General features: G+C 63.2%; 37 protein-coding genes, 1 tRNA gene, 1 pseudogene and 1 riboswitch. Of the genes and pseudogenes, 22 read left to right on the plus strand and 17 right to left on the minus strand.

Features of this window, described 5'->3' with window-relative positions:
- Nucleotides 1-283: 283 nt before the first annotated feature.
- Nucleotides 284-424: pseudogene (locus tag NKI08_RS30245) on the minus strand (sugar isomerase); the annotation flags it as partial.
- A gap of 26 nt (nucleotides 425-450) precedes the next feature.
- On the opposite strand from NKI08_RS30245, the gene NKI08_RS30250 reads away from it, so the two are divergent.
- Entirely contained in the window at nucleotides 451-585 is a 135-nt protein-coding gene (locus NKI08_RS30250) for a hypothetical protein (RefSeq protein WP_352470139.1), read from the plus strand.
- Nucleotides 582-827, plus strand: coding sequence for a hypothetical protein (locus tag NKI08_RS30255; RefSeq protein ID WP_352501723.1), 246 nt, complete (start codon nucleotides 582-584; stop codon nucleotides 825-827). Before NKI08_RS30250 ends, NKI08_RS30255 begins: the two co-directional genes overlap by 4 nt.
- 67 nt (nucleotides 828-894) lie before the next feature.
- Here the strand turns inward: NKI08_RS30255 and rhaI are convergent, their stop codons facing one another.
- Both rhaI and NKI08_RS30265 read right to left on the minus strand, forming a co-directional pair.
- Nucleotides 895-2187, minus strand: coding sequence for an L-rhamnose catabolism isomerase (rhaI, locus tag NKI08_RS30260; protein ID WP_352470137.1), 1293 nt, complete (start codon nucleotides 2185-2187; stop codon nucleotides 895-897).
- A gap of 125 nt (nucleotides 2188-2312) precedes the next feature.
- A complete protein-coding gene (locus NKI08_RS30265) occupies nucleotides 2313-4415 on the minus strand; it encodes a bifunctional rhamnulose-1-phosphate aldolase/short-chain dehydrogenase (RefSeq protein ID WP_352774669.1) in 2103 nt (700 codons plus the stop codon).
- 187 nt (nucleotides 4416-4602) lie between these two features.
- Between NKI08_RS30265 and NKI08_RS30270 the strand changes: the two genes are divergently transcribed.
- The 7 genes from NKI08_RS30270 (at nucleotide 4603) to NKI08_RS30300 (ending at nucleotide 11744) form a co-directional block, all read left to right on the plus strand.
- The gene (locus NKI08_RS30270) at nucleotides 4603-5412 is read left to right on the plus strand and encodes a DeoR/GlpR family DNA-binding transcription regulator (RefSeq protein WP_352488252.1); all 810 of its coding nucleotides are present in this window, start codon (nucleotides 4603-4605) and stop codon (nucleotides 5410-5412) included.
- Between the two features lie 55 nt (nucleotides 5413-5467).
- Nucleotides 5468-6463, plus strand: coding sequence for a rhamnose ABC transporter substrate-binding protein (gene rhaS / locus NKI08_RS30275; RefSeq protein WP_352448664.1), 996 nt, complete (start codon nucleotides 5468-5470; stop codon nucleotides 6461-6463).
- Nucleotides 6464-6546: 83 nt separating this feature from the next.
- Nucleotides 6547-8088 carry a sugar ABC transporter ATP-binding protein gene (locus NKI08_RS30280; RefSeq protein ID WP_352774672.1) on the plus strand — a complete coding sequence of 514 codons (1542 nt, stop codon included), beginning with the start codon at nucleotides 6547-6549 and terminating at the stop codon, nucleotides 8086-8088.
- Nucleotides 8085-9062 (plus strand): ABC transporter permease, encoded by a 978-nt coding sequence (locus NKI08_RS30285; RefSeq protein ID WP_352448662.1) that lies wholly within the window; start codon nucleotides 8085-8087, stop codon nucleotides 9060-9062. Before NKI08_RS30280 ends, NKI08_RS30285 begins: the two co-directional genes overlap by 4 nt.
- Complete coding sequence (locus NKI08_RS30290) at nucleotides 9059-10060, plus strand: ABC transporter permease (protein WP_352774674.1); 1002 nt, start codon at nucleotides 9059-9061, stop codon at nucleotides 10058-10060. Before NKI08_RS30285 ends, NKI08_RS30290 begins: the two co-directional genes overlap by 4 nt.
- A complete protein-coding gene (rhaM, locus tag NKI08_RS30295; protein WP_352448660.1) occupies nucleotides 10060-10377 on the plus strand; it encodes an L-rhamnose mutarotase in 318 nt (105 codons plus the stop codon). Before NKI08_RS30290 ends, rhaM begins: the two co-directional genes overlap by 1 nt.
- A complete protein-coding gene (locus NKI08_RS30300) occupies nucleotides 10374-11744 on the plus strand; it encodes an FGGY-family carbohydrate kinase (RefSeq protein ID WP_352448659.1) in 1371 nt (456 codons plus the stop codon). Before rhaM ends, NKI08_RS30300 begins: the two co-directional genes overlap by 4 nt.
- Nucleotides 11745-11780: 36 nt before the next feature.
- On the opposite strand, the gene NKI08_RS30305 is transcribed toward NKI08_RS30300, so the two are convergent.
- Nucleotides 11781-13031 (minus strand): D-amino acid dehydrogenase, encoded by a 1251-nt coding sequence (locus NKI08_RS30305; protein WP_352774676.1) that lies wholly within the window; start codon nucleotides 13029-13031, stop codon nucleotides 11781-11783.
- 43 nt (nucleotides 13032-13074) lie between these two features.
- Nucleotides 13075-14070 carry a UDP-glucose 4-epimerase GalE gene (galE, locus tag NKI08_RS30310; RefSeq protein WP_352516604.1) on the minus strand — a complete coding sequence of 332 codons (996 nt, stop codon included), beginning with the start codon at nucleotides 14068-14070 and terminating at the stop codon, nucleotides 13075-13077.
- 265 nt (nucleotides 14071-14335) lie between these two features.
- Here galE and hemA point away from each other — a divergent pair, with 265 nt between their 5' ends.
- Nucleotides 14336-15613, plus strand: coding sequence for a 5-aminolevulinate synthase (hemA, locus tag NKI08_RS30315; protein ID WP_352774678.1), 1278 nt, complete (start codon nucleotides 14336-14338; stop codon nucleotides 15611-15613).
- A 151-nt stretch (nucleotides 15614-15764) separates the two neighbouring features.
- On the opposite strand, the gene NKI08_RS30320 is transcribed toward hemA, so the two are convergent.
- Both NKI08_RS30320 and mscL read right to left on the minus strand, forming a co-directional pair.
- Nucleotides 15765-16931 (minus strand): pyridoxal phosphate-dependent aminotransferase, encoded by a 1167-nt coding sequence (locus tag NKI08_RS30320; protein WP_352488243.1) that lies wholly within the window; start codon nucleotides 16929-16931, stop codon nucleotides 15765-15767.
- 111 nt (nucleotides 16932-17042) lie between these two features.
- Nucleotides 17043-17465, minus strand: coding sequence for a large conductance mechanosensitive channel protein MscL (gene mscL, locus NKI08_RS30325; protein ID WP_352488570.1), 423 nt, complete (start codon nucleotides 17463-17465; stop codon nucleotides 17043-17045).
- Nucleotides 17466-17697: 232 nt separating this feature from the next.
- Between mscL and NKI08_RS30330 the strand changes: the two genes are divergently transcribed.
- Nucleotides 17698-21186 carry a PAS domain-containing hybrid sensor histidine kinase/response regulator gene (locus NKI08_RS30330; RefSeq protein WP_352774681.1) on the plus strand — a complete coding sequence of 1163 codons (3489 nt, stop codon included), beginning with the start codon at nucleotides 17698-17700 and terminating at the stop codon, nucleotides 21184-21186.
- 3 nt (nucleotides 21187-21189) lie between these two features.
- On the opposite strand, the gene NKI08_RS30335 is transcribed toward NKI08_RS30330, so the two are convergent.
- Nucleotides 21190-21852 carry a response regulator gene (locus NKI08_RS30335; protein WP_473556440.1) on the minus strand — a complete coding sequence of 221 codons (663 nt, stop codon included), beginning with the start codon at nucleotides 21850-21852 and terminating at the stop codon, nucleotides 21190-21192.
- A gap of 118 nt (nucleotides 21853-21970) precedes the next feature.
- Entirely contained in the window at nucleotides 21971-22402 is a 432-nt protein-coding gene (locus NKI08_RS30340; protein ID WP_352448652.1) for a hypothetical protein, read from the minus strand.
- Between the two features lie 126 nt (nucleotides 22403-22528).
- On the opposite strand from NKI08_RS30340, the gene NKI08_RS30345 reads away from it, so the two are divergent.
- On the plus strand, nucleotides 22529-22879 hold the full coding sequence (locus NKI08_RS30345; protein WP_023677366.1) for a DUF952 domain-containing protein: 351 nt from the start codon (nucleotides 22529-22531) through the stop codon (nucleotides 22877-22879).
- Nucleotides 22876-23952, plus strand: coding sequence for a quinone-dependent dihydroorotate dehydrogenase (locus tag NKI08_RS30350; protein WP_352470124.1), 1077 nt, complete (start codon nucleotides 22876-22878; stop codon nucleotides 23950-23952). Before NKI08_RS30345 ends, NKI08_RS30350 begins: the two co-directional genes overlap by 4 nt.
- A gap of 3 nt (nucleotides 23953-23955) precedes the next feature.
- Here the strand turns inward: NKI08_RS30350 and NKI08_RS30355 are convergent, their stop codons facing one another.
- Nucleotides 23956-25380, minus strand: a complete 1425-nt coding sequence (locus NKI08_RS30355; protein ID WP_352774693.1) for an MATE family efflux transporter — start codon at nucleotides 25378-25380, stop codon at nucleotides 23956-23958.
- Between the two features lie 50 nt (nucleotides 25381-25430).
- Here NKI08_RS30355 and NKI08_RS30360 point away from each other — a divergent pair, with 50 nt between their 5' ends.
- On the plus strand, nucleotides 25431-26333 hold the full coding sequence (locus NKI08_RS30360; protein ID WP_352774683.1) for a histone deacetylase family protein: 903 nt from the start codon (nucleotides 25431-25433) through the stop codon (nucleotides 26331-26333).
- A 4-nt stretch (nucleotides 26334-26337) separates the two neighbouring features.
- Here the strand turns inward: NKI08_RS30360 and NKI08_RS30365 are convergent, their stop codons facing one another.
- A complete protein-coding gene (locus NKI08_RS30365; protein WP_352774685.1) occupies nucleotides 26338-26601 on the minus strand; it encodes a DUF6460 domain-containing protein in 264 nt (87 codons plus the stop codon).
- A gap of 131 nt (nucleotides 26602-26732) precedes the next feature.
- On the opposite strand from NKI08_RS30365, the gene NKI08_RS30370 reads away from it, so the two are divergent.
- Nucleotides 26733-26806 (plus strand) — tRNA-Gly (locus NKI08_RS30370).
- Between the two features lie 312 nt (nucleotides 26807-27118).
- Here the strand turns inward: NKI08_RS30370 and NKI08_RS30375 are convergent.
- A complete protein-coding gene (locus NKI08_RS30375; RefSeq protein ID WP_352464898.1) occupies nucleotides 27119-28108 on the minus strand; it encodes a LysR family transcriptional regulator in 990 nt (329 codons plus the stop codon).
- 316 nt (nucleotides 28109-28424) lie between these two features.
- Between NKI08_RS30375 and chvE the strand changes: the two genes are divergently transcribed.
- The 4 genes from chvE (at nucleotide 28425) to araD1 (ending at nucleotide 33594) form a co-directional block, all read left to right on the plus strand.
- Nucleotides 28425-29489, plus strand: coding sequence for a multiple monosaccharide ABC transporter substrate-binding protein (gene chvE, locus NKI08_RS30380; RefSeq protein WP_254816339.1), 1065 nt, complete (start codon nucleotides 28425-28427; stop codon nucleotides 29487-29489).
- A gap of 99 nt (nucleotides 29490-29588) precedes the next feature.
- The gene (mmsA, locus tag NKI08_RS30385; RefSeq protein WP_023677359.1) at nucleotides 29589-31121 is read left to right on the plus strand and encodes a multiple monosaccharide ABC transporter ATP-binding protein; all 1533 of its coding nucleotides are present in this window, start codon (nucleotides 29589-29591) and stop codon (nucleotides 31119-31121) included.
- Nucleotides 31118-32410 (plus strand): multiple monosaccharide ABC transporter permease, encoded by a 1293-nt coding sequence (mmsB, locus tag NKI08_RS30390; protein WP_352774687.1) that lies wholly within the window; start codon nucleotides 31118-31120, stop codon nucleotides 32408-32410. Before mmsA ends, mmsB begins: the two co-directional genes overlap by 4 nt.
- A 191-nt stretch (nucleotides 32411-32601) precedes the next feature.
- A complete protein-coding gene (gene araD1, locus NKI08_RS30395; RefSeq protein ID WP_352613920.1) occupies nucleotides 32602-33594 on the plus strand; it encodes an AraD1 family protein in 993 nt (330 codons plus the stop codon).
- A 30-nt stretch (nucleotides 33595-33624) separates the two neighbouring features.
- Here araD1 and NKI08_RS30400 read toward each other — a convergent pair whose 3' ends face one another.
- Nucleotides 33625-34719 carry a 2'-deoxycytidine 5'-triphosphate deaminase gene (locus tag NKI08_RS30400; protein WP_352774688.1) on the minus strand — a complete coding sequence of 365 codons (1095 nt, stop codon included), beginning with the start codon at nucleotides 34717-34719 and terminating at the stop codon, nucleotides 33625-33627.
- Between the two features lie 135 nt (nucleotides 34720-34854).
- Nucleotides 34855-34932: riboswitch (SAM riboswitch) on the plus strand.
- 70 nt (nucleotides 34933-35002) lie between these two features.
- On the opposite strand from NKI08_RS30400, the gene NKI08_RS30405 reads away from it, so the two are divergent.
- Nucleotides 35003-36193 carry an O-succinylhomoserine sulfhydrylase gene (locus tag NKI08_RS30405; protein ID WP_352774690.1) on the plus strand — a complete coding sequence of 397 codons (1191 nt, stop codon included), beginning with the start codon at nucleotides 35003-35005 and terminating at the stop codon, nucleotides 36191-36193.
- Between the two features lie 36 nt (nucleotides 36194-36229).
- Here the strand turns inward: NKI08_RS30405 and NKI08_RS30410 are convergent, their stop codons facing one another.
- Nucleotides 36230-37384 (minus strand): glycosyltransferase, encoded by a 1155-nt coding sequence (locus NKI08_RS30410; RefSeq protein WP_352774692.1) that lies wholly within the window; start codon nucleotides 37382-37384, stop codon nucleotides 36230-36232.
- A 227-nt stretch (nucleotides 37385-37611) separates the two neighbouring features.
- Here NKI08_RS30410 and apaG point away from each other — a divergent pair, with 227 nt between their 5' ends.
- Nucleotides 37612-38004 carry a Co2+/Mg2+ efflux facilitator ApaG/CorD gene (gene apaG / locus NKI08_RS30415; RefSeq protein ID WP_352470114.1) on the plus strand — a complete coding sequence of 131 codons (393 nt, stop codon included), beginning with the start codon at nucleotides 37612-37614 and terminating at the stop codon, nucleotides 38002-38004.
- Between the two features lie 6 nt (nucleotides 38005-38010).
- On the opposite strand, the gene NKI08_RS30420 is transcribed toward apaG, so the two are convergent.
- The 3 genes from NKI08_RS30420 to NKI08_RS30430 all read right to left on the minus strand — a co-directional run bounded on the left by NKI08_RS30420 (nucleotide 38011) and on the right by NKI08_RS30430 (nucleotide 41309).
- Nucleotides 38011-39021, minus strand: coding sequence for an Hsp33 family molecular chaperone (locus NKI08_RS30420; RefSeq protein ID WP_352501705.1), 1011 nt, complete (start codon nucleotides 39019-39021; stop codon nucleotides 38011-38013).
- A gap of 162 nt (nucleotides 39022-39183) precedes the next feature.
- Nucleotides 39184-40095 (minus strand): ornithine carbamoyltransferase, encoded by a 912-nt coding sequence (gene argF / locus NKI08_RS30425; protein ID WP_352470112.1) that lies wholly within the window; start codon nucleotides 40093-40095, stop codon nucleotides 39184-39186.
- A gap of 14 nt (nucleotides 40096-40109) precedes the next feature.
- A complete protein-coding gene (locus NKI08_RS30430; RefSeq protein WP_352470110.1) occupies nucleotides 40110-41309 on the minus strand; it encodes an aspartate aminotransferase family protein in 1200 nt (399 codons plus the stop codon).
- 355 nt (nucleotides 41310-41664) lie between these two features.
- On the opposite strand from NKI08_RS30430, the gene NKI08_RS30435 reads away from it, so the two are divergent.
- A complete protein-coding gene (locus tag NKI08_RS30435; RefSeq protein WP_023677348.1) occupies nucleotides 41665-42189 on the plus strand; it encodes a GcrA family cell cycle regulator in 525 nt (174 codons plus the stop codon).
- The last annotated feature ends 182 nt before the right edge of the window (nucleotides 42190-42371 follow it).

A 42371-nucleotide genomic window follows, 5' to 3' on the forward strand; every position in this document is an offset into this window, starting at 1 on the left:
ATACGGATAAGGTGTTCCACGGACGGCTCCCTTGTTTGAGATCTCAACGAACTCATTCTGGCACATCCGATGCCGTCGGGCGCCGTCCACCCCATCATGCCGTAACTGCTGAGCGCCGCAGCGTTGGTAGCAAGGCCACGCTTCATCGCGGCTCTCAGAATTTTTCAGTTATACAGCAACTTTGTTCTTGCTTTGTGCCGGCAGCTATGCTATTAATTTGGATATGGTGCTAATTGGCTCCAACGACCCGCCCTTCGTGGCGGGTTTTCATTTTCAGCCAATATCAAACAATCCCGCCGCCGACGCTCGCCACCGCCGGCCGTTCGGCTGCGACCTTCGCCCGGTAGCCCGCGGCGCGGTAGGCGGCGACCGGATCGATGGCGCCGCCGGTCTTCAGCCGCGCCATGGCAAGGATAGGCCGCAGCCACTGAGCATGGTACAGGCGCAAGCATGGCTGATCCGAAGCAATCCCAGATCCACAACTTCAAGGACGTAGCCCGCGGGCCTGAACGCGACGACGAGAAGCCCTTGGGCGAGCGGCTCAAGAAGCTGGTGAAGTACAAGCCGACAGAGAATTTGACGTGACCGACGAGCAGTTGGTTTTGGTAGCGATCCCATCGCTTGTGGCGGTTCTGCTCAATCGCGAACAGCAAAAGGGCTCGCCTTTGACTGAGGACGAAGTCGTGGCGATCAGGGACAGCGCCGCATGCATGGCGATGCCATACGACGTCGCCGCGCAGGTGGCGAAGAAGCGCGGCTATGATGACATCAGGCTTGAGAATGCTTGGGAAGACTGGAATGCGATCCGCCCAAGCCTGGGCTTATAAACGCAACAATCGCGATTGATTCGCACCGACGACCCGCCTTAGGCGGGTTTTCGTTTTTCAGCCAATATCAAACAATCCCACCGCCGACGCTCGCCACCGCCGGCCGTTCGGCTGCGACCTTCGCCCGGTAGCCCGCGGCGCGGTAGGCGGCGACCGGATCGATGGCGCCGCCGGTCTTCAGCCGCGCCATGGCAAGGATAGGCTCGACGTCGGTGCGATAGGCTGTCTTCAGCGTCTGCGTCGCCATCAGCGCGTCATTGGCGTCCTGGAAGCCTTCGAGCGCCTTGCGGTCGACCAGCAGCGCCTGGGCATAGGCGCGCTGCACCTCGACCGCCGACAACATCAGGCTTTCTATCGGATCGGTGACGTTATGGCTCTGGTCGAGCATGTGGGCCGGATCGAAACCTTCGGCACCGGCAAGCTCGGCATCGACCAGTTCATTGAAGACGAGGAACAGCCGGTAGGGATCGATCGAGCCGGCGTCGAGATCGTCGTCGCCATATTTCGAATCGTTGAAATGGAAGCCGCCAAGTTTCTTGAACTGGATCAGTCGCGACACGATCATCTCGATGTTGACGTTGGGGGCGTGATGGCCAAGGTCGACCAGACAGAACGCCTTGTCGCCAAGCTCGTTGGCGATGATGTAGTTGGTGCCCCAATCCTGCACGACGGTCGAATAGAAGGCCGGCTCGTACATCTTGTGCTCGGTGAACAGTTTCCAGCCGTCCGGCAGTCCGGCATAGATCTCCTTCATCGCGTCGAGATAGCGCTCGAATGCCTTGGCGAAATTGACCTGGCCGGGAAAGTTCGAGCCGTCACCGATCCATACCGTCAGCGCTTTGGAGCCCAGCGTCCTGCCGATCTCGATGCATTCGAGGTTGTGCTCGACCGCCTGCCGGCGTGTCGCTGCATCGGCATGCGACAGCGAGCCGAATTTATAGGAAAGTTTTTGGTCCCTGGCGTCGGAGAAGGTGTTGGAGTTGATGGCGTCGAAGCCGAGGCCGAAGCGGGATGCCGCCTGCTTCAGCCGGTTCGGATCGGCCTTGTCCCAGGGAATATGCAGCGAGACGGTCGGCGTCGCCTGCGTCAATTGCCGGATGACGGCGCAGTCCTCGATCTTGTCGAAAATGTCACGCGGCTCTCCGGCGCCGGGAAAGCGGGCAAAGCGGGTGCCGCCGGTGCCGACGCCCCAGGACGGGATGGCGACGGCGAATTTCTCGACCTTGTCGCGGATGGCATCGATGGCGATGCCGCGGCGGTCGAGGCGCTCGCCGAGGGACTCGTAGTCGCGCTTGAGATTGGCGTTGCGCGCGGCATTATCTTTCTCGACAACATCGGCGGAGATGATGGTTTCGGACACTAAAGTTTCCTCCCAAATGCGTTCGGTTGGCGCTGCCCCTCATCCGCCTGCCGGCACCTTCTCCCCGTATGGTAACGGGGAGAAGGGTAAAGCTCCGGCGTCGGCGCCAACCCTCAAACGACTGCTTATCGCGTAAAGCTCTGTGCGTTGCCGGCGTCGACGTTGATGATGTTGCCGGTCGATTTGGCCGACATATCGGAGGCGAAGAAATAGATCGCCTCGGCGATGTCTTCGGGGAACACCGACCGCTTCAGCATCGAACGCGAGCGGTAGTGCTCCTCGAGATCGTCGGTCGACATCTTGTAGGCGGCGGCGCGCTGTTCCTTCCATTCGCCGGTCCAGATCTTCGAGCCGCGCAGCACGGCGTCGGGGTTGACGACATTGACCCTGATCTGCGCTTCCGCGCCTTCCAGCGCCAGGCAGCGTGCCAGATGGATTTCGGCGGCCTTGGCAGTGCAATAGGCGGCGGCGTTTGGCGATGCGGCAAGCCCATTCTTGGAGGCGACGAAGACGACGTTGCCGCCGATCTTCTGCGCCCGAAACAGCCGGAACGCCTCCCGCGAAACCAGGAAATAGCCGGTCGACAGGATGTCCATGTTCTTGTTCCACAGCGTCAGCGTGGTGTCCTCGATCGGCGCCGAGGAGGCCAGGCCGGCATTGGAGACCAGAATATCGATGCCGCCGAATTCGACTGCCGTTTCGGCAAAGCCGGAGATCACCAGATCCTCGGACGTGACGTTGATGACTACCGGCCGCACGAAATCCTTGCCATAGGCCTTGGCAAGCTCGTCATTGGCGCTGGCAAGGGCTGCTTCGTCGATGTCGGCCAGCACGACGCACGCGCCCTCGCGCAGCAGCCGGCTGGCGGTGGCCCGGCCGATGCCGCCGGCGCCGCCGGTGACCAGCGCAATCTGGCCGGCAAGAGCCTTTGGTTTCGGCAGGCGCTGCAGCTTTGCCTCTTCGAGCAGCCAGTATTCGATGTCGAAGGCTTCCTGGTCGGGCAGGCCGACATAGGTCGAGACCGTCGAGGCACCGCGCATGACGTTGATGGCGTTGACGTAGAATTCGCCCGATATGCGCGCCGTCGCCTTGTCACCGGCGAAGGTGAACATGCCAACGCCGGGCATCAGATAGACGACGGCGTTCGGATCGCGCACCGGTGGCGAATCCGCGTGCTTGCAGCGGTCATAATAAGCCTGATAGCCGACGCGATACTCCGCCACATCATCGGCAAGGCGGGCGATGACGGCATCGACGTCGGGATTTTGGGGGTCGAACTCGATGACCAGCGGCCGGATCTTGGTGCGCAGGAAGTGGTCCGGGCAGGACGTGCCGAGTGCCGCCAGCGGCCGCAAATCCCTGGAATTGACGAATTCGAGCACGGCAGGGGAATCGTCGAAATGGCCGAGCTTGTGGCTGTTCTCCGAGATCAGGCCACGGATCCTCGGCATCAGTTTTGCGGCCACAGCGCGACGCGCAGGCGCATCGAGGGATTTGACGACTTCGCCGCCGAAAATCGGCTTGCCCTGGCTCTTGCGCTCGAACCAGTCGATCGCCTGGTTGATCACCGAGATCGTCGTCTCGTAGCATTCCTTCGGCGTGTCGCCCCAGCTGAACAGGCCATGACTGGCCAGTACGACACCCTTGGCTTCGGGGTTTTCGCGGCAGAATTTCTCCAGCCACAGGCCGAGCTCGAAGCCCGGACGTTTCCATGGCAGCCAGCCGATCGTGTCGCCGAAGATCTCCTTGGTCAGCGCCTGCGAATCCTTGGCGGCGGCAATGGCGATGATGGCATCGGGATGCATATGGTCGACATAAGGCTTCGGCACGAAGGCATGCAGCGGCGTGTCGATGGAAGCCGCGCGCGGGTTGAGGTTGAAGGTGCAATGGGGCAGATAGCCGACCATCTCGTCTTCATGTTCGAGGCCGCGATAGAGACCTTTCAGCGCCCGCAATTTGTCCATGTAGAGCGTGGCGAAGCCGTCGAGCTTGATCGAGGCGCTGTCGCCGCCCGAGCCCTTGACCCACAGCACTTCCACGCTCTCGCCGGTGAGCGGATCGTTTTGCCAGATCTTGGAGGAGGTGTTCCCGCCGCCATAATTGGTGACGCGCTTGTCGGAGCCAAGAACATTCGAGCGATAGACCAGACGTTCGGGCTCGCTCATTGCTTGCGCTTTTGCGTCATCCCAACGATTGGCGAGGCGCGTGCCGGAGCGCTTGTCGAGCATAGGTATCCTCCCTTTGGGACACGCAAACGGCGCGCGTCCCTTTTGTACGAATTTCTACGCAAGCGGCGGCCTTGTCAATCACAAACGATCAATATCAGTCATATTGCATTGCACAATGAAATTATCTGATCGGAAATGATTGACACTGCGCGCTTTGGGTGACTAGATGCTCCGGCAGGGAGGAACCATGCACGAGAAAGAGCGCCACAGGATCATTCTGTCCGCCGTCCAGGAAAAGCCTGTGGTGACGGTGCAGGAGATGGTCGACCTGACGGAGTCGTCGGAGGCGACGATCCGGCGCGACATCGCGGCATTGCATGTGCAAAAACGGCTGCGCCGGGTGCGCGGCGGCGCCGAGGCGCTTTCGCCGCCGCAGTTCATCGGCCTTGCCGGCCGGCCCTTTTCCGTCAACGAGACCATCAACGCTTCGCAGAAGCGGGCAATCGCGCGGGAAGCCGTCGAACTGTGCAAGGACGGCGAGCCGATCATCATCAATGGCGGCACCACCACCTTCCAGATGGTGCATTTCCTGACCGGCCGCCGCATGCCGATCTTCACCAATTCCTTCCCGATCGCGGAGCACTTGCTCAGGCACTCAAAGAACACGGTGATGCTGTCGGGCGGCACCATCTACCGCGAGCAGAACATCATCCTGTCGCCGTTCGACAATGACGTGACGCGCAATTTCTACGCGCGCCGCATGTTCATGGGCGCGCAAGGGCTGGGGCCGCTCGGTCTTATGGAAGGCGACCCGCTGCTGATCCAGGCCGAGCAGAAACTGATCGACCAGGCAGACGAATTGGTGGTGCTGGTCGATTCCTCGAAGTTCCGCAAACGCTCGAGCCTGATCCTGTGCGGCCTGTCGCGCATCGCCACGGTGATCACCGACGACGCCATCGAGGATCGCGAAGCCAAGATGCTGGAGACCGCCGGCGTGACGCTGATCATCGCCCGCACAACGGCAACCAACAAGGAAGAATCTTCGCTGCAGGCCTGAGAACCACTCGCGCCCGCAGCGGCGATGGAATGCAACGCTCAAGGGAGGATATTCGATGAGCTTTCTGAAGAAACTGATGGTTACGGCGGCGTTCTCCGCCGCCATGTTCGTGAATGCCGCCTATGCCGAAAACGTCAAGATCGCGCTGGTGGTGAAGTCGCTCGGCAACGGCTTCTTCGACGCCGCCAACAAGGGCGCCGAAGAGGCGGCCAAGGAGCTCGGCGATGTCGATATCATCTACACCGGCCCGACCAAGGCGACCGCCGAAGCGCAGATCGAAGTGGTCAATTCGCTGATCGCCCAGAAGGTCAATGCCATCGCCATTTCGGCGAACGACGCCGACGCGCTGGTGCCAGTGCTGAAGAAGGCGATGCAGCGCGGCATTACCGTCATCTCGTGGGATTCAGGCGTCGCGCCGGAAGGACGCCAGCTTCACCTCAACCCCTCCGATACCAACCTGATCGGTGAGACCATCATCAAGCTGGCCGCCGACTACCTGCCGGAAGGCGGCGATGTCGCCATCCTGTCGGCTTCTTCGACCGCGACCAACCAGAATGCCTGGATCGACGCGGCCAAGAAGGTGCTGCCGGAGAAGTTCCCCAAGATCAAGCTCGTCGCCACCGTCTATGGCGATGACGACTCGGCCAAGAGCACGGACGAAGCCAAGGGCCTGCTGAAGTCCTATCCGAACCTCAAGGCGATCATCGCACCGACCACGGTCGGCGTCGTTGCCGCGGCGCAGGTGGTGACCGATGAAGGCCTGATCGGCAAGGTCAACGTCACCGGCCTGGCGCTGCCGTCGGAGTTCAAAAAGTTCATCGACAATGGCGCCAGCCAGGCGGTTGCGCTGTGGAACCCGATCGATCTCGGCTACTCCGCCGTCTACCTCGCCCACGACCTGGCGGTGAAGAAGGAAGAGGCCAAGCCCGGTGCTACGCTGTCGATCGGCCGCGTCGGCAAGGTCACGCTCGACGACACCAACTCGGCTGCGATGGCTCCGCCCTTCCAGTTCGACAAGTCGAACATCGAAAAGTTCTCCAAGATCTATTGATCCGGGGACCTTCGAAAGGGTGCGGCGGGGCTCAGGTTCCGCCGCGCTTTCAAACGAACCTTGCTACAGGGCTTGATACGATCATGGACACGACAGCCCAGCACGAAGTGGCAAATGAAGCGCCTTTGTCATCCGGACCGCGCCTGACGCTGTCCGGCATCTCGAAAAGCTTTCCCGGCGTGCGGGCGCTGCACAATGTCGGCCTGTCGCTCTATCCCGGCCAGGTAACCGCGCTGATCGGCGAAAACGGCGCCGGCAAGTCGACGCTGGTCAAGATCATGACCGGCATCTACCAGCCGGATGCTGGCACGATCAGCATCGACGGCCAGCCGGTCACACTGCCCAGCGCCCACGCCGCGTTCGGGCATGGCATCACCGCCATCCACCAGGAAACCGTGCTGTTCGACGACCTGACGGTGGCCGAAAACATCTTCCTCGGCCATGCGCCGCGCACGCGTTTCAAAACCATCGACTGGCGTACCATGCGCAAGAATGCCCGCGAGGTGCTCGACACGATGGGCGCCGGCCATATCGACGCCGACGCCAGGCTGAAGGATCTCGGCATTGCCAACAAGCACCTAGTCGCGGTTGCCCGCGCCATGTCCATCGACGCGCGGATCGTCATCATGGACGAGCCGACGGCAGCGCTTTCGATGAAGGAGATCGAAGAGCTTTTCCTGCTGATCGAATTCCTCAAGAGCGACGGCAAGGCGATCCTGTTCATCAGCCACAAATTCGATGAGATCTACCGCATCGCCGACCGCTATACCGTGTTCCGCGACGGCGAGATGGTCGGCGAAGGCCTGATCAAGGACGCCGGCCAGAGCCAGATCGTACGCATGATGGTCGGCCGCTCGGTCGATCACATCTTTCCGCAGCGCAAGGCCGAGATCGGCGCGCCGGTGCTGGCCGTCTCCGGCCTGTCGCACCCGACCGAGTTCGACGACATAGGCTTCGAGCTGCACAGGGGCGAAATCCTCGGCTTCTACGGCCTTGTCGGCGCCGGGCGCAGCGAGGTGATGCAGGCGATATCAGGCATCACCCGCACCAGCGGCGGCACGATCACGCTGGAGGGTAAGGCAATCGCGCCGAAATCGGCGGCGGATTCGATCGACGCCGGCATCGTCTATGTGCCGGAGGAGCGCGGCAAGCAAGGCGTGGTGATCGGCCTGCCGATCTTCCAGAATGTCTCGCTGCCCTCGCTCAAACGGACATCCAAATCCGGCATATTGCGGCTGGCCGAAGAGTTCGCGCTGGCCCGCTCCTACACCGAGCGGCTCGATCTGCGCGCCTCCTCGCTCAGCCAGGACGTCGGCACGCTGTCGGGCGGCAACCAGCAGAAGATCGTCATCGCCAAATGGCTGGCGACCGCGCCCAAGGTGATCATCCTGGACGAGCCGACCAAGGGCATCGACATCGGCTCGAAGGCGGCCGTGCACGGCTTCATGGCCGAGCTCGTCGAGCAAGGCCTGTCGGTGATCATGGTGTCGTCCGAATTGCCGGAAATTCTCGGCATGTCGGACCGCGTCGTGGTTATGCGCGAGGGCCGCATTGCCGCGGTCTACGACAATAAAGGGCTCGACGCCGAAACTTTGGTCAGGACGGCAGCGGGGATCGCGGCATGAAGGCTCTTCTCAAACATCGCGAGGTCTGGCTGCTGGCGGCAATCGTCGTGCTGATCGGGCTGATCTCCACGCGGTTTCCAGGTTTTGCCGATCCGGCCAACCTGCGCCAGGTGTTCAACGACACGTCGATCCTGATGATCCTGGCGCTCGGCCAAATGGTCGTCATCCTGACCCGCTCGATCGACCTGTCGATGGCTTCAAATCTCTGCTTCACCGGCATGGTGGTGGCAATGCTGAACGCCGCGCATCCGGCGATCCCGATCCCGCTGCTGATCGTCATCGCACTGCTGGTCGGCCTGGTGCTCGGCGCCATCAACGGCCTGCTGGTATGGCGGCTGAACATTCCCTCGATCGTGGTAACGCTCGGCACCCTCACCATCTACCGCGGCGCCACGTTCGTCATTTCAGGCGGCGCCTGGGTCAACGCCGACCAGATGAGCGCTGATTTCATCGGGTTGCAGCGCGCGGCTTTCCTCGGCATTCCGGTACTGTCGTGGATCGCCCTGCTGGTTATTGCGCTGTTTTTCCTGGTGATGACGCGCACCGCGCTCGGCCGCTCGATCTATGCCATCGGCGTCAACCCGACCGCATCGGTCTATGCCGGCATCGATGTCGGCCGGACGAAATTCATCGTCTTCTGCATTTCGGGGATGATCGGCGGCCTCTGCGGCTATCTATGGATTTCGCGCTACGTCATCGCCTCGGTCGAGGTCGCCAACGGCTATGAGCTCAACATCATCGCCGCCTGCGTCATCGGCGGCATCTCGATCGCCGGCGGCATCGGCTCGGTCGGCGGCGCGGTGCTCGGCGCGCTGTTCCTCGGCATCATCTCCAACGCGCTGCCGGTGATCAACATCTCACCCTTCTGGCAGATGGCGATTTCAGGCAGCGCCATCATCCTGGCCGTGGTGCTCAACGCGCGCGGCGAACGCCGGCAAGGCCGCATCATCCTCAAGAAGGCGGAAGCGGCATGACCGACACCCCTGCCCCACGCCATATTCCCGACCGGCTCGACAAGCCGCTGACGTCGGCGATCTTCTCATGGGAGGCGCTGCTGGTCGTCGTGGCGGTTGCCATCTTTGCCGTCAACAGCTTTGCCTCGCCCTATTTCCTCGACGCGTGGTCGCTGTCGGACCTGACCTTCAACTTCACGGAAAAGGCGCTGATCGCGCTGGCCATGGCGCTGCTGATCATCTCCGGCGAAATCGACCTGTCGGTGGCCGCCATCATCGCGCTGGCGTCAACAATGATGGGCATGGCGGTGCAGGCCGGCGCCGGCATGCCTGAACTGGTGGCAATCGGCCTCGTCGTCGGGCTCGGCTGCGGCGCCTTCAACGGACTGCTCGTCACCAGGCTCGGCTTGCCGTCGATCGTCGTCACCATCGGCACGATGAGCCTGTTTCGCGGCATTGCCTTCATCATCCTGGGCGACCAGGCCTACAAGGGCTATCCCGCGAGCTTCGCCTTCTTCGGCCAGGGCTATGTCTGGTGGGTGGTGTCGTTCGAACTGACGCTTTTCCTGATCGTGGCAGTCGTCTACTGGTTCCTTCTGCACCGGACGAGCTTCGGCCGCCGGGTCTTTGCCATCGGCAACAACCCGGTCGCGGCGCAGTTTTCCGGCGTACGCGTCGGCCGTATCAAATTCATCCTGTTTTGCCTGACCGGCCTGATGGCGGGCATCGCCTCGGTGCTGATCACATCGCGGCTCGGCTCGACCCGGCCGTCCATCGCACAGGGCTACGAGCTGGAAGTCATCACCATGGTGGTGCTCGGCGGCGTCAGCATCCTGGGCGGCGCCGGCAGCATTCTGGGTGTGGTGCTGGCCGCCTTCATCATGGGACTGGTGACCTTCGGCCTCGGCCTGCTCAACGTGCCGGGGATCGTTATGTCGATCTTCATCGGCCTGCTGCTGATCATCGTCATCGCGCTGCCGATCCTGTGGCGGCGAGTACGGCGGGAGCGCTTTGCCTGATGCCGGAGAAATACGCGTTCAAGATGAAGCTCAATCCGGGCATGAAGGCGGAATACAAGAGGCGCCACGACGACATCTGGCCGTCGCTGGTCGCGCTGCTCAAGCAGGCCGGTATCTCCGATTACTCGATCCATCTCGACGAAGAGACCAACACCTTGTTCGGCGTGCTGTGGCGCCGTGACGACCATGGCATGGACGAATTGCCGAAGCATCCGGTGATGCAGCGTTGGTGGGCCGAGATGGCGGACATCATGGAGACCAAGCCGAACAACGAGCCGGTGGCGGTGCCGCTGGAAACAATGTTCCATATGGAATGACCCGCCACGTCGCCGTCATCGATATCGGCAAGACCAACGCCAAGGTGGCGCTGGTCGATCTTGCCGCGGCAAGCGAAGTCGCGCTGCGCAGGATGGTGAACGAGCCGGTTCGGCAAGGCCCGTACCCGCACCATGACGTCGAGCGGTTATGGGCGTTTATCCTTGGCAGCCTGGCCGAGATCGATCGCGAGCAGCGCATCGATGCGATATCGATCACCACCCATGGCGCTACGGGCGTGCTGGTCGACGCATCAGGCGAACTGGCGCTGCCGGTGCTCGACTACGAATTCGACGGGCCGGATGCCCTTGCCGGGGACTATGACACGATCCGTCCGGCGTTCTCCGAGACCGGCACGCCGCGCCTGCCGGCCGGCCTCAATCTCGGCGCGCAGCTGTTCTGGCAGCAGAAGCGCTTTCCGGCGGATTTCGCCAGAACCGCCGCGATCCTGATGTATCCGCAATACTGGGCCTTGCGCCTGACCGGCGTCGCCGCCAGCGAGGTGACTTCGCTCGGCTGCCACACCGATCTGTGGAACCCGTGGAAAGCGGATTTTTCGTCGCTGGTCGACCGGCTGCAATGGCGCCGGCTAATGGCGCCGGTGCGGCAGGCCAAGGACCGCTTGGGCCCGATCCTGCCCGCTCTCGCGCGGCAAACCGGCCTCGACCCGCAAACGCCGGTGTTTTGCGGCCTGCACGATTCCAACGCCTCGCTGCTGCCGCATCTCCTGTCCGACAGACCGCCTTTCTCCGTGGTCTCGACCGGCACCTGGGTGGTGTCGATGGCAGTCGGCGGCAACAAGATCGCGCTCGACCCGGCACGCGATACGCTGGTCAATGTCAACGCGCTCGGCGATCCCGTGCCCTCGGCGCGCTTCATGGGTGGCCGCGAGTTTTCCGTGCTGACCGAGGGCCAATCGGAGAACTGGACGGAAGACGATGTTGCCACGGTGCTAGCGCGCAAGACGTCCCTATTGCCCTCGACCCAACAGGGTTCGGGGCCGTTTCCGCATCATACCGCATCATGGCTTAACGCGGACGGTATGAGCGTCGGCCAGCGCTTTGTCGCCATCTCGTTCTACCTGGCGCTGATGACCGCGACCTGCCTCGACCTGATCGGCGCGGACGGTCCCACCATCGTCGAAGGACCCTTCGCCCGCAACCGGCTGTTCACCCGCATGCTGGCTGCGGCGGCGGCGCGCGCCGTCATTGCCTCCGAGGCTGCGACAGGCACCAGCATCGGCGCCGCCTTGCTGGCGTCGGACCAGGGGACACCGCAAGGCAGAGGCGAAAGGACCGAACCGTCGGCCGATCCACTCTGGACCAGTTACGTGCGCTCCTGGCGTTCGGCGGTCGACGAACGAGCCTGACCGCCGAGCTCATGGCGCCCTGATGTCCGGAGATGCCTAGTTCCTGTAGAGCAATCCTTGCGGATCGATCTCCGGCTTGCGGCCGGCGACCACGTCAGCAAGGAATTTTCCCGAACCGCAGGCCATGGTCCAGCCGAGATGGCCGTGGCCGGTGTCGAGGTAGAGATTGTCGTACCGCGCCCGGCCGATGACCGGCACGGAGTTCGGCATCATCGGGCGAAGTCCAGCCCAGAGCTCAGCCTTGCTCTCGTCGAAAGCGCCGGGGAACAGGTCCTTGCCGGTGTTCAGGATCGAGTTGAAATCACGTGGCTTGAACGTGCGGTCGAACCCGGTGAACTCCGCCGTCGAGGTCATCCGCAGCCGATTTCCCAGCCTGGAATAGCCGATCAGCCGGTCCTCGTCGGCGCCGCCCATGATCGGCCCCTTGCTTCCATCTTCCAGTGGAACAGTCACGGTATAGCCCTTCACGGGATAGACGGGCAGGTCGATGCCGTAGCGGCGGCCGAGCAGACCGCTCTCCGGCCCCATGGAAATGACCACCGCGTCGCCGATTATCGGGCCGGCCGAGGTCATCACCGCGCGCACTCGGCCACCGTCGATGTCGAGGCCTTCGACAGTGGTGCCGTAGAGGAATTGGACGCCGAGTTTCTCGGCGGCATAGGCAGCGAGGCGCTGCGTGAATTGGCTGGAGTCGCCGGTCTGGTCGATCGGCGAATAGACGCCGCCGGCTATCTTGTCCTTGGCGCCGGCAAGGCCGGGCTCGAGCTCGACCAGCCGTTCGCGGCCGACGATCTCGATCGGCAGGCCGTGTTCGCCGAGATAGCGATAATTGTCGGTGCCGGTATCGAAGCTCTGCTGCGAGCGGAAGAAATAGAGAATGCCTTTCTTGCGCTCGTCGTAGTGGATGCCGGTTTCGGCGGAGACGGCGTTGATGCAGTCGCGCGAATAGAGCGCCAGACGCAGCTTGACGTCGGTGTTGGCGCGCATGCGCTTATGCGTGCATTGGCGCAGGAAGCGCAGGCTCCAGGCGAAAAAATACGGATCGAAGCGCAGCCGCACCTTGATGCCGAGATCGTGGTTGTAGAGGCCGCGCAGGAACGTCTTCAGCGCGGCGGGCGAGGCCCAGGCGGTGGCGTCTCCGGGCGACACCAGGCCGGCATTCGACCGGCTGGTGCCGCGTGCTGCCGCCGGATGGCGCTCGATCACCGTCACCTCATGGCCGTCGCTGGCCAGATAATAGGCCGCCGCCGTACCGACGACGCCGGCCCCAAGCACCAGGATTTTCATTCCGCCCCCAGCGCGCTGAACCAACCTTTGCGGAGAGCCCACTTCACCCCAGAGCCGAATTCTTGCTGGTCAGGATGCGCTCCCAGGCAAGCGCATCGGCAACTATCTGGTCGAGGTTGTCGCGCTGCGGGGTCCAGCCGAGCTCGCCGCGCGCCAGCTCCGAATTGGCGACGACCGCGGCGGCGTCGCCGGCGCGGCGATCGCCCATCCGCACGTCGAAATCATGGCCGAAGACGCGGCGGACGCTGTCGATGACCTCGAGCACCGAATAGCCGTGGCTGTAACCACAATTGGCGACCAGGCTCGATCCGCCGGCACGCAGCCGCTGAAGCGCCAGCCGATGCGCCGCCGCCAGGTCGCTGACGTGGATGTAGTCGCGCATGCAGGTACCGTCCGGTGTCGGATAGTCGGTGCCGAACACCTGCATGAAGGGGCGCTTGCCGAGCGCCGTCTCGCAAGCGACCTTGATCAGATGCGTGGCACCGGGCGTCGATTGGCCGGTGCGGCCCTTCGGATCGGCGCCGGCGACGTTGAAATAGCGCAGCGCCGTATAGCGCAACCCATGGGCAATCGCCGCGTCGCGCAGCATCCATTCGCTCATCAGCTTGGACAGGCCATAGGGCGATTCCGGCGCAAGCCGGGCATCCTCGCGCACCGGCTCCAGGCCGGCGCCGCCATAGACGGCGGCGGTCGAGGAAAAGATAAAATTGGGCACGCCTTCGCGCACCGCGGTCTCGATCAAGGTGCGCGTCTTGCAGGTATTGTTCTCGTAATAGGCAAGCGGGTCAGCGACCGATTCGGGGACCACGATCGAGCCGGCGAAATGGATAATCGCGTCGACCTTATTGTCGCGAATGATCGAGGCGACCAGTTCCCTGTCGGCGACGTCGCCGACGACGAGCTTTGCTTCCGGGGCCACCGCCCATTCAAAGCCGGTAGAAAGCCGGTCGAGGACGACGACGCTGTCGCCCGTGTCCAGCAATTCCCAGACCATATGGCTACCGATATAGCCGGCACCGCCTGTCACCAAAACCGTCATCCGCATCCTCGCTATTCATGATTTATCGGAACTGTCTCAATCGTCGCCGTACTGGAAAATCTGCCGCCAGGCCATTAAAACCTGCGGTAACCAGTCTCATCGGCGCGTGGCATTGTCCTGAAACAAGATTGATCCACATCAAGGGAATAGGCCACGTTCCGTGGTCGTTAGGAACAGGCTCGGGGCGTGGCATTTTGACCAAAAAGGCCAGGTGGACGATGAATGGGCCAATGACTATGATCCCGCGCAAAACTGGGAAGGCGACATGAATTACCAGCGGTTTTTCGAGGAAGCGATCGACCAGCTCCATGCGGAGCGTCGCTACCGCGTCTTCGCCGACCTTGAGCGTATCGTCGGGAAATTCCCGCGCGCCATCTGGCGCGCCAATGGCCGCGCCGAGGAAATCACCGTCTGGTGCTCCAACGACTATCTCGGCATGGGCCAGCATCCCGACGTCATTGCCGCGTTCCAGAAGGCGGCAGGCAAGATGGGGTCGGGGGCCGGCGGCACCCGCAACATTTCCGGCACCAGCAACCCGCTGGTCGAGCTCGAACTGGAGCTGGCCGACCTGCACGACAAGGAAGCCGCACTGGTTTTCACCTCCGGCTTCGTTTCCAACGAGGCGTCGATCTCGACCATTGCAAAGCTGCTTCCCAATTGCCTGATCATCTCGGACGAGCTCAACCACGCTTCGATGATCGAGGGCGTGCGGCGCTCGGGCGCCGAGAAGAAGATCTTCCGCCATAACGACGTCGCGCATCTCGAAAGCCTGCTGCAGACGGCCGGCCGCGAGCGCGCCAAGCTGATTGTCTTCGAGAGCGTCTATTCGATGGACGGCGACATCGCGCCGATCAAGCAGATCGTCGACCTCGCCGAGCGCTACAACGCCATGACCTACATCGACGAGGTCCACGCCGTCGGCATGTACGGGCCGCGCGGCGGCGGCATCACCGAGCGCGAAGGGCTGGCCGACCGCATCGACATCATCGAGGGCACGCTGGCCAAGGCGTTCGGCACGCTTGGTGGCTACATCGCCGGCACCGGCGCCGTGATCGACGCGGTGCGCTCCTATGCGCCGGGCTTCATCTTCACCACGGCGTTGCCGCCGGCGATCGCTGCCGCGGCAACCACCTCGATCCGCCATCTCAAGCGCTCGCAGGCCGAGCGCGATGCGCAGCTGCGTCAGGCGACGCGGACCAAGCAAGTGCTGGCCGCGGCCGGCCTGCCGGTGATGGAGTCGCCTACCCACATCGTGCCCCTTCTGGTCGGCGATCCCGAGCTCTGCAAGATGGCCAGCGACCGCCTGCTCGGTGTGCACGGCATCTACATCCAGCCGATCAACTACCCGACAGTGCCGCGCGGCACCGAGCGGCTGCGCATCACGCCGACACCGTTCCATTCGGACGCGTTGATTGCGTCCCTGCAGGACGCGCTGGTCGAGACATGGGATGCGTTGGGGATTCCTTACGGTTCGGCGGGCCGACCGTCGGTCGCCAAGAGCGACCGCGTCATTCCGTTGCTGGTGCCGAAGTCGGGCGGCTGAAGCCCGTTTGAAACTCTACTCCGGCGGCCATCTGACGCGGCTTTCTGCGCTTCCGGTGCTCACGGACCCAAATGTCCGCTGCGCTCCGGTTCTCGAAACCCACGCCAGCTGACTCGCCGGAGCGAGTTTGAACTCGGGGCTTCGAGGCAGCTCACATATTCTTCATCCATTTCGCCAGCCGGTGCGCGGCTTCCTCGAGCTGGTCGAGACGGCGGTGGAAGCATAGCCTGAGAAAGGATTCGCCGCCGGGGCCGAAGGCGGTGCCGGGAGCCAGGCCGACATTGGCGCGGTCGACCATGTCGAAGGCCGCGGCGCGGGAATCGGTGATGCCGTCGACCGCGAAGAACAGATAGAATGCGCCCTGCGGCACGGTGAACCGCGCCCTGCCGGTTTCGGCGAGAATGCCGCACACCAGGTCGCGCGCCGCCCTCGCCCGCTCCACCTGCTCGACGATGAAGGCGTCGCCCTCATCGAGGGCAACGACGGCGCCGCGCTGCATGAACTGCGCAACGCCGGACGTCGAATACTGGACCAGGTTCTCGAACACCTGCTGCAAGGCGGGATGGATCTTGATCCAGCCGATGCGCCAGCCGGTCATCGCCCAGTTCTTGGAAAAGGAATTGACGAACAGGATGCGATCCTCATCGGCCATGATGTCGATGAAGGACGGCGCGCGACTATCGCCGTAATGAAACAGCGAATAGATCTCGTCGGCGATGATCCACAGGCCCCTTTCGCGGGCAAGGTCGAGGATCGCCTGCAGCGTCTCCTTGTCGGCGGTCCAGCCGGTCGGGTTGGACGGCGTGTTGACGAACAGCGCCTTGGTCCGCGGCGTGATCGCGGCTGCGATCTTGTCGACATCGCAGGACCAGCCATTGCCCGACTGGTCGAGCGTGACCGCGACCGGCACGGCGCCGGCGACGCCGGCGGCGGCGGCGAAGTTCGGCCATGCCGGCGACAGGTAGACGAGTTCGTCGCCCTTGCCGGCCACCGCGTCGATGGCCATCTGGATGGCATGCATGCCGGAGCCGGTGACGATGAATTCCTCGTTGGCGAAAGTCTTGCCGAAATGCCTGGTGTAGTAGCGGGCGAGTGCCTGCCTGAGTTCGGGAATGCCCCGCTGCCAGGTGTAGAAGGTTTCACCGCCGGCGAGTGCCTTGGCGGCGGCATCAGTGATGAAGGCAGGCGTCGGCAGGTCGCCCTCGCCGGCCCAGAGCGGGATCATGCCGTCGCGGCCGCGGCCACGGTTCATGACGGCGACAATGCCGCTTTCAGGCGCCGCCCGCGCTTCGGCGCGCAGAGTATCGATCAGGGTCATGGATGGGTCCGTTTTCGTTTGCTCGACTGCTAGCGTGTTTCAGGGCGGACGAAAACAGAAAACCCCGGCCGCAGGCGACCGGGGTTTTGGTCCAGAAAGTTGCCGCAGGCGCTATTTTCTGGCGAGGAGATCGCGAATTTCGGTGAGCAGCGCGACGTCGGCCGGTGGCGGGGCAACCGGGGCGGCCGGTTTCTCGCGCTCCAGCCGCTGGCGCAGATTGTTCACCGCCTTGACCATCAGGAAGATGATGAAGGCGAGAATGAGAAAATTCAGCGCCACGGTGATGAAGCTGCCATAGGCGAAGACCGCGCCCTGTTTCTTTGCCTCAGCCAGCGATGTGGCGTTAACGGCCGAGGACAAGGGCAGAAAATAGTTGTTGAAGTCCAATCCGCCCAAAATCGCCCCGATGACCGGCATGATGATGTCGTCGACCAGCGAGGTGACGATCTTGCCGAAGGCAGCGCCAATGATGACGGCGACGGCCAGGTCCATCACATTGCCCCTTGAAATGAATTCCTGAAATTCTTTCAGCATTCGACCCTCCTTGTCCTGACCGGCCGTGCTGCCGTCCACGCCTCGGCATCGACCGGCCGGCAGAATAGCAAAAACCTGCGGTTGCGACAGGCGCAAAGACGTGTTTCCCCGGCCTTGATTGTGCGAAGCCGCGGCCATAATGCGCCGAAAGCCGCGATGGACTCGGTCGCCAAGCTGTGATTGCGTCTGCAAGGCCGGATGAAAAAGCCGGCGCAGGGAGGAAGTTCGAGCCGTGCAGGGCTGGTTCATCGTCATCATCGCGATCGCCTACGTGACGTTGCTGTTCGTCATCGCCAGCCTGGGCGACCGGCGCTCGACTTCATCCGGGCCTGGCCGCGCCCGGCCCTTCATCTATGCGCTCAGTCTCGCCATCTACTGCACCTCCTGGACCTTCTTCGGCTCGGTCGGCCTGTCCTCCGAGCGCGGCCTCGAGTTCCTCGGCATCTATATCGGACCGGTGCTGGTGTTTGTGTTCGGTTTTCCGCTGCTGCAGCGCATCGTCAGGCTGGCCAAAACCGAGAAGATCACCTCGATCGCCGACTTTCTCGGCGCCCGCTACGGCAAGAGTTTTGCTGTCGCGGCGATCGCCACGCTGATCGCGACCATCGGCGCGGTGCCCTATATGGCGCTGCAATTGAAGGCGATCTCGGGCTCGGTCAGCCTGATGGTCGAGCACTATACCGGCTCGCCGCCGTCGTTCGATCCGTTCGTCAGCGACATCTCGCTGGTCGTTGCCATGCTGCTGGCGCTGTTTGCGGTGCTGTTCGGCACGCGCCACGCCGATGCCACCGAGCACCAGGACGGGCTGGTGCTGGCGGTCGCAGTCGAAACCGTGGTCAAGCTCGCCGCCTTCCTGGCAATCGGCCTGATGGTCATGTTCCTGATCTTCGGTGGGCCAGGCGACATGTTCGACCGGCTCGCCGAAAACACGCAGGTGCGCCAGGCGATGGGCTACAACACCTCGCTCGCCACCTGGCTGGTGCTGACATGCCTGAGCGGCTTTGCCATCCTGATGCTGCCGCGCCAGTTCTATGTCACCATCGTCGAGAACCGCAGCGAGGCCGAGCTGCGCACCGCGACATGGGTGTTTCCGCTCTATCTGGTGGCAATCAACCTGTTCGTGCTGCCGATCGCGCTGGCCGGCCTGGAACTGGTCGGCCCCAGGACCAGCAGCGACCTTTACGTGCTGTCGCTGCCGCTGTTCAGCGGCCACGACGTGCTGGCCATGGCCGCCTTCATCGGCGGGCTGTCGGCGGCGACCGCAATGGTGATCGTCGAAAGCGTCGCGCTGTCGATCATGATCTCCAACGACCTGGTCATTCCGCTGTTCGTGAGGCGATTGCTGCGGACCACGACCTCCGAGAACGAGGACTGGTCGACGCTCATCCTCAATGTACGGCGGGCGGCGATCTTCATCATGCTGTTCATCGCCTTTCTCTACTACCGCGAGAGCACCAACAGCGCGCGGCTGTCCTCGATCGGCCTGATGTCGTTCGCCGCAATCGCGCAGTTCGCGCCGGCAATGATCGGCGGCCTGGTCTGGCGCGGCGCCAACGGAAGGGGTGCCGCGCTTGGCATGGTCGCCGGCATCGTCGTCTGGAGCTATACGCTGCTGCTTCCCTCGCTCATCGCGCCCGATACCGGCATCCTGGTCCACGGCCTGTTCGGCTTCGATGCATTGCGGCCGCAGGCTCTTTTCGGCACCGTCGCCGAGCCGCTGAACCATGGCGTGCTGTGGAGCCTGTCGATCAACACGCTCTTTTTTATGTTCGGCTCGCTGTCGCGCGCCTCTGTGCCGCTGGAACGCATCCAGGCGTCGATCTTCGTGCCGCGCGAAGCGAGTCCGCTGCCCAGCCTGCGCCGCTTCCGCACCACCATTACCGTCAACGACCTCAAGGACACGATCGCGCGCTATCTCGGTGTCGAACGGACCGAGCGGTCCTTTCAGTCGTTCGAAAAGAGCAGCGGCACTTCACTGCTCGGCAACGAACAGGCCAGCATGGATGTCATCCGCTTCTCCGAGCAGCTTCTGGCCAGTGCCGTCGGCTCATCCTCGGCGCGGCTGATCCTGTCGCTGCTGCTGCGCCGCAACGACCGCGAATCCAAGGACGCCTTCCGCCTGCTCGACGACGCCACCGAGGCGCTGCAGCACAATCGCGATCTGCTGCAGATCGCACTCGACCAGATGGAACAGGGCATCACTGTCTTCGACCGCGATTTCCGATTGATTTGCTGGAACCGCCAGTACCGGGCGCTGTTCGACCTGCCCGACGAGATGGGCCAGGTCGGCGTCTCACTCGATCGTATCCTGCGCCACCTTGCCGAGCGCGGTGACATACCGGCAGACCAGCGCGTCACCATGCTCAACCGCCTGACCAGCTTCGTCAGCCCATGGCAGATGGAGCTGAAGACAAGCGGGCGCATCCTGGAATTGCGCTCCAATCCGATGCCGGACGGCGGCATCGTCGCCACCTACGCCGACATTTCTGGACGTGTCGAGCAGGATCTGGCGCTTAAGCGCGCCAACGAATCCTTGGAACAGCGGGTGAAGAGCCGCACCGCCGAGCTCACCCGCGTCAACGAGGAGCTGGCGCAGGCGCAGATGCTGGCCGAGGAGGCCAATCTCGGCAAGACCCGCTTCCTCGCTGCCGCAGGCCACGACATCCTGCAGCCGCTGAACGCCGCCCGCCTCTATTGCTCGTCGCTGATCGAGAAGACCGGCAAGGGACCTGCCGGCAAGGCGGCGATGAACATCGAATCGTCGCTGGAATCGGTCGAGACCATCCTCGGCGCGGTGCTCGACATTTCGCGCCTCGATGCCGGCGCGATGAAGCCGGACGATACGAGCTTCGGCCTCGACGGACTGCTGCGCCAGATCGGCAACGACTTCCGGCCGCTTGCCGCCGAAAAGAAGCTCGAACTCTCGATCATGCCGTCGTCGCTCAGCGTCATGACGGACCGCAATCTGCTGCGCCGGCTGATCCAGAACCTGGTTTCCAACGCCATCAAGTATACGCGCCGTGGCCGCATCCTGGTCGGCGCGCGGCGGCGCGGCGAACTGGCCGAGATCCAGGTTATCGACACCGGCATCGGCATTGCCGGCGACCAGCTGAACACCGTGTTTCGCGAATTCACCCGGCTCGACGAGGGCGCACGCGAGGCGGAAGGCCTCGGCCTTGGGCTCTCCATTGTCGACCGCATCGCCCGCGTCCTGCGCCTCGAAATCCGGATCTTCTCCAACCCAGGCAAGGGCACACGCTTTTCCGTGTTGCTGCCGGTGGTGGCCGTGCAGGCACCGCGGCGCGAGGCCGAGGCGAAGCCGCCTGCCCGTGCCGCGGCCTCGCTTGCCGGGCTCCATGTGCTCTGCATCGACAACGACGCCCGCATCCTCGACGGCATGCGGCTGCTGCTCGAGGGCTGGGGCTGCAGCGTCGACACGCTTTCCGGCGCGGAGGATCTCGAGAGGTCCGGCGTGCATCGGCCGGACATCGTGCTTGCCGACTATCATCTCGACAACAGGACCGGCCTCGAATTGATCGCCCAGTTGCGTGCGATCCATGGCGAGGACCTGTCGGCCGTGCTGGTCACCGCCGACCGCTCCAGCGAGGTTCGCGCCGCTGCCGGCAGGCTCGACGTGCCGGTGATCAGCAAACCACTGAAACCGGCGATGCTGCGCTCGATGATGGCCAGGGTCAGGCCGCTGGCGCCGGCGGCCGAATAGGAGTCAGCCGGCCGTCTGCAGCGGGTCGCTGCCGATTTTGGACAAAAGGATGACCGCCTGGGTGCGGCTGTCGACGCCGAGCTTCTGCAGGATAGCCGAGACATGCGCTTTGATCGTTGCTTCGGAGACCCCGAGCTCATAGGCGATCTGCTTGTTGAGCAGTCCCTCAGCCAGCATGCCGAGCACGCGCGTCTGCTGTGGGGTCAGCGCCTGCAGCCGCTTGATCAGGTCGGAAATCTCGGGATCGCGCTCGACACCGAGATCGACCCCGGCGGGTGCCGCGATATCACCTGCGAGCACCGACTGCACCGCATTGCGGATCTCCTCCATGCTGGCCGATTTGGAGATGAAGCCGGAGGCGCCGAGATCGAGCGCGCGCCGGATCGTCACCGGATCGTCATGCGCCGAGACCACCATCATCGGCACCGCCGGATGGATGCCGCGCAGCGAAATCAGGCCGGAAAGACCGCTTGCCCCCGGCATCGAGAGATCGAGCAGCACCAGATCGACATCCTCATTGGCCAGGACCAGCGCCTTGGCGCTTTCGAAATCGCCGGCCTCATGAATGGCGGCAACGTCTCCGATGCCCGCGAGAGCCTCCCTCAATGCACCGCGAAAAAGCGGGTGATCATCGGCAATGACGAATGTGTAGCCCAACGGTGATATCCCTCCCCGAATCCCGTTGGCGATTTTCCGCCTTGCAGGATCTGAACGATCATAACACTACGCCTGCTGTTCGGGTGGGCGGCTTGCTATTCCCGCCCCAGGTCTTTTTGCGAATTGCCTAGGTCTTTTGCGAATTGGGCTTGGCGCTGTCTTCGTCCTTGTCCATGTCCTTGACGATGTCCATGAAGCTGCGCAGGAAGCGCTCCATGTAGCCCATCGTCTTGTTGAAATCCTCCTCGCTGGGCAAAGTCGATTCGAAACGCGCGGCAAGCGAATTTTCGAGCTTGGCGACGCGTTCGTCGAGCGCCTTCACCGAATTTTGCAGCCGGTCGACCTCATCTTGTAGGGCGGCACGTTCGTCGGCCGCCGTCTTGCAGACGAGTTGGCCGGAGCGTTCCTCGCAGAGCGACATGGCGCCGGTTTGCGTATCCATGCGGACATAGCCATTGGCCGATTTCTCCAACCGGTAGCGATCGGCTTCCTCGGAAAAGGCCGACGCCGCGACAAGCGACACCAGTGCTGCGGGGATCAAGACGTGTTTCAGACGCATGTTTTCCTCCATGAGCCAGTCAGCGCAATCTATCACAGTTTGCGCCTGAAATGGGGATGAACCTGAAATGGGGAAGAACACGGGCCTGCCCTTCCCCGCGTGGTCGGTTCGGACTATAGCGCAACGATGTCCGAGATCATCTACAAGATAGTTCCCGAGGCGCTGTGGCGCGAGGCTGAAAGAGAAGGCGGCTTCACCGGCGCGCCGATCGACGTCGCCGACGGCTTCATCCATTTTTCTACCGCCGGGCAGGTTCGGGAAACGGCGGCCAAACATTTCGCCGGCCAAAGCCGGTTGCTGCTGGTCGCCGTCGATAGCGCGCGCCTCGGCGATGCGCTGAAATATGAGGTCTCGCGCGGCGGCGCCCTGTTCCCGCATCTCTATGGCGGGCTCGGCCTCGATGCGGTCGTTTCGGTGCAGGCATTGCCGCTCGGCGCTGACGGCCGGCATGAATTCCCGGCGCTGGAGGCCGAATGAGCGCGTTCGACCGGATCGGCCAGAAACTGCTGTTCACGCTCGATCCGGAAACCGCGCATGGGCTGTCGATTGCCGCGCTGAGATGCGGGCTGCCGGTCGCCGGTCGTCCGCCGCAGGACAACAGGTTAAAGGTCAGCCGTTGCGGGCTCGATTTCCCGAACCCGCTCGGCATGGCCGCGGGTTACGACAAGAATGCCGAAGTGCCGGACGCGCTGCTCGGCCTCGGCTTCGGCTTCGCCGAGGTCGGCACGATCACGCCGCTGCCGCAGACGGGCAATCCGAAGCCGCGCATCTTCCGGCTGCCTTCGGACGGGGCAGTGATCAACCGGCTGGGCTTCAACAATGAAGGCCACGCCGCCGCAGAGAAGCGCCTTGCCGCCCGCAAGGGCCGCCCCGGCATCGTCGGGATCAACATCGGCGCCAACAAGGACAGCGCCGACCGCGTCAGTGATTATGAGCGCGGCGTGATCCGGTTCGCGCGATATGCCAGCTATCTGACGATCAATATCTCCTCGCCGAACACGCCGGGCCTGCGCAACATGCAGGCGCGCGACCAGCTTGGCGAGCTCCTGTCGCGGGTCATGGCCGCGCGTGCGGCGGCACCGGCAAAACCGCCCGTGTTCCTCAAGATCGCGCCGGATCTGGTCGAGGCCGAGCTTGAGGACATCGCCGCCGAGATCAACGACAAGCAAATGGACGGCGTCATCGTCTCCAACACCACGATCGCGCGATCCGGCCTGCGCAGCGCCGGCCTTGCCGGCGAGGCCGGCGGGCTTTCGGGGAAACCCTTGTTCGAGCGCTCGACTATCGTGCTGGCAAGGATGCGAAAACTGCTTGGCCCGGATCCCACTATCATCGGCGTCGGCGGCGTCGATTCCGCCGAGACGGCGCTGGAAAAGATCCGTGCCGGCGCCGATCTCGTGCAGCTCTATACCGGCATGATCTATGCCGGGCCTGCGCTGCCGGGGCGCATTCTTTCCGGCATGGCCCGTTTCGTGGACAGTCAAGGGCTGAAGTCGCTGCGCGAGCTTCGCGACAGCCGCCTCGATCACTGGGCGGCGAAACCGCTTTAGCGATCAGTTAAAGGCTGTGCGCACCCGCAGCCGCAATATGGCGAGCAGGCTGAAGCCGCGTACCAGCAGGAAGACATGCAACGCCGCCCACAAGCCGTGATTGCCGAAGGCCGGCGCCAGAATCAGCAGCGCGGCGCTGAACGACAGGAACGACAACAGCATCATGTTGCGCATGTCGCGCGACCATGTCGCGCCGATGAAAACACCATCCATCTCGAAAGCCAGCACGCCGCTGAGCGCGGTGAACGCCGCCCAGGGCAGGTAGATATCGGCGATGGCGCGGACGTCTGTCGCGGTCGTGATAAGGGCGATCAGATCCGTGCCCTCCAGCAAGAAGAAGAGTGTCGCCGCGCCCGCCAGCCCGAGCCCCCAAAGCAGCGTCAGCCGCACCGCCTGGTCAAACGCCGTGGCGGCACGGGCGCCTATGGCGCGCCCGGCGAGCTGTTCAGCGGCGGTGGCGAAACCGTCGAGGAAATAGCCGGCAACCAGGAAGAGGTTCATCAGCACGGCGTTGGCGGCCAGCGTCAGAGTGCCGAATTGTGCGCCCTGGCGCGTGAACAGCGCGAAGGCGGCGAGCAGCGAAAAGGAGCGGATCATGATATCGCGATTGAGCGACATCATGCGCAGGAATGCCGGCAGATCGAGGACGCGGTGGCGCGGCAGCCTGGGCGCCGCCCAAAAGCGCCGGCCGACAATGGCGAGACCAAGCAGCATGGCGACGAATTCGCCGGTGACCGTTGCCCAGGCAACGCCGGCAACGCCCCAGCCGAGCTCCAGGCCAAGCAGGAAGCAGAGGGCGATGTTGATGCCGTTCAGTATCAACTGCAGCATCAGCCCGAGCCCGCCCTCGCCGCGCCCAAGCACGTAACCGAGGATGGCGTAATTGATCAGCGAGAACGGTGCTGCGAGCATCCTGATGCGGATATAGACGTCCATCGCCGCGCTGACGCGCGGTTCGGCGCCTATGAACCATTGCCCGGCGGTGGAGACCAGCGGCGCAAGCGCGGCAAGCACGACGCCGGCGACGACCGCGATCAGCACGGCGCGCCAGAACACCGCCTGCTCCTCCAGCGCATCGCCGCGCCCGAAGGCCTGGGCGACGAGGCCGGTGGTGCCGGAGCGCAAGAAGTTGAAGGTCGTGAAAACGACGTCGAAGATCAGGGCGCCGGCCGCAAGGCCGCCGAGAAGGGCGGCGTCGCCGAACTGCCCAACCACCGCCGTGTCGACAATTCCGAGCAACGGCGTCGTCAGATAGGCAAGCGTCATCGGCACGGCGATGGCGAGCACCGAGCGGTTGGTGACGACAAAGGCCCTGGCTTCGGTGGCGTGGGCTTCGGTGGGTAAAGCCTGCTCCAAACGCGTGTTGCTTCCCGTTGCGGCTTGATCGGCCAGCCGATGTGCCCCAGTTTGCCGACCTCGCGCAACCATCCACCCCGTTATGGTCAACCGAAATCCGCCTCTGGCGCACCGGCCGCCCCATGCCCTTGCAGATCGTTCATCATCCCGACTATGACGCCGGCTTCGCCGTCAACCACCGCTTCCCGATGAGCAAATATCCGCTGCTGATGGATGCGTTGCGGGCACGCGGCCTGGCACGTCCCGAAGCGCTCAACAAGCCGGAGGCGGCGCGGCCATCATGGCTGAAGCTTGCCCACGCGGCAGACTATGTCGACCAGGTGCTTGCCTGCAAAGTGCCGGTGGCGATCGAGCGCGAGATCGGCTTTCCCGTCGGACCGCGGGTTTCGCTGAGGGCGCAGCTCGCAACGGCCGGCACGGTGCTGGCGGCGCGGCTGGCGTTGCTGAACGGCATCGCCTGCAACACCGCCGGCGGCAGCCATCATGCACGGCGCGCGCAAGGCGCCGGCTTCTGCACCTTCAACGACGTAGCCGTTGCCGCGCTGGTGCTGCTCGCCGAAGCTGCTGTCCAAAACATCCTGGTCGTCGACCTCGACGTGCATCAGGGCGACGGCACGGCGGATATCCTGAACGACGAGCCGCGCGTGTTTACCTTCTCCATGCATGGCGACCGCAACTACCCCGCGCGCAAGATCGCCTCCGATCTCGATGTCGCCCTGCCCGACGGCGCCGGCGATGCAGCCTATCTGGAGCGGCTGGACGCCATCCTGCCGGAGCTGTCGGCGCGAAGGCGCTGGGGCCTCGCCTTCTACAATGCCGGCGTCGATGTCCATGTCGATGACCGGCTCGGCAGGTTGTCGCTCACGGATGACGGGCTGCGCGCCCGCGATGATATGGTGATCCGCCATTTCCGCACGCTTGGCATACCGGTATGCGGCGTTATCGGCGGCGGCTATTCGACGGATGTCGCAGCACTTGCTGCACGGCACGCCATCCTGTTCGAGGTGGCGGCGGGCTACGCCTGAAAATTCACTTCCGGTAGTTAGCGATCCTGAGCAGGATGAAGGCCGGCACGACGATCGCGGCACCGAGCAGGATGTAGCCGAGAAAGCGGTCGATGGCGTGGAAGCCCATATTCCACAGGTCGGTGAAGAATTTGCGGATGCCGTAAAGCACATCCATCGGCGACCAGCCGAAGGCATTCATGACCAGCCCGACGAGGAACGACACCACAAGCAGCTTCAGGATCACCCGGAGCGGCGTGTCGCCGAGAAAGCGGTTCAGTGCGGACAAGCCTGTCTCCACAGTCGGGTGCCGCGATTCGGGCACATGCCTAGAAATACGCAGTTGGTCGTCCGGCATCAAGCCGAGCCCTCAAACCGGATTGCGCATCGGCGCCGGGCCATGATATCGGAGGAACCAGCGCGGGTATGATGTAATGGTAGCTTGTCAGCTTCCCAAGCTGAACGCGCGGGTTCGATTCCCGCTACCCGCTCCAGCTTTTGCCCCGGGTGCATTGCACTTGTTCTGGCCAAGCTGAAAACCAGCGGATTTATAGGCAGTTTTACAGCCCGGCTGGCCGTCTTTCATCTGTTTGGCCGATGTGCCAGTTCGTGGAATATCTCACATTGAGGGTCGGCGGGGCCTCGAATGACCCCAACCGGAAAGTCTACCCTTGGCCCGCTGGCTTCTGCTGGCGGGCTTTTTTGAGCATCAGGCAGTAGTGGCCGACGTGCATCGGCGCCGCTGCTGGCGGGCCTGTCTGGTCGTCTGGCCGGCCGCGGGATGCGCCCGCTACCCGCTCCAACCCTCAGCCCACCTCTCGCAAAATAAAATCGTGCAGCATCTTGGCTGCCGGTGACAGCGCGCGGTTCTTCACCGTGATCAGGCTGTAGGGCCTGACCTCGATGTCGAATTCAGTCTGGACGACATCGATGGCGCCGGCCAGGCCTTCGGGGTTCTGGATGAACTTCGCGACCTGGATCGAAACCGGCGCAATGGCGTCGGATTGCGCGACCATGACCAGAGTCAATAGCAGCGAGCTGGTGTTGAGGATGCGGTCCGGCAGCGCGATGTTGCGGTTCAAAAAGTTGCTTTCCATCGCCTGGCGCAGCGGCGAGCCGCCCGACTGGAAAACCCAGTCATAGGCGGCGGTGTCTTCCAACCGGACCGCCTTGCCCTTGGTCAGCGGGTGGCCGCGGCGCACGATCAGGCAGGCTTTCTCGACGCCGATAACGCGCGCTTCGAACAGCCGCGGATTGAGGTCGTCGGGGATGCGGGCGATGATGAAATCGTGGCGCGAGGCGATCAGCTCGCGCGCCAGGACGTTCGAGGTCTCGACCTGCATGGTGATTTCGATGCGCGGATAAAGGCGCCGGATCTCGCGGATCGCCGGCACCGCCAGCTCGATCGCCGGTGCTGTCACCGCGCCCAGGAATACCGAGCCGCCCTTGCCCGCCTTGAGCTCGAAAATCTCGCGGTCGACCTCACGCATCTCGAGCAGGATCGATCGCGCGCGCCGTGCCAACGCCTTGCCATAGGGTGTCAGCGTGATGCCGCGCGGCAGCCTTTCGCAGAGCTTGACGTCGAGCACGGCCTCCATCTCGGCGATCATGCGCGAGGCCGCCGGCTGCGAGATGTTCATGACCTGGGCCGCGGCGCTCACCCGGCCGTGCTCGTCGAGGGCTGCGATCATGCGCATGTGACGCAGGCTCAAGCCGCTGCGCAGCAAGGTTCCGCCATCACCCGGGATCTCATCGTAACCGGCTGATATTCCGCCAGGATTTCGCAGCGCCGCCATGATTCTTCCCTACTCTTACGCCCGGCGCCCTGGCTGGATCCGGCTGCGTCGTCACTAGCCTAAGCCATATCAGTCTCGATATAGCAACCATCAAAGATCGCATTTGACAGTTATGGCAAAGCGACACACCCTTCGCGCGTCCTGAGGCTTGACGGTCGGTGACGAGGGAAAACTCGTATCGATTGAACCAGAGTCTCGGGGCCGATTGGGAGGATACCGGAGATCGATTGACGGCAGCGGCGCGTTTGGCGCTCCTGCACGATTGCGCGGCCCACGAAACCCAAGGGTACGCGTCCATCAACCAGGGAGAGTTAATGTGAAGATTATCAAGACACTGGCCGCCGTCGCGGCCCTAGGCATCGCGGCCATGACGCTGCCGGCGCAGGCGGGCGAAGGCCTGATCGGCGTGCTGATGCCCACCAAGACCTCGCAGCGCTGGATCAACGACGGCGACGCCGTCAAGTCCCAGCTCGAGGCTCTGGGCTACACTGTCGACCTGCAGTACGCGCAGGACGACATTCCGAACCAGCTCAGCCAGCTGGAAAACGAAATCACCAAGGGCCCGAAGGCGCTGATCATCGCTTCGATCGACGGCACCACGATGGGCGATGCGTTGCAGAAGGCGAATGACGCCGGCGTTGTCGTCGTCGCTTACGACCGCCTGATCAAGAAGACGCCAAATGTCGACTACTACACCACCTTCGACAATTTCGGCGTCGGCGTCATCCAGGCCAAATCGCTGCTCAAGGGTCTCGGTTATCCCGAGAAGAAGGGCCCGTTCAACATCGAGCTGTTCGGCGGTTCGCCGGACGACAACAATGCGTTCTTCTTCTATAACGGCGCCATGTCGGTTCTTCAGCCGCTGATCGATGACAAGACCCTCGTCGTGAAGTCCGGCCAGATGGGCATGGACAAGGTCGGCACGCTGCGCTGGCTGGCGGCAACCGCCCAGGCCCGCATGGACAATCTGCTCTCCGCCAACTACTCGGACGGCAGCCGCGTCGATGGCGTGCTCTCGCCCTATGACGGCCTGTCGCGCGGCATCATCGCATCGCTGCGCGCCGTAGGCTACGGCACCGCCGATCAGCCATGGCCGATCGTCACCGGACAGGACGCCGAGACCGCTTCGGTCAAGGCGATCATCGCCGGCGAACAGTATTCGACCGTGTTCAAGGACACCCGCGAACTCGCCAAGGCGACGGTCGAACTCGTCGACAAGGTGCTCTCGGGCGGCAAGCCGGAAGGCCTCGACACCACGACCTACAACAACGACGTCAAGGTCGTTCCCTCGATCCTGTTGACACCGCACGACGTCGACAAGTCGAACTATCAGGCCCTGGTGGTCGACTCCGGCTACATCAAGGCCGAAGAGCTGAAGTAATCGCGGTTACAAAGTCTGGGGTCCTGCGCAGGCAGGGCCCCTTTTCGTTGGCGAGCCAGCCCGGTATTGTTTGCGGACCTCGCAGGAGTGGTATTCTCAATGGCATCGACGATTTTGGAGATGCGCGACATCACCAAGACGTTTCCCGGCGTCAAGGCGCTGTCGAACGTCAAGCTCATGGTCGAGGAAGGCGAGATCCATGCCGTGGTCGGCGAGAACGGCGCCGGCAAGTCGACGCTGATGAAGGTGCTGTCGGGTGTGTATCCGTCCGGCACCTATGACGGCCAGATCATCTATCGCGGCGATGAGTGCCATTTCAAAGGCATCCATGACAGCGAGCGCAAGGGCATCGTCATCATCCACCAGGAGCTTGCGCTGGTGCCGATGCTGTCGATCGCCGAAAACATCTTTCTCGGCAACGAGCACGCCAGATACGGCGTCATCGACTGGAATGCCAATGAGGCGCGCACCAGCGCCCTGCTCAAGAAGGTCGGCCTCAAGGAAGACCCCAACACGCTGATCACCAATATCGGCGTCGGCAAGCAGCAGCTGGTCGAGATCGCCAAGGCGCTCAGCAAGGAAGTGAAGTTGCTCATTCTCGATGAGCCGACCGCGAGCCTGTCCGAAAAGGACAGCCAGGCGCTGCTCGATCTGCTGCTCGAATTCAAGCGGCAAGGCATCACTTCGATCCTGATCTCGCACAAGCTCAACGAGGTGAACCGGGTCGCCGACAAGGTCACCATCATCCGTGACGGGCGGACTATCGAGACGCTGGCCAAGAAGGACATCTCGGAGGACCGCATCATTACCTCGATGGTCGGCCGTTCGCTCGACGACCGCTATCCGCCGCGCGAGCCGAAGATCGGCGAGACCGTTCTCGAAGTGAAAAACTGGTCGGTCTACCACCCCATCCATGCCGAGCGGCAGGTCATCAAGGGTATCAACCTCAACGCCCGCAAGGGCGAAGTGGTCGGCATTGCCGGGCTCATGGGTGCCGGCCGGACCGAGTTTGCCATGAGCCTGTTCGGCCGGTCCTATGGCCGTCGCATCACGGGCGAGGTGTTCCTCAACGGCAAGCCGATCGACGTCTCTTCGGTGAGCAAGGCGGTGGAACACGGCATCGCCTACGTTACCGAGGACCGCAAGACCTACGGGCTCAACCTGATCGACCACATCAAGCACAACATCACGCTGGCCAACCTGCCCGGCGTGTCGCGCCACGGCGTGATCGACGATTTGCGCGAGCTTTCGGTCGCCAACGATTATCGCGGCAGGACCAATATCCGCGCCTCGAGCGTCTACCAGATGACCGGCAACCTTTCTGGCGGCAATCAGCAGAAGGTGGTGCTCTCGAAATGGCTGTTCGCCAATCCGGAAGTGCTGATCCTCGACGAGCCGACACGCGGTATCGACGTCGGCGCCAAGTATGAAATCTATACGATCATCGCGCGTCTCGCCTCCGAGGGTAAGGCAATCATCGTCATCTCGTCGGAAATGCCCGAACTGCTCGGCATCACCGACCGCATCTACGTCATGAACGAAGGACGCATCGTCGGCGAAATGGCGGCAAGCGACGCCAGCCAGGAAAAGATAATGCGCGCCATCGTCCGCGGAGAAGGAAAAGCATCATGAGCACCGAAAGCGCTCCCGGGCCGCAGACCGGCGTTGCCCAGGATCTACAACAGGGACCTCGCATTGCCGTCTCGGCGCTGGTCACCAACCTGCGCGAATACGGGTTGGTGCTGGCGTTGATCGCAATCATGGTGTTCTTCCAGTTCACCACGTCCGGAACGCTGTTCAAGCCGGTGAACCTCAGCAATCTCGTGCAGCAGAACAGCTTCATCATCGTGATGGCGCTGGGCATGCTTCTGGTGATCGTTTCGGGCCACATCGATCTCAGCGTCGGCTCCGTCGCCGGCTTCATCGGCGCGCTGGCGGCGATGATGATGGTCATCTGGCCGCTTGGCCCATTGAGCAATCCGCTGGTGGTGTCGATCATCTGCCTGATCGTCGGTGGTGCGATCGGCGGGGCACAAGGCTACTGGATTGCCTATCACCGAATACCGAGCTTCATCGTCACGCTGGCGGGCATGCTGATCTTCCGCGGCATCTGCCAGGCGCTGCTGGGTGGCGGGTCTTCCGTAGGGCCGCTTCCCGTCGGCTTCAAGGCGCTCAGTTCCGGCTTCATTCCGGACCTGATCGGCCCATTGACGCTGATACCGCCAACCGTGAACGCCGCCGGCAAAACCATTGTCGGCAGCGGCCTGACGCTGCACCTGACGACGATCGTGATCGGCCTCGTCGCCGTGCTCGCCTATGCCTATTTCGGGCTCAGGGCACGGCGCACCCGCGAGAAGCATGGCTACGAAGCCGAGCCCTTCTCGCTGTTCGTCGTCAAGACCCTGGTGATCAGCGCGCTGGCGCTGTTTCTCGTCTACCAATTCGCCACCTATAGGGGCCTCCCCATCGTTCTCATGGTGATGGGCGTGCTGATCGCCTTGTTCGTCTTCGTTACCAAACGCATGACGATCGGCCGTCGCATCTATGCGATGGGCGGCAATGCCAAGGCAGCCCAGCTATCGGGCATCAAGACCGAACGGCTGACGTTGATGGTGTTCATCAATATGGGCGTGCTGTCGGCACTCGGCGGCCTGATTATCGCAGCGCGCCTGGGGCAGGCTGTGCCGGCGGCCGGCCTCGGCAGCGAGCTCGACGTCATCGCCGCGGTGTTCATCGGTGGCGCTTCGGCGATGGGCGGCGTCGGCCAGGTGATCGGCGCGGTGGTCGGCGGCTTCATCATGGGCGTCATGAACAACGGCATGTCGATCATGGGCGTCAATGTCGATTGGCAGCAGGTGGTCAAAGGCCTGGTGCTGCTCGGCGCCGTCGTCTTCGACGTCTACAACAAGAACAAGGCTTGAGAGGCAACCAGGAGGCATACGGGTCACATCGCGACGCTGCCGGGCGGCGCAAAGAAGTCCCCCCGAGGGACCTGATCCGCGAGCGCAATCCGGACGAAGAATTTCAACCGAGGCGCGGACAGGGTCCGGGCCGCGCAGGGTAGGGTTTGCCGAGAAAGGGCAGGCCAGCCCACAATTCAGAGAGGGTTACCATGCTGATCTCACAAATCCTCGACGACGCCGAGACGATCCGCGTCGTTGCCCGCAACGGCGGCAAGACCCGCGTCATCAACGGCGCCCGCAGCGTCTATTCGCTGGCGATGGAAGCCGCGCGTACCGGCAGCGGGCTTGTCGCCCTGATCGAGCGCAAGGGCTTCGGCGAAACCGTCGATCTCGACGCAGCCTATAAGAAGGGCCGGCTGCTGTCGCCGATCAACCATCCCGATCCGGCGCATCTCCATCTCACCGGCACTGGGCTGACGCATCTAGGCTCCGCCGCGACCCGCGATTCCATGCACAAGAAGCTCAGCACGGACGGCGAGGAACAGCTGACCGATTCAATGAAGATGTTCCGCATGGGGCTTGAGGGCGGCAAGCCGGCGAAGGGCCAGATCGGCGTGCAGCCGGAATGGTTCTACAAGGGCAACGGCACCATGGCGGTGGCGCCCGGGGCGGCGCTTATGTCGCCGGCCTTCGCCCAGGATGCCGGCGAGGAGCCGGAAATCGCCGGTATCTATGTGATCGGCGACGACGGCGCCCCGTTCCGTGTCGGCTTCACGCTGTCTAACGAGTTTTCCGACCATGTCACCGAGCGTGTGAACTATCTCTTCCTTGCCCATTCCAAGCTGCGCAATGCTTCGTTCGGGCCGGAGATCCTGATCGGCGATCTGCCGTCCGATATCCGCGGCACTTCGCGCATCCTGCGCGACGGCAAGCTGCTTTGGGAAAAGCCGTTCCTGTCGGGCGAGGCGAACATGTCGCACACCATTGGCAATCTCGAGCATCACCACTTCAAATACTCAGCCTTCCGCCAGCCGGGCGACGTGCATGTGCACATGTTCGGCACGGCGACGCTGTCCTTTGCCGACGGCGTCAGGACCGAGGCCGGTGACGTATTCGAAATCGAGGCGCAGGATTTCGGCCTGCCACTGCGCAACCCGCTTGAAATCGAGCAGCCGGTGAAGGTCGCGGTGAAGGCACTTTGAGCCGGGCGTAGCCCGGAAGTGAGAGGAAGGTCAGCGCGCGGCGCGGAAATGCTTGGACAGTTTCAGGCCCTGTGCCTGATAGTTCGAGCCGAGATCAGTGCCGTAGAGCGCCCGCGGCCGTTTCAGCATGTGCTCATAGACCAACCGTCCGACGATCTGGCCGTGGTCGAGGATGAACGGCACTTCGTGGCTGCGTACCTCGAGCACCGCCCGGCTGCCGGTGCCGCCCGACGCCGAATGGCCGAAACCCGGGTCGAAGAAACCGGCATAATGGACGCGGAACTCGCCGACCAGCGGATCGAAGGGCGTCATTTCGGCGGCGTAGAGCGGCGGCACATGCACCGCCTCGCGCGACACCAGAATATAGAATTCGTCCGGATCGAGCACCAGCTCGCCGGCACCGCTCTTGTAGAGCGGCTCCCAGAAATCGACGACATCCTGCGCGGCGCGCTTATCGACGTCGACCAGGCCGGTGTGGTGCTTGCCGCGATAGCCGACCAGCCCGTCCTTGTCGCCGTCGAGGTCGATCGATAGCGCGATGCCCCCGCCTGAGATGTTGGGTGGTTCGGTGGCGACCAACATTTCGGCGCGGTGCAACTCGTGCAGCTCGTTTTCCGACAAGAGCGCATTGCCGGTGCGGAACCTGATCTGCGACAGCCGCGAGCCGGTCCGCACGACGATCGGGAAAGTGCGCGGGCTGACCTCCAGGTAGAGCGGGCCTTCATAGCCGGCGGCGATCTTGTCGAACTCGTGGCCGCGGTCGGTCATTACCCGAGTGAAGATATCGAGCCGTCCGGTCGAGCTTTTCGGGTTGGCGGAGGCGGAAATATGGGCGGGCAGCGCCAGGCTTTCGAGCAGCGGCACGATGTAGACGCAGCCGGTTTCCAGCACAGCACCTTCGGCGAGGTTGATCTCGTGCAGCTTCAGCCGGTCGAGCTTGTCGGCAACCCTGTGGTCCGGGCCGGGCAAGAAGGAAGCACGCACCCGCCAGGCCTTGTCGCCGAGCCTGAGGTCAAGGCTGGCCGGCTGGATCTGATCGGCATCGAGCGTGCGCGGCGATTTCAGCGCGCCCATCTGGAACAGCGCGGAAATATCCTGATCGGGAAGAATGCCTGTCTGCCGCAAGGGTCTGGCTCCGTTCGAACGCCGGGCGAGGTCTTGTTCTGTCGCAGGTCCGACCGTGGACGCGTTTGGCACCTGCTTGGTACAACCCTCTTAATCATGCCGGCAATTGACGCAAGCGTGGCGCGGGTCTAAAGCTCGTTATCCCGTGGTGATTTGGCCGGTCGGCTTGCAGCCACGTTAAACAAGTCGCTAAAGGACCGTCGGGCCGCAAGGCCATATGGACCGGTTGCGACTTTCGCGACCGGTTTTTTGTTGTTTGGACCAATTTTGGTGTTTGGATGGAATGATGACCAAGAAGCGCGACTGGAAGCCTCAGACCGCACTCGTGCATGCCGGAACGCTGCGTTCCGGCTTCGGCGAGACCTCCGAGGCGATGTATCTCACCCAAGGCTATGTCTACGAGACGGCGCAAGCGGCGGAGGCCCGCTTCAAGGGCGAGGAGCCGGGCTTCATCTATTCGCGCTATGCCAATCCGACGGTCGACATGTTTGAAAAACGCATGCGCGCGCTGGAAGGAGCCGAAGACGCGCGCGCCACGGCATCCGGCATGGCGGCGGTGACGGCAGCACTGCTGTGCAGCGCCAAGGCGGGCGACCATATCGTAGCGGCGCGCGCGCTGTTCGGCTCCTGCCGCTGGGTGGTCGAGACGCTGGCGCCGAAATACGGCATTGAGGCAACGCTGGTCGACGGCACCGACATCGCCAATTGGGAAAAGGCGGTCAAGCCGAACACCAAACTGTTCTTCCTGGAAAGCCCGACCAATCCTACGCTGGAAGTGATCGACATTGCCGCCGTCGCGGCACTTGCCAATTCGATCGGCGCCAGGCTGATCGTCGATAATGTCTTCGCCACGCCCTTGCAGCAGAAACCCCTGCAGCTCGGCGCCCACATCGTCGTCTATTCGGCCACGAAGCATATTGACGGCCAGGGGCGCTGTCTTGGCGGCATCGTTCTGTCGGACAAGAAATGGATCGACGAGAACCTGCATGACTATTTCCGCCACACCGGCCCAAGCCTCTCGCCCTTCAATGCCTGGACGCTGCTGAAAGGCCTTGAGACGCTGCCGCTACGCGTACGCCAGCAGACGGAAAGTGCCGGCCGCATCGCGGATTTCCTGGCCGGGCGCCCGCAAATCGCCCGTGTCATCTATCCTGGCCGTGCCGACCACCCGCAAGCGGCCGTGGTCAAGAAGCAGATGTCGGGTGGCTCGACGCTGATCTGCCTCGATGTGAAGGGCGGCAAGCAGGCGGCCTTTGCCTTCCAGAACGCACTCGACGTCGTGCTCATTTCCAACAATCTCGGCGACGCCAAGAGCCTGATCACCCATCCGGCGACGACGACGCACAAGAACTTGACCGATGAGGCCCGCGCCGAGCTCGGCATCGGACCGGGAACACTCAGGCTGTCAGTTGGCCTTGAGGACGCCGACGACCTGCTCGAAGACATCGAGCAGGCACTGAGAGTTGCCGGATAAGGGATGGCCGAACAGAGGCGAGCGGGGACGCGCCGATCAGGCGCCGGACGGGGTCTCTTCCAGCTCCGCGACGGTCTTTGTCTGGATAGTCATCACGTTGCCGCGCCAGTCGACGGCGCCGCTCAGCCATCCGCGCGCCCAAATGGCGGGAAGCATCAGGTCTCGCGCCATCATCGCCGGGATCGTGCGCGGCGACAGCTGCCATCCCTTGGCCGAGGCCAAGGCGCATTCCGGCAGGTAGGCCGCGACCAGCACGGCGATGGCGGTTGCCGGCAGGCTGACGCCGGCGTCAGCCGCCGCGATCAGCGCAAGCACCAGCGGCGGCGCCGCGCCGATCAGGATCTCGGGGGCGAAGAACAGCGCGAAGGTGACGCGACGCAGCCGCGCCCAGCGCGCCTGCCGCGACCAGATCTCGCCAAGCGTGCGCCGGCCGAGCGGCTGTTCGAAGGGCGAGGCGACAAGATTGACCCGCAGTCCGAGCCCGTTGACCAGCTTGGTCGCGGCGGCGTCCTCGGCGATCTCGGCGGCAAGCGCGCGGATGCCGCCATTGGCGTCGAGCATCGGCTTGTTCCACAACATGCTCTTGCCCTGCGCGAAGCCGAGGCCGAGCGCCTCTCCAGCGTACTGCCAGCGTGCCTGCAGCGTGTTGAGAAAGGCGCATTCGACCTCCCCCCAGAAACTGTCCGGCCGTGAGCCGATCGGCGTCGAGCAGACGAGGCCAGTGCCATGCCGCCATGCCGCCATCAGCTGCTGGACGTAGTCGCTCGGCATAAGCACATTGGAATCGGCAAGGATGACCCAGCGATAATGCGCCGCTTCCCAACCCTTCACGCAATTGTTGAGTTTTGGATTGCCGCTGATGCGGTCGTCACCGACTAGAAGGCGGGCGCGAATAGCTGGAAAGCGCGCCATTGCGGCGGTGATCGGCTTGACCACCGGGTCGTCGGCATGGGCAACGCAGAAGATGAGTTCGTAGCGCGGCCAGTCGAGTGAGAAGGCGCGCTCCAGCGTCTCTTCGGCAAACGGCTCGATGCCGCGCGCCGGGATGACGATCGATACCGGCGGCGCGTTGGCCGCGGGCGGTGCGATCCTGGCTGGTCGCTTCAGCTTCAGCGAAGCTAACAGGATGCTGGCGAGATTTGAAAGAAGGAGGGCTATGGAAAGGAGGGCGGCTGCGAATGTCGGTTCCATCGAGATCTGGTCACTCCAGAAGTGCCGGCCGCATGACGGCCGTTTTCAACAATTCGACAGAACGCTGAGTCGCCCGGCACAAGCCTGCACACCATCATTGTCATGTGTCACTTAAATGACATTGTTTTTCGGCACCTGCGCTCGAGTCGGGCAAGGAGATGACGCGCATCGTTGATCAAACTGCGCTGAGCGTCGAAAGTTCCATCTACATTGCTTTGGAGCAGTTTATGTACAGTGCCGTCACCCGCAACATCGAAGTGCAGGTCAGGCCGTTCTATCTGGAGGATCACTCCGACCCGCCGCAAAACCGCTATGTCTGGGGATATCAGGTGACCATCGACAATCAGTCGGATGAGTTCGTGCAGCTTCTGTCGCGCTACTGGCACATTACCGACGGCACCGGCAAGGTCGAGGAAGTGCGCGGCCCCGGGGTCGTCGGCGAGCAACCCGGACTCAACCCCGGCGACAGCTATCAGTATACGTCTGGATGCCCGCTCTCGACGCCATCCGGCATCATGGTCGGGCACTACACCATGCGCAACAGGCGGGGCGAGACGTTCGACGTCGCCATCCCCGCCTTCTCGCTCGACTTGCCGGGAATGCGGCGCACCGTCAATTGACGGCCGTCATCCGGCCGCTGCAAACTCCGCCGGGTCGAAGTCATATTGCTTCGAGCAGAATTCGCAGGCGACGTGAATGCTGCCATCCTCGGTGCTGTCCCTGATCTCCTCGGCGGAAAAGCCTTCAAGGATGCCGTGGATCTTCTCCCTTGAGCATGAGCACTGGTCGGCGACCGGCACCCCGCCGAACACGCGGACGCCATGCTCGTGGAAAAGCCGGTAAAGCAGCCGTTCGGCACCGATCGTCGGATCGATCAGCTCGGTCGGTTCAATAGTACCAAGCAGCGCCAGCAGCTCCTGCCAGGAATTGTCGGTCGGGTCGTGGATTTCCTCACGCGGATCGCCGTCGCCACCTGGAAGGTCGGGTACGCGCATGCGCTCCGCCGACTGCGGCAGGAATTGTGCCAGCAGGCCACCGGCCCGCCATTGTTCGCGGGCACCGCCGACGCCGGGCGTCAGAAGCTTGGCAACCGAAAGCCGGAGGTCGGTCGGAATCTGCTCCGACTGGCGGAAATAAGTGCGTGCGGCATCTTCCAGTGTGACGCCGTCGAGCTGGACGATGCCCTGGTAGCGTTGCGTGTGGGCGCCCTGGTCGATGGTCAGCGCCAGGACGCCGCTGCCGAGCAGCGTCTGCGGTGACGTCTCGCCGGCAGAAGTCAAAGCCTGCAGCCGGTCGGCATCGAAGCGGGCATAAGCGCGCAGCGCGTGCGGCGTGGAGAAATCCGCGACCAGCATGTCGACCGGCCCGTCGGTGCGGGTCTGCAGAATGAACTTGCCCTCGAACTTCAGCGAAGTTCCGAGCAATACCGTCAACACACAGGCTTCAGCCAGGAGCCGGGCGACCGGCTCGGGATAGTCGTGGCGGCTGAGAATAGCATCGAGCATCGGCCCGAGCTGGACGGTGCGACCGCGCACGTCGAGCGGGCCGACCTCGAACGGCACGACATGGTCGTCGCCGGCGTAGCCGAATTCGCCGAGCTTGGGTTTATGTTCAGCCAATTGATGAGTTTCCAACATGACAAAGCTCCGGGGCGCGGCGATGCCGCCCTCCGGGGCGCATGCGACGAGACGCGCTCGATTTGCGTGATGCGCCTGAGATAGGCACCACCAACTCCCGGATCAAGGCGGCCCAGATCAAGGCGGCGCAGATCAGGCCGGCCCGGATCACCGCGGCTCGTATCAAGCGCCCAGGCACCAGGCCAGGACCGCCTTCTGGGCATGGAGCCGGTTCTCGGCCTCATCGAACACCACCGAATGCGGTCCGTCGATGACCTCGTCGGTAACCTCCTCACCGCGATGCGCCGGCAGACAGTGCATGAACAGCGCATCCGGCTTGGCTTTCGCCATCAGTGCCGCATTGACCTGATAGGGCAGGAAGACATTGTGGCCGCGGGCACGGTGCTCCTGGCCCATCGACACCCAGCAGTCGGTGACGATGCAGTCGGCCTCGTGAACGGCCTCCTCGGGCGAACGGGTGAATTTCAGCTTGCCGCCATTGGCTTTCGACCAGTCGACATGCTTCTGGGCCGGTTCGCTGCCCTCGGGCACGGCGACATTCAGCTTGAAATGGAACCGCGCGGATGCCTCCAGCAGCGAATGCAGCACGTTGTTGCCGTCGCCGGTCCAGGCGATCGTTTTACCGGCCACCGGACCGCGGTGCTCTTCGAAGGTCATGATGTCGGCCATCAGCTGGCAGGGATGGGTCTCGTCGGTCAGCCCGTTAATGACGGGGACCGTAGCGTTTTCCATCAGTTCCAGCAGCCGGTCATGCGAGGTGGTGCGGATCATGATGGCATCGACGTAGCGCGACAGCACCTTGGCCGTGTCGGCAATGGTCTCCGAGCGGCCAAGCTGCATCTCGGTGCCGGTCAGCATGATCGTCTCGCCACCCAACTGCCGCATACCGACGTCGAACGACACGCGCGTGCGCGTCGACGGCTTGTCGAAGATCATCGCCAGCACCTTGCCTTCGAGCGGCTTGCTGCGTTCGCCGGCCTTGAGCCTTGCCTTTCGCACCGCTGCGTCGTCGAGCATGAAGCGCAGATCGCCTTCGGAAACGGCGGAAAGATCGGTGAAATGGCGAAGGGACATCAGGAATTCCAGGATTACTTCGCAGCGGCAGCGACGATGGCATCTGCCAGGCTCTTGGCGCCGGCACGAATGCGCTCGAGCGCTTCGTGGATCTCGGCGTCGGTGACGGTGAGAGGCGGCAGCAGGCGGATAACGTTGTCGCCGGCCGGAACCGTCAAGAGATGCTGGTCACGCAGTGCCACCGTGACCTTGGTGTTGGGCATCGCGCATTTAAGCCCGAGCATCAGGCCGGTGCCCCTGATGCTTTCGATAACATCCGGAAATTCGTCGGCGACGCCAGCGAGCCCCTGCTTCAACAGCAGTGCCTTGCGCTGGACGTCTTCGAGAAAGCCGTCTTCCAGTACCACGTCGAGCACGGCGTTGCCGACCGCCATTGCCAGCGGATTGCCGCCGAAGGTGGTGCCGTGCACGCCGGCGGTCATGCCGACCGCTGCCTCGTCGGTGGCGAGGCAGGCACCCATCGGGAAGCCGCCGCCGATGCCTTTGGCCACCGCCATGAGGTCGGGGGTGACACCCGCCCACTCATGCGCGAACAGCTTTCCGGTGCGGCCGACGCCGCATTGGACCTCGTCGAAAATCAGGAGCAGTCCGTGCTGATCGCAGAGCTGCCTGAGCCGCTTCAGCGATTGCGTCGGCACTTGCCTGATGCCGCCCTCGCCTTGCACCGGCTCGATCAGGATCGCCGCGGTTTCAGGCGTGATCGCCTTCTCGGTGGCATCCACATCGTCGAAACCGACCTGGTCGAAGCCGTCGACCTTGGGGCCGAAACCTTCCAGATACTTGTACTGGCCGCCGGCGGCGATGGTCGCCAGGGTGCGGCCGTGGAAGGCGCCTTCGAAGGTGATTGTGCGGTAGCGCTCGGGATGGCCCTTGACGAAGTGGTAGCGCCGCGCCGTCTTGATGGCGCATTCGAGCGCCTCTGCGCCGGAATTGGTGAAGAACACCTTGTCGGCAAAGCTTGCGTCGGCCAGCCGCTCGCCGAGCCGGCTCTGTCCCGGAATCTCGTACAGATTAGAGACGTGCCAGAGCTTGGCGGCCTGCTCGGTGAGGGCCGCGACCAGATGCGGATGGCTGTAGCCCAACGAATTCACGGCGATGCCGCCGGCGAAATCGAGATATCGCTCGCCCTTGTCGGTGACCAGCCAGGTGCCTTCACCGTGGTCGAAAGCCAGGGGTGCGCGAACAAAGGTCTCGAAAAGCGCCGAACCGCTCATTATATGCGTCTCCGGAACCGGAAAAATCAAAAAGCCGCCAAAGCGGCGGCCCTTGTGGCTTATCGTGTTTTTCGGCCGTGAAGTCAACGAAAAGGTCGCGCAAGGTCGCGCGGCAAGCCCCCCAGCATAACGCCGGCTCCTAAGCGACCGGGCAAGTTGGGGAAAACCGAAAAAACCGATTCGTGTTGGCCTTGGGACTCTTGTCACCGAGTCAGCGCATAAGGTAATTGTAGCAGAGAAATAACTAGATTTCGTGCGGCGGACCTAATCACCCGATATATGTGGTGTCTGCCCGGCAGAAGCCGGGTCGGGAATGGATTCCGATTGCCGCACGTTTCAGCAGGAGCGCGGTCTCATGAACTGGACTGACGAGCGAGTCGAACTTCTCAGAAAATTGTGGTCGGAGGGCCTCAGCGCCAGCCAGATCGCCGCACAGCTTGGCGGGGTCAGCCGCAATGCGGTCATCGGCAAAGTGCACCGGCTGAAACTGTCCGGTCGCGGACGCACGACCGCCTCACCGGCACGCCAGAAGAAGACGGTGCAGGGATCGACGATCCAGAAATCGGTGTCCCGGGCAGCAAGCGCCACGCGCCATGCCACCACCTCGATGTCGATCGGTGCGACCGCGCTCAAGGCGCAGTTCGATGCCGAACCGGTGGCGCGCCACTATATCCGCCCGGTCGAGAACGTCGTCGTGCCGATCTCGCGGCATCTGCAACTTGTCGAACTCAACGAGCGCACTTGCAAATGGCCGAACGGCGATCCGCTTTCGGAAGACTTCCATTTCTGCGGCAACGACGCCGCCGAAACCGGCCCCTACTGCAAGTACCACGCCCGCGTGGCGTTCCAGCCGGCATCGGAGCGGCGGCGGAGCAGATAGTTAGGGGAATAGGGGAGTAAGGCAGTACGGCAGTAGGTGAATTGTAGAGAAGCGCGCTCCCGAAGCGATAGCCTACTGCCCTACTGCCCTACTGCCCTACTGCCCTACTGCCCTACTGCCCTACTGCCCTACTGCCCTACTGCCCTACTGCCCTACTGCCCTACTGCCCTACTGCCCTACTG

Source organism: Mesorhizobium sp. M0768, from assembly GCF_040320195.1.
In the GTDB taxonomy this organism is placed as follows: domain Bacteria; phylum Pseudomonadota; class Alphaproteobacteria; order Rhizobiales; family Rhizobiaceae; genus Mesorhizobium.

Coding starts and splice junctions, on each gene's coding strand:
- NKI08_RS30340 (WP_352448652.1), bottom strand. CDS start 22,402: ATGCGTCTGAAACACGTCTTGATCCCCGCAGCACTGGTGTCGCTTGTC.
- mmsB (WP_352774687.1), top strand. CDS start 31,118: ATGAGCACCGAAAGCGCTCCCGGGCCGCAGACCGGCGTTGCCCAGGAT.
- NKI08_RS30300 (WP_352448659.1), top strand. CDS start 10,374: ATGACCCGCCACGTCGCCGTCATCGATATCGGCAAGACCAACGCCAAG.
- NKI08_RS30280 (WP_352774672.1), top strand. CDS start 6,547: ATGGACACGACAGCCCAGCACGAAGTGGCAAATGAAGCGCCTTTGTCA.
- NKI08_RS30435 (WP_023677348.1), top strand. CDS start 41,665: ATGAACTGGACTGACGAGCGAGTCGAACTTCTCAGAAAATTGTGGTCG.
- NKI08_RS30375 (WP_352464898.1), bottom strand. CDS start 28,108: ATGGCGGCGCTGCGAAATCCTGGCGGAATATCAGCCGGTTACGATGAG.
- NKI08_RS30420 (WP_352501705.1), bottom strand. CDS start 39,021: ATGTTGGAAACTCATCAATTGGCTGAACATAAACCCAAGCTCGGCGAA.
- NKI08_RS30360 (WP_352774683.1), top strand. CDS start 25,431: ATGCCCTTGCAGATCGTTCATCATCCCGACTATGACGCCGGCTTCGCC.
- NKI08_RS30430 (WP_352470110.1), bottom strand. CDS start 41,309: ATGAGCGGTTCGGCGCTTTTCGAGACCTTTGTTCGCGCACCCCTGGCT.
- araD1 (WP_352613920.1), top strand. CDS start 32,602: ATGCTGATCTCACAAATCCTCGACGACGCCGAGACGATCCGCGTCGTT.
- rhaS (WP_352448664.1), top strand. CDS start 5,468: ATGAGCTTTCTGAAGAAACTGATGGTTACGGCGGCGTTCTCCGCCGCC.
- NKI08_RS30410 (WP_352774692.1), bottom strand. CDS start 37,384: ATGGAACCGACATTCGCAGCCGCCCTCCTTTCCATAGCCCTCCTTCTT.
- NKI08_RS30350 (WP_352470124.1), top strand. CDS start 22,876: ATGAGCGCGTTCGACCGGATCGGCCAGAAACTGCTGTTCACGCTCGAT.
- NKI08_RS30320 (WP_352488243.1), bottom strand. CDS start 16,931: ATGACCCTGATCGATACTCTGCGCGCCGAAGCGCGGGCGGCGCCTGAA.
- NKI08_RS30270 (WP_352488252.1), top strand. CDS start 4,603: ATGCACGAGAAAGAGCGCCACAGGATCATTCTGTCCGCCGTCCAGGAA.
- hemA (WP_352774678.1), top strand. CDS start 14,336: ATGAATTACCAGCGGTTTTTCGAGGAAGCGATCGACCAGCTCCATGCG.
- mscL (WP_352488570.1), bottom strand. CDS start 17,465: ATGCTGAAAGAATTTCAGGAATTCATTTCAAGGGGCAATGTGATGGAC.
- NKI08_RS30285 (WP_352448662.1), top strand. CDS start 8,085: ATGAAGGCTCTTCTCAAACATCGCGAGGTCTGGCTGCTGGCGGCAATC.
- NKI08_RS30265 (WP_352774669.1), bottom strand. CDS start 4,415: ATGCTCGACAAGCGCTCCGGCACGCGCCTCGCCAATCGTTGGGATGAC.
- galE (WP_352516604.1), bottom strand. CDS start 14,070: ATGACGGTTTTGGTGACAGGCGGTGCCGGCTATATCGGTAGCCATATG.
- NKI08_RS30345 (WP_023677366.1), top strand. CDS start 22,529: ATGTCCGAGATCATCTACAAGATAGTTCCCGAGGCGCTGTGGCGCGAG.
- rhaM (WP_352448660.1), top strand. CDS start 10,060: ATGCCGGAGAAATACGCGTTCAAGATGAAGCTCAATCCGGGCATGAAG.
- NKI08_RS30250 (WP_352470139.1), top strand. CDS start 451: ATGGCTGATCCGAAGCAATCCCAGATCCACAACTTCAAGGACGTAGCC.
- NKI08_RS30305 (WP_352774676.1), bottom strand. CDS start 13,031: ATGAAAATCCTGGTGCTTGGGGCCGGCGTCGTCGGTACGGCGGCGGCC.
- NKI08_RS30355 (WP_352774693.1), bottom strand. CDS start 25,380: ATGGTTGCGCGAGGTCGGCAAACTGGGGCACATCGGCTGGCCGATCAA.
- mmsA (WP_023677359.1), top strand. CDS start 29,589: ATGGCATCGACGATTTTGGAGATGCGCGACATCACCAAGACGTTTCCC.
- NKI08_RS30290 (WP_352774674.1), top strand. CDS start 9,059: ATGACCGACACCCCTGCCCCACGCCATATTCCCGACCGGCTCGACAAG.
- NKI08_RS30405 (WP_352774690.1), top strand. CDS start 35,003: ATGATGACCAAGAAGCGCGACTGGAAGCCTCAGACCGCACTCGTGCAT.
- apaG (WP_352470114.1), top strand. CDS start 37,612: ATGTACAGTGCCGTCACCCGCAACATCGAAGTGCAGGTCAGGCCGTTC.
- argF (WP_352470112.1), bottom strand. CDS start 40,095: ATGTCCCTTCGCCATTTCACCGATCTTTCCGCCGTTTCCGAAGGCGAT.